General features: G+C 74.4%; 53 protein-coding genes (1 of these 53 only partly in view). 24 read left to right on the top strand and 29 right to left on the bottom strand.

All coding sequences use genetic code 11. From position 1 onward, the window contains the following. Nucleotides 1-1,166, top strand: partial view of an exonuclease SbcCD subunit D gene (locus D7294_RS23980; RefSeq protein WP_120683175.1) — the 3' portion only. 7 nt of this gene lie to the left of the window's left edge; 1,166 of the gene's 1,173 nt are visible here — the last part of the coding sequence; the start codon falls outside the window, past its left edge; the stop codon is at nt 1,164-1,166. Beyond that, nucleotides 1,167-4,178, top strand: a complete 3,012-nt coding sequence (locus D7294_RS23975) for an AAA family ATPase (RefSeq protein ID WP_120683173.1) — start codon at nt 1,167-1,169, stop codon at nt 4,176-4,178. A gap of 366 nt (nt 4,179-4,544) precedes the next feature. On the opposite strand, the gene D7294_RS23970 is transcribed toward D7294_RS23975, so the two are convergent. Beyond that, entirely contained in the window at nt 4,545-6,032 is a 1,488-nt protein-coding gene (locus D7294_RS23970; RefSeq protein WP_120683171.1) for a bifunctional phosphatase PAP2/diacylglycerol kinase family protein, read from the bottom strand. A 252-nt stretch (nt 6,033-6,284) separates the two neighbouring features. On the opposite strand from D7294_RS23970, the gene D7294_RS31650 reads away from it, so the two are divergent. Further along, the gene (locus D7294_RS31650; RefSeq protein WP_206619559.1) at nt 6,285-7,805 is read left to right on the top strand and encodes a PucR family transcriptional regulator; all 1,521 of its coding nucleotides are present in this window, start codon (nt 6,285-6,287) and stop codon (nt 7,803-7,805) included. On the opposite strand, the gene D7294_RS23950 is transcribed toward D7294_RS31650, so the two are convergent. The 4 genes from D7294_RS23950 to D7294_RS23935 all read right to left on the bottom strand — a co-directional run bounded on the left by D7294_RS23950 (nt 7,772) and on the right by D7294_RS23935 (nt 11,443). Next, nucleotides 7,772-9,244, bottom strand: a complete 1,473-nt coding sequence (locus tag D7294_RS23950) for a sodium:solute symporter family transporter (RefSeq protein WP_120683169.1) — start codon at nt 9,242-9,244, stop codon at nt 7,772-7,774. The genes D7294_RS31650 and D7294_RS23950 overlap by 34 nt on opposite strands. A gap of 1 nt (nt 9,245) precedes the next feature. Further along, entirely contained in the window at nt 9,246-10,166 is a 921-nt protein-coding gene (locus D7294_RS23945; RefSeq protein WP_120683167.1) for an agmatinase family protein, read from the bottom strand. A gap of 158 nt (nt 10,167-10,324) precedes the next feature. After that, nucleotides 10,325-10,768, bottom strand: coding sequence for a hypothetical protein (locus D7294_RS23940; RefSeq protein WP_120683165.1), 444 nt, complete (start codon nt 10,766-10,768; stop codon nt 10,325-10,327). Between the two features lie 84 nt (nt 10,769-10,852). After that, entirely contained in the window at nt 10,853-11,443 is a 591-nt protein-coding gene (locus tag D7294_RS23935) for a TetR/AcrR family transcriptional regulator (RefSeq protein ID WP_120683350.1), read from the bottom strand. 170 nt (nt 11,444-11,613) lie between these two features. Between D7294_RS23935 and D7294_RS23930 the strand changes: the two genes are divergently transcribed. Next, nucleotides 11,614-13,257, top strand: a complete 1,644-nt coding sequence (locus D7294_RS23930) for an MDR family MFS transporter (protein ID WP_120683348.1) — start codon at nt 11,614-11,616, stop codon at nt 13,255-13,257. Between the two features lie 220 nt (nt 13,258-13,477). After that, nucleotides 13,478-14,068 (top strand): anthrone oxygenase family protein, encoded by a 591-nt coding sequence (locus D7294_RS23925; RefSeq protein ID WP_241562586.1) that lies wholly within the window; start codon nt 13,478-13,480, stop codon nt 14,066-14,068. A gap of 79 nt (nt 14,069-14,147) precedes the next feature. Here D7294_RS23925 and D7294_RS23920 read toward each other — a convergent pair whose 3' ends face one another. Further along, the gene (locus D7294_RS23920; protein ID WP_120683163.1) at nt 14,148-14,534 is read right to left on the bottom strand and encodes a Dabb family protein; all 387 of its coding nucleotides are present in this window, start codon (nt 14,532-14,534) and stop codon (nt 14,148-14,150) included. Between the two features lie 130 nt (nt 14,535-14,664). Between D7294_RS23920 and D7294_RS23915 the strand changes: the two genes are divergently transcribed. Both D7294_RS23915 and D7294_RS23910 read left to right on the top strand, forming a co-directional pair. Then, on the top strand, nt 14,665-15,597 hold the full coding sequence (locus D7294_RS23915) for an AraC family transcriptional regulator (protein WP_120683161.1): 933 nt from the start codon (nt 14,665-14,667) through the stop codon (nt 15,595-15,597). 118 nt (nt 15,598-15,715) lie between these two features. Further along, nucleotides 15,716-16,204, top strand: a complete 489-nt coding sequence (locus tag D7294_RS23910; protein ID WP_120683159.1) for a glutathione peroxidase — start codon at nt 15,716-15,718, stop codon at nt 16,202-16,204. Between the two features lie 134 nt (nt 16,205-16,338). Here D7294_RS23910 and D7294_RS23905 read toward each other — a convergent pair whose 3' ends face one another. The 5 genes from D7294_RS23905 to D7294_RS23880 form a co-directional block, all read right to left on the bottom strand. After that, nucleotides 16,339-17,907, bottom strand: coding sequence for a sensor histidine kinase (locus D7294_RS23905; RefSeq protein ID WP_241562585.1), 1,569 nt, complete (start codon nt 17,905-17,907; stop codon nt 16,339-16,341). Between the two features lie 35 nt (nt 17,908-17,942). Then, nucleotides 17,943-18,641, bottom strand: coding sequence for a response regulator transcription factor (locus D7294_RS23900; protein ID WP_120683155.1), 699 nt, complete (start codon nt 18,639-18,641; stop codon nt 17,943-17,945). A 45-nt stretch (nt 18,642-18,686) separates the two neighbouring features. Next, entirely contained in the window at nt 18,687-19,556 is an 870-nt protein-coding gene (locus tag D7294_RS23895; protein WP_120683153.1) for an ABC transporter permease, read from the bottom strand. Further along, on the bottom strand, nt 19,553-20,470 hold the full coding sequence (locus D7294_RS23890; RefSeq protein WP_120683151.1) for an ABC transporter ATP-binding protein: 918 nt from the start codon (nt 20,468-20,470) through the stop codon (nt 19,553-19,555). The genes D7294_RS23895 and D7294_RS23890 overlap by 4 nt, the downstream gene beginning before the upstream one ends. 468 nt (nt 20,471-20,938) lie before the next feature. After that, on the bottom strand, nt 20,939-21,361 hold the full coding sequence (locus D7294_RS23880; RefSeq protein WP_120683344.1) for an SRPBCC family protein: 423 nt from the start codon (nt 21,359-21,361) through the stop codon (nt 20,939-20,941). A gap of 254 nt (nt 21,362-21,615) precedes the next feature. Here D7294_RS23880 and D7294_RS23875 point away from each other — a divergent pair, with 254 nt between their 5' ends. Then, complete coding sequence (locus D7294_RS23875) at nt 21,616-22,113, top strand: anthrone oxygenase family protein (RefSeq protein WP_120683147.1); 498 nt, start codon at nt 21,616-21,618, stop codon at nt 22,111-22,113. A 121-nt stretch (nt 22,114-22,234) separates the two neighbouring features. Here D7294_RS23875 and D7294_RS23870 read toward each other — a convergent pair whose 3' ends face one another. Further along, complete coding sequence (locus D7294_RS23870) at nt 22,235-23,140, bottom strand: LysR family transcriptional regulator ArgP (RefSeq protein ID WP_120683342.1); 906 nt, start codon at nt 23,138-23,140, stop codon at nt 22,235-22,237. A gap of 70 nt (nt 23,141-23,210) precedes the next feature. Here D7294_RS23870 and D7294_RS23865 point away from each other — a divergent pair, with 70 nt between their 5' ends. Beyond that, nucleotides 23,211-23,837 carry a LysE/ArgO family amino acid transporter gene (locus D7294_RS23865; RefSeq protein ID WP_120683145.1) on the top strand — a complete coding sequence of 209 codons (627 nt, stop codon included), beginning with the start codon at nt 23,211-23,213 and terminating at the stop codon, nt 23,835-23,837. A 60-nt stretch (nt 23,838-23,897) separates the two neighbouring features. Here D7294_RS23865 and D7294_RS23860 read toward each other — a convergent pair whose 3' ends face one another. The 3 genes from D7294_RS23860 to D7294_RS23850 all read right to left on the bottom strand — a co-directional run bounded on the left by D7294_RS23860 (nt 23,898) and on the right by D7294_RS23850 (nt 25,814). Further along, the gene (locus D7294_RS23860) at nt 23,898-24,449 is read right to left on the bottom strand and encodes a hypothetical protein (RefSeq protein WP_120683143.1); all 552 of its coding nucleotides are present in this window, start codon (nt 24,447-24,449) and stop codon (nt 23,898-23,900) included. Between the two features lie 145 nt (nt 24,450-24,594). Next, the gene (locus D7294_RS23855; protein ID WP_120683141.1) at nt 24,595-25,296 is read right to left on the bottom strand and encodes a hypothetical protein; all 702 of its coding nucleotides are present in this window, start codon (nt 25,294-25,296) and stop codon (nt 24,595-24,597) included. After that, nucleotides 25,293-25,814 (bottom strand): SigE family RNA polymerase sigma factor, encoded by a 522-nt coding sequence (locus D7294_RS23850; protein WP_241562584.1) that lies wholly within the window; start codon nt 25,812-25,814, stop codon nt 25,293-25,295. Before D7294_RS23850 ends, D7294_RS23855 begins: the two co-directional genes overlap by 4 nt. A 349-nt stretch (nt 25,815-26,163) precedes the next feature. Here D7294_RS23850 and D7294_RS23845 point away from each other — a divergent pair, with 349 nt between their 5' ends. The 3 genes from D7294_RS23845 (at nt 26,164) to D7294_RS23835 (ending at nt 31,553) form a co-directional block, all read left to right on the top strand. After that, complete coding sequence (locus tag D7294_RS23845) at nt 26,164-28,527, top strand: beta-L-arabinofuranosidase domain-containing protein (RefSeq protein WP_120683137.1); 2,364 nt, start codon at nt 26,164-26,166, stop codon at nt 28,525-28,527. A 214-nt stretch (nt 28,528-28,741) separates the two neighbouring features. Beyond that, nucleotides 28,742-30,829 (top strand): cellulose binding domain-containing protein, encoded by a 2,088-nt coding sequence (locus D7294_RS23840; RefSeq protein WP_120683135.1) that lies wholly within the window; start codon nt 28,742-28,744, stop codon nt 30,827-30,829. 325 nt (nt 30,830-31,154) lie between these two features. After that, nucleotides 31,155-31,553: a hypothetical protein gene (locus D7294_RS23835; RefSeq protein WP_120683133.1), complete on the top strand. Its 399-nt coding sequence runs from the start codon at nt 31,155-31,157 to the stop codon at nt 31,551-31,553. A gap of 209 nt (nt 31,554-31,762) precedes the next feature. Here the strand turns inward: D7294_RS23835 and D7294_RS23830 are convergent, their stop codons facing one another. Together D7294_RS23830 and D7294_RS23825 are read right to left on the bottom strand one after the other, a co-directional pair. After that, nucleotides 31,763-32,647 carry a galactose-binding domain-containing protein gene (locus D7294_RS23830; protein WP_120683132.1) on the bottom strand — a complete coding sequence of 295 codons (885 nt, stop codon included), beginning with the start codon at nt 32,645-32,647 and terminating at the stop codon, nt 31,763-31,765. Between the two features lie 80 nt (nt 32,648-32,727). Then, on the bottom strand, nt 32,728-34,272 hold the full coding sequence (locus tag D7294_RS23825; protein WP_206619558.1) for an alkaline phosphatase D family protein: 1,545 nt from the start codon (nt 34,270-34,272) through the stop codon (nt 32,728-32,730). Between the two features lie 292 nt (nt 34,273-34,564). Between D7294_RS23825 and D7294_RS23820 the strand changes: the two genes are divergently transcribed. Genes D7294_RS23820 through D7294_RS23810 form a run of 3 tightly spaced genes read left to right on the top strand, consistent with a single transcriptional unit; the run spans nt 34,565 to nt 36,392 of the window. Beyond that, entirely contained in the window at nt 34,565-35,110 is a 546-nt protein-coding gene (locus D7294_RS23820; RefSeq protein ID WP_120683128.1) for a hypothetical protein, read from the top strand. Between the two features lie 6 nt (nt 35,111-35,116). Then, nucleotides 35,117-35,686, top strand: a complete 570-nt coding sequence (locus tag D7294_RS23815) for a SigE family RNA polymerase sigma factor (protein ID WP_120683126.1) — start codon at nt 35,117-35,119, stop codon at nt 35,684-35,686. Beyond that, nucleotides 35,652-36,392 carry a hypothetical protein gene (locus tag D7294_RS23810; RefSeq protein ID WP_147450903.1) on the top strand — a complete coding sequence of 247 codons (741 nt, stop codon included), beginning with the start codon at nt 35,652-35,654 and terminating at the stop codon, nt 36,390-36,392. The genes D7294_RS23815 and D7294_RS23810 overlap by 35 nt, the downstream gene beginning before the upstream one ends. A 65-nt stretch (nt 36,393-36,457) precedes the next feature. Here the strand turns inward: D7294_RS23810 and D7294_RS23805 are convergent, their stop codons facing one another. From D7294_RS23805 to D7294_RS23790, 5 genes are all read right to left on the bottom strand, one after another. Further along, nucleotides 36,458-37,531: a DUF4185 domain-containing protein gene (locus tag D7294_RS23805; protein WP_120683122.1), complete on the bottom strand. Its 1,074-nt coding sequence runs from the start codon at nt 37,529-37,531 to the stop codon at nt 36,458-36,460. A 99-nt stretch (nt 37,532-37,630) separates the two neighbouring features. Further along, nucleotides 37,631-38,506: a GNAT family N-acetyltransferase gene (locus D7294_RS23800; protein ID WP_120683340.1), complete on the bottom strand. Its 876-nt coding sequence runs from the start codon at nt 38,504-38,506 to the stop codon at nt 37,631-37,633. 138 nt (nt 38,507-38,644) lie between these two features. Beyond that, entirely contained in the window at nt 38,645-38,791 is a 147-nt protein-coding gene (locus tag D7294_RS32295; RefSeq protein ID WP_174248422.1) for a DUF6126 family protein, read from the bottom strand. 12 nt (nt 38,792-38,803) lie between these two features. Continuing rightward, on the bottom strand, nt 38,804-39,412 hold the full coding sequence (locus tag D7294_RS23795; RefSeq protein WP_120683120.1) for a helix-turn-helix domain-containing protein: 609 nt from the start codon (nt 39,410-39,412) through the stop codon (nt 38,804-38,806). 91 nt (nt 39,413-39,503) lie between these two features. Then, on the bottom strand, nt 39,504-39,764 hold the full coding sequence (locus D7294_RS23790) for a sigma-70 family RNA polymerase sigma factor family protein (RefSeq protein WP_206619557.1): 261 nt from the start codon (nt 39,762-39,764) through the stop codon (nt 39,504-39,506). Nucleotides 39,765-40,030: 266 nt separating this feature from the next. Here D7294_RS23790 and D7294_RS32665 point away from each other — a divergent pair, with 266 nt between their 5' ends. Further along, on the top strand, nt 40,031-40,171 hold the full coding sequence (locus D7294_RS32665; protein WP_206619556.1) for a VOC family protein: 141 nt from the start codon (nt 40,031-40,033) through the stop codon (nt 40,169-40,171). 103 nt (nt 40,172-40,274) lie between these two features. Here D7294_RS32665 and D7294_RS23780 read toward each other — a convergent pair whose 3' ends face one another. Continuing rightward, on the bottom strand, nt 40,275-40,661 hold the full coding sequence (locus D7294_RS23780) for an ArsR/SmtB family transcription factor (protein WP_120683117.1): 387 nt from the start codon (nt 40,659-40,661) through the stop codon (nt 40,275-40,277). A 109-nt stretch (nt 40,662-40,770) separates the two neighbouring features. Between D7294_RS23780 and D7294_RS23775 the strand changes: the two genes are divergently transcribed. Together D7294_RS23775 and D7294_RS23770 are read left to right on the top strand one after the other, a co-directional pair. Further along, nucleotides 40,771-42,741: a heavy metal translocating P-type ATPase gene (locus D7294_RS23775; protein WP_120683115.1), complete on the top strand. Its 1,971-nt coding sequence runs from the start codon at nt 40,771-40,773 to the stop codon at nt 42,739-42,741. 382 nt (nt 42,742-43,123) lie between these two features. After that, on the top strand, nt 43,124-43,981 hold the full coding sequence (locus D7294_RS23770; RefSeq protein WP_120683113.1) for a lamin tail domain-containing protein: 858 nt from the start codon (nt 43,124-43,126) through the stop codon (nt 43,979-43,981). Here the strand turns inward: D7294_RS23770 and D7294_RS34035 are convergent. From D7294_RS34035 to D7294_RS23755, 3 genes are all read right to left on the bottom strand, one after another. Continuing rightward, nucleotides 43,875-44,351 carry a GNAT family N-acetyltransferase gene (locus D7294_RS34035; protein ID WP_422070733.1) on the bottom strand — a complete coding sequence of 159 codons (477 nt, stop codon included), beginning with the start codon at nt 44,349-44,351 and terminating at the stop codon, nt 43,875-43,877. The two genes, D7294_RS23770 and D7294_RS34035, sit on opposite strands and share 107 nt — an antisense overlap. A 589-nt stretch (nt 44,352-44,940) precedes the next feature. Next, the gene (locus tag D7294_RS23760) at nt 44,941-47,346 is read right to left on the bottom strand and encodes a DEAD/DEAH box helicase (RefSeq protein WP_120683111.1); all 2,406 of its coding nucleotides are present in this window, start codon (nt 47,344-47,346) and stop codon (nt 44,941-44,943) included. Between the two features lie 341 nt (nt 47,347-47,687). Then, a complete protein-coding gene (locus D7294_RS23755) occupies nt 47,688-48,035 on the bottom strand; it encodes a VOC family protein (RefSeq protein ID WP_120683109.1) in 348 nt (115 codons plus the stop codon). Nucleotides 48,036-48,323: 288 nt separating this feature from the next. Here D7294_RS23755 and D7294_RS23750 point away from each other — a divergent pair, with 288 nt between their 5' ends. From D7294_RS23750 to D7294_RS23735, 4 genes are all read left to right on the top strand, one after another. After that, nucleotides 48,324-49,529 carry an NAD(P)/FAD-dependent oxidoreductase gene (locus D7294_RS23750; protein ID WP_120683107.1) on the top strand — a complete coding sequence of 402 codons (1,206 nt, stop codon included), beginning with the start codon at nt 48,324-48,326 and terminating at the stop codon, nt 49,527-49,529. 288 nt (nt 49,530-49,817) lie between these two features. Further along, nucleotides 49,818-50,045 carry a hypothetical protein gene (locus D7294_RS23745; RefSeq protein WP_120683106.1) on the top strand — a complete coding sequence of 76 codons (228 nt, stop codon included), beginning with the start codon at nt 49,818-49,820 and terminating at the stop codon, nt 50,043-50,045. Beyond that, nucleotides 50,045-50,410, top strand: a complete 366-nt coding sequence (locus D7294_RS23740) for a toxin Doc (protein WP_120683104.1) — start codon at nt 50,045-50,047, stop codon at nt 50,408-50,410. Before D7294_RS23745 ends, D7294_RS23740 begins: the two co-directional genes overlap by 1 nt. A 76-nt stretch (nt 50,411-50,486) precedes the next feature. Beyond that, on the top strand, nt 50,487-50,993 hold the full coding sequence (locus tag D7294_RS23735) for an NUDIX hydrolase (protein ID WP_241562583.1): 507 nt from the start codon (nt 50,487-50,489) through the stop codon (nt 50,991-50,993). A gap of 657 nt (nt 50,994-51,650) precedes the next feature. Here D7294_RS23735 and D7294_RS23730 read toward each other — a convergent pair. Then, the gene (locus D7294_RS23730; protein WP_120683103.1) at nt 51,651-52,394 is read right to left on the bottom strand and encodes a hypothetical protein; all 744 of its coding nucleotides are present in this window, start codon (nt 52,392-52,394) and stop codon (nt 51,651-51,653) included. After that, nucleotides 52,391-53,005, bottom strand: coding sequence for an RNA polymerase sigma factor (locus tag D7294_RS23725; RefSeq protein ID WP_120683337.1), 615 nt, complete (start codon nt 53,003-53,005; stop codon nt 52,391-52,393). Before D7294_RS23725 ends, D7294_RS23730 begins: the two co-directional genes overlap by 4 nt. Nucleotides 53,006-53,679: 674 nt before the next feature. Here D7294_RS23725 and D7294_RS23720 point away from each other — a divergent pair. Beyond that, nucleotides 53,680-54,156 carry a hypothetical protein gene (locus D7294_RS23720; protein WP_147450902.1) on the top strand — a complete coding sequence of 159 codons (477 nt, stop codon included), beginning with the start codon at nt 53,680-53,682 and terminating at the stop codon, nt 54,154-54,156. A gap of 170 nt (nt 54,157-54,326) precedes the next feature. On the opposite strand, the gene D7294_RS23715 is transcribed toward D7294_RS23720, so the two are convergent. Next, on the bottom strand, nt 54,327-54,803 hold the full coding sequence (locus D7294_RS23715) for a hypothetical protein (protein ID WP_120683099.1): 477 nt from the start codon (nt 54,801-54,803) through the stop codon (nt 54,327-54,329). A 435-nt stretch (nt 54,804-55,238) separates the two neighbouring features. Between D7294_RS23715 and D7294_RS34030 the strand changes: the two genes are divergently transcribed. After that, the gene (locus D7294_RS34030; protein WP_120683098.1) at nt 55,239-55,352 is read left to right on the top strand and encodes a transposase; all 114 of its coding nucleotides are present in this window, start codon (nt 55,239-55,241) and stop codon (nt 55,350-55,352) included. Nucleotides 55,353-55,461: the final 109 nt, after the last annotated feature.

Raw genomic sequence — 55,461 nt, 5'->3', positions numbered from 1 at the left:
TCGTGCACACCTCGGACTGGCACCTGGGCCGCCGGTTCCACGGCGAGGACCTGATCCCCGCCCAGCGGGCCTTCCTCGACCACCTGGTCGGCACGGCCCGCGCGGAGCGCGCCGACGCCGTGCTGGTCGCCGGCGACCTCTACGACCGCGCCATCCCGCCGCTCGACGCCGTCCGCCTGTTCGGCGAGGCCCTGGAGGAGCTCGCGGCGCTCGGCATCCCCACGGTCATGATCAGCGGCAACCACGACTCGGCGCACCGCCTCGGCGTGGGGTCCGCCCTCCTGGCCAGGGCGGGCGTCCACCTGCTGACCGATCCGGCCGCCTGCGGCGTGCCCGTGCTGCTGCGCGACGCACACGGCCCGGTGGCCGTCTACGGCATCCCCTACCTCGAGCCCTCCCTGGTGCGCGCCTCCCTCGGCGCCGCGCGCGCCTCCCACCAGGCGGTGCTGAGCGCCGCCCTCGACCGGGTCCGCGCCGACCTCGCCGCCCGCCCCGCCGGCACCCGCTCCGTCGTCCTCGCCCACGCCTTCGTCACCGGCGCCGCCCCCTCCGCGAGCGAACGCGACATCAGCGTCGGCGGCGTCCCCTCCGTGCCCGCCCGGCTCTTCGACGGCATCGACTACGCGGCCCTGGGACACCTCCACCGCCCGCAGCGCGTCACCGACCGCGTCCGCTACAGCGGCTCGCCCCTGCCGTACTCCTTCTCCGAGGCCGGCTCGCAAAAGTCGCTCCTCCTCGTCGACCTCGGACCCGGGGCGGACGTCGAGGTCCAGGAGGTGCCCTGCCCCCTGGCCAGGCCGCTCGCCCGGCTGCGCGGCACGCTGGACGAACTCCTCGCCGACCCCGCGCACCAGGCCGCCACCGGCGCCTGGACACAGATCACCCTCACCGACCCCGCCCTGCCCTACGAGGCCATGGCCCGCCTGCGCCGCCGCTTCCCGCACACCCTGCAACTCCAGCACGAGCCGCCCGCGGAAGGGCGCCGGGAGACCACCCGCTACGGTGCGAGCGTCCGGGGCCGCGAAGACCTCGACATCGCCCGCGAGTTCGTCGCCCACGCCCGCGGCAGCGCCCCGAACGAGGAGGAGTCGCGCCTGCTCGCGGAGGCCGTCGAGGCGGTCCGCCTGGAGCTCGCCGGCGACCCCACGGCCAAGGAGACCGCCTGAATGCGCCTGCACTCCCTGCGACTTCAGGCGTTCGGGCCGTTCGCCGGGGTCGAGACCGTCGACTTCGACGCCCTGTCGGCCGGCGGCCTCTTCCTCCTGCACGGCGCCACCGGCGCGGGCAAGAGCACCCTCTTCGCGGCCATCTGCTTCGCCCTCTACGGCAGGCCGCCCGGCGACGGGGAGGTGGTGCTGCGCAGCCACCACGCCCCACCCGGCCTGCTGACCGAGGTCACCCTGGAGGCGACGATCGCCGGGCGGCGGCTGCGCATCACCCGGGTCCCCGCCCAGGAGCGGCCCAGGAAGTCGGGGCGGGGCACCACCCTGCACCGGCCGCAGACGCAGCTCAGCGAGTGGCGGGCCGGCGCGGCCGGGCAAGGGGGCGGCTGGCGTGCCGTCAGCACCTCCCACCAGGAGGCCGGGCACGAACTGGAGCTGCTGCTCGGCATGAGCCGCGAGCAGTTCTGCCAGGTCGTGCTCCTGCCGCAGAACGAGTTCACCCGCTTCCTCAGGGCCTCGTCCGCCGAACGCAGGCACCTGCTCGGCAGGCTCTTCCGCACCGGCCGCTTCGGCCGCGTGGAGAGCTGGCTCGCCGAGCGGGCCCGCGCCACGGGGGAGGCCGCCACCGCCGCCCGCGAGGACGTGCTGCGCCTGGCCGAGCGGGTCAAGCAGGCGGCCGGGGAAGCCCTCGGCCCCGGCGCCGGAGCGCCGGACGGCACCAGGCCGGAGACCCTCACCGGCCCCGCCCGCGACTGGGCACACGCCCTGGTCGCCGCGGCCGAGGAGGCCCACCTGCGGGCCCTGGCGGCGGAGCGCGAGGCGGCCGGCGCCCTCGCCGGGCGGCGTGCGCACGAAGGGGCCGTACGCGAACTCCACCGGCTCCAGGCCGCCTTCGCCGCGGCCACCGAGCAGCGCGAACGACTCGACGCCGGACGCCCGCGCCTGCACGAGCTGCGGGCCCGTCGTGCCCTGGCCCAGCGCGCCCAGCGGCTGGCCCCGTTCCTCCACGCCCTGGACCAGGCCCGGCAGGCCGCGCGGCGGGCCGAGGCCGCCGAGGCCACCGCCAGGCAGCCGCTCGACCAGGAGCAGGCCGCGCTCGGCGCGGAGCGGCTCGCCCAGGCGGAGCGCGAACTCCGCGGCGAGATCGGCGGGCTGAACGTGCTGCTGTCCGAGGAAGCGGAGGACGAGTCCGCCGCCGCCCGGCTCCGCGTCCTGGAGCAGGAGAGCGCCGAGGCGGCCCGCCGGCGGCAACGCGCCCGCGCCTGGCTCGACGGGGAGCCCGCCCTCCGCGCCGCCCTCACCGCGCGCCTCGATGCCGCCCGCGCCGCGGCCGCCGAGGCGGCCAGGCACGCCGACGCGCTGCACGCCCTGGGCGTGCGGCTCGCGGCGGCCAGGCGCCGCGACACCCTCCTCGACCTCGCCGAACGGGCCGCCGCCCGCGCCGCGGAACTGCACGCCACCGCCCGCGCGGCCGACGAGGAGCTCACCGGCATCCGCAGCCGGCGCCTCGACGGCCTCGTCGGCGAACTGGCCGGCGCGCTCGCCGAGGGCGAGCCCTGCCCGGTGTGCGGCTCCCGCAGCCACCCCGCGCCCGCCGCCCCCCGGCCCGGCCGCCCGACCCGCCGGGACGAGGAGGCGGCCCTGACGCGGCAGCGCCGGGCCGAGGCCGAGCACGGCGCCGCCCGCGAGGAGGCCGCCGAGGCCGGGCGCCGCGCCGCCACCGCCGAGGGCGAGGCGGGCGAGGGCACCGTGGCCGACCTCGCCGCGCGGCACGCGGCCCTGGACGAGCGCCTCGCGAAGGCCACGGAGCTGGCCGCGGACGCCGAACCGGCCGCGGCCGAGCTCGCGGCCCTGGACCGCGCGCACGCCCGGCACGCCGAGGAGGAGACCGGGGCCCTCGCCGCGATCGCCGCCCTGCGGGCCGAGCGGGAGGCGCTGACCGCGCGCCGGGCCGAACTGGGCCGCAGGCTGCGCGCCGCCCGCGGCCCGGCGGCCACCCTCGCCGAGCGGGTGCGGCAGCTGACCGCCGCCGCGGAAGCCCTCTCCCGCGCGGCCCTCGCGGCGCGCGCCGCAGAGGAGGCCGCCCGCGAGTTCGCCGACCGGGCCGCGGCGGCCGAAGCGGCGTGCCGCGAGGCGGGGTTCGCCACGGTCGAGGAGGCGCAGGCCGCCGGGCTTCCCGAGGAGGCGCTGCGCGCCGTGGAGGAGGAGATCGAGGCCCACCGGGCGGCCGAGACGGCGCTCGCGGCGACCCTCGCCGACCCCGCCCTGCGCGAGGCGGCCCGGCAGCCCCCCGCGGACCTGGAGTCCGCCGCCACCGACCTGAAGGCGGCCACGGAGGCGCACACCGCCGCCGTCGCCGCCTCGGCCGCCGCCCGGGCGCGCGCCGGGGAGCTGGCCGGCCTGGCGGTTCGCCTGGAGACGGCCGTCGCCCGCCTGGAACCGCTGGAGGCCGCGCGGCGCACCGCCCGCCACCTGGCGACCCTGGCCAACGGCACCTCGCCGAGCAACGCCCTGCGCATGCAACTGGAGTCGTACGTCCTCGCGGCGCGCCTGGAGGACGTGGTGCGCGCCGCCAACCTCCGCCTGTCCCGCATGTCCGACCAGCGCTACACCCTGGCCCACTCCGACGACAGGGCGGCGCACGGCGCCCGCTCGGGACTCGGCCTCACCGTCGTCGACGCCTGGACCGGCCGCCCCCGCGCCACCGACACGCTCTCGGGGGGCGAGTCCTTCTACGTCTCCCTCTCCCTGGCACTCGGCCTGGCCGACGTGGTCACCGCCGAGGCCGGCGGGAGCGCACTGGACACCCTGTTCATCGACGAGGGCTTCGGCAGTCTCGACGAGGACAGCCTCCAGACGGTGATGGACGTGCTGGACGGGCTGCGCGAGCACGACCGCGTGGTGGGCGTCGTCAGCCACGTCCCCGACCTGCGGCGCCGCATCGCCGACCGCCTCCACGTGCGCAAGGGGCCGCAGGGCTCCACCCTGACCCGCCACTCCGCGCCCGAGGGCTGACCCGCCACTCCGCGCCCGAGGGCTGACCCGCCACTCCGCGCCCGAGGGCTGACCCGCCGTCTTCGGCCCGGGACGTCCGGCGGGCGCCGCGCCTGCTCGTCCGGGTCCGGCCGGGCCGGGGCGTGGCCGCGGCGGGGCGGCCCCCCGACCTCCTCGCTCACTCGTTCGAGGGAAAACCGGCGGAGAGCCTGTGCGGACCGCCGCCGTCGTGACAGAGTGTGACGAGACGGGTGGGCCGGGTAGGGAGCGGAAGGGGGAGTGGTCATCGTGCGGGGGAGGGCGCCATGGAGAGCAGAAGGTCCCGGCCGTGCCCGGCCCTGCGGGGGCGCGGGCCCGGATGCGGGCCCCGGGCGCGCCGCCGGCGGATCAGCGCGGGTCCTCGGGCGCGGACCGGTAGAGCACGAGCGGAGCGGGGTGCTTGTCGAGGAGCAGCTCGGCCGGCGCGGTGGCGGTCTCGCCGTCGAAGGCGAGGGTGCTGCCCTGGGGCAGCGCGGCCAGCCGGAGCCTGGGCAGCCGCACGGCGTCGTGGATGCGGGAGTACGGCAGCGTGCCCGTCAGGGCGGCCAGCGCCAGCCGGGTGCGGGCCAGCGGCTTGTCCGCCGTCACCGTCCGCACGTCGAGCAGTCCGTCGTCGAGTTGCGTGCGGTGGGAAGGGGCGAAGCCCTCCGGGGAATAGAGGCCGTTCCCCGCGAAGAGCAGCCACAGCCGGCGGGAGCGGCCGTTGACCCGGACCTCGAAGGGCTCCGCGGTGCGCAGCACGTGGACGAGCGAGATCGCGGCAGAGGGCCACTTGCTCCAGGTCCTGAGCGGGGAGCGCCTGCGCAACTCCTCGCGGGCGTGCACCAGTTCCGGGTAGAGCCCGAGGCTGAAGGTGTTCAGGAAACACCCGGCCTCCTCGCCGCCCTCGCCCGGAGCCGGGCGGATGCGCCCCAGGTCCACGCCGACGGCCTGGCCGCCGTCCACGGCCTCGGCGGTGTCCTCGAAGCCCCGTAGGCCGGTGTCGAGCGCGAAGTGGTTGAGGGTGCCGCCGGGGAAGACCGCGAGTGGCAGCCCCCGCTCGGCGCTGCGGGCGGCCGCGGCGTTCACGCTGCCGTCCCCTCCGCACACCCCGAGCGCCGCCGCCCGCTCGGCCGCCGCGTCGAACAGGGCCCCGAGGTCCTCCCCCGCGCGGTGCTCGACCACCTCGGCCTCGGGGAGCAGTGCCCGTATCCGGTCGGCCGCCGGAGCGGAGCCCGGCGCGGCCTCCGCGTTGACCACGACGCACAGGCCCGCGCCCCTGGGCAGCGCGGGCGCCGACACCTGCCGGTGGGTGAACTGCCCCACGGGCGGCCGCCTGGGCAGCCACCGGCTCGTCGCCAGCGCGGCCCCGACCCCGATCGCGCACCCGGCGAGCACGTCGGCCGGGTAGTGCACGCCCACATAGACGCGGGAGGCGGCCACCGCGGCGGCGAACGGGGCGACCAGGAGGCCGTGGCGGCGGGACTCCATGGCCACGCCCGTGGCGAAGGCCGCCGCCGAGGCGGCGTGCCCGGAGGGAAAGGAGGTGGACTTCGGCTGGCGGTGCAGCCGACGGGCCAGCGGCACCGCGTCGATCAGCGGCCGTTCGCGACGGCTGACGTACTTGACGACGGTGTTGGTGGCCAGCGAGGCCAGCGCCAGGGCGCCGACGCCCCGCAGCGCGGCCCGCCGCGCGGGCCGGTTCCCGAGCGCCGCGAGCGCCGCCGCGGTGCCGAGCCACAGCCTGCTGTGGTCGGCGGCCAGGCTCAGCCGGGGCAGCACCGTCTGCAGCCCCGGCGGGTGGGCCGCCGCCACCCGATCGAACACCCGCTGATCGACGCGCTCGACCCATCCCATGAGAACCCCTCCTCCGCGCCCGGTCCGCTCCGCCTGCCGCCGGAGCGTTCCCCGGCCAACGCACGGGCGGATTCCCGGGCTTGCTCTCCGGCCCTCCGACGGCCCTGCTACCCGGGCTTTCCGGCGTTACCCCCACCCGGGGCCGGGGAGGCGGAAGGGCCCGGGGCGAGGGGGTTATGTTCCTGCCATGGCCCCGTTCAGTGCGTCGAGTCCGGCCGTTCCCCCGGCCCCGAGCGGTCCCGGGGTGGCACGGTGCCGCTGAGCGTGCGCGAGCTCCTCGCGCGGCGGGAGTTCGGCCTCCGGCTGGTGGCCGGGGAGTCCGGCGTGGAGCGGGCCATCACCTGGGTGCACGCCAGTGAGGTTCCCGACCCCACGCCGTGGCTGGAGCCGGGCTCCCTGGTGCTGACCACCGGCCTCGGCCACGAGGACCCCGCCTCCCTCGTGGCGCTGGTGGAACGCCTCGCCGACACGGGCGCCGCCGCGCTGGGCCTGGCCGTGGACCTGGTCTACGCCGAGGTTCCCGAAGAGGTGGCCAGGGCCGGTCGGGAGCGCGGGCTGCCGGTGCTGGTGGTGCCCTACGCGACGCCGTTCGTCGCGCTGTCCCAGGCGGTCGCCGGCCGCATCGCCGCGGAGGATCGGGCGGCCCTGCAGCACGCCCTGCTGGTGCACAGGCGCCTCACCGAGGCCGCCCTGCGGCAGGGCGCGGGCCCGGGCGTGGTCCGGGTGCTGGCGCGGGAGTTCGAGGGCTGGGCGGCCGTCGTGGACGCGGCCGGGCGCATCGTGGAGGTGGCGCCGCCGGCCGCCGCGGGCGAGGCCGCGGCGGCGGCCCGGGAGACCGGTGTTCCGCGCCGGGAGGGCCAGTCCCTGTCCGTGGCCGACGCGGCCGGGCACCTCGTCGGCCACCCTCTGGGCACCGGGGCCACCCGCGGGCACCTGCTGCTGCGGCGTGCGGCGCCCCTCGCCGGGCCCGAGCTCAGCGTCGTGGCGGCGGCCGCCTCCCTGGTGACCTTCGCATGGGAGCAGCGCCGGGCGGCCGGCGCGCAGGCCCGCCGCGCCGGCGCCGACGCCGTGCGGAACGCTCTGCGCGAGGACGCCGACCCGGCCGTCGCGGCCCGGCTCCTGGCCTCCTTCGGGCTCGAAGCCGAGCGGGTCACGGTGCTGGTCACCGACGCCTCGGCCTGGCCGGAGGACCCCTATGAGCTGCTGGACGAGCACGACCTGCCGCTCCTGGCCGTCACCACGGACCGCCACGGCACGGTCCTGCTCACCTCACGCCCCGAGCAGGTGCTCCGTGCCCTCGGCGACCCGGACACCGGCCTCGGCCGGGCCTGCGCGGGGGGCGTCGGGGTGAGCGCGGAGGTGAGCGCCGGGGAACTCGCCGAGGGACTGCGCCAGGCAGGGCAGGCCCTCGCCATCGGCACCCGCGAGGGCCGCAGGGTCACCTCCGTCCGCGACCTCGGCGTCGTCGAGCTGCTCCTGGCCTCGGGCAACGCCGTGCCCGACAGCCTGATCCGGCGCCTGGTGACCCCGCTGCGCCGCGCCGAGGCGGAGCGGGGCATTCCCCTGCTGGCGACGGTCGAGGCGTTCCTGGGAAACAACGGTTCCGTCGCCAGGGCCTCGGCGGAGCTGGGCGTCCACCGGCACACGCTGCACTACCGGCTCGGCGTGGTGCGGGAGGTCCTCGGCCGCGATCTCGACTCCGCCTACGTGCGCCTGGAACTCGCCCTCGCGCTCCAGGCTCACGCGCTGCGCGGGGAGGGCACCGCGACCTGAGGAGTGGCCACCGGACCGTCGGCCCCCCGCACCGGTTCCGGCGCCGCGGGCGGCAGTTCCTCGAAGGGGACCTCGGCCGTGCCGCGCCCGCCCCGCGTCGCCAGGCTGACCGCGACGAACGCCACCAGGCCGGCGAGCATGCCGTAGCCGACCGGCTCGTTGGCGTACAGCCCCGAGACCACCATGAACAGCACGCAGACCGCGGTGCCGGCCAGCACCCCGGCGACCGCGCCCGCCGTGGTCGCCCGCCGCCAGAACATCGCCCCGATCACCGGCACGAGCAGGGCCGCGGCGAGCACGTCGGCGGCCACCGTCACCGCCCCCACCACGGAGTCCAGCGCGAAGGACAGGCCGAGCGCCACCAGGCCCACGCCGAACAGCGCCAGCCGGTTCGCCCGCACGCTCGCCGCCCTCGGCCCGCCCAGCGGCCGCAGCACGTCGTTGGTCAGCACCGTGGAGGCGCCGATCAGCAGCCCGCTCGCCGTGGACATCGACGCGGCCAGCGCGGCGGCGATGACCAGCCCGAACAGCCCCACGGGCAGCACGAGGGAGGCCATCTCGGCGTAGGCGTCGTCCGGGTTGTCCAGCGCCGGCAGCGCCACGCGGGCCGCCGTGCCGATCAGCGCCCCGGCCAGCCCGTACAGCGCGCAGTACCCGCCCGAGGCGACGGCCCCCCAGCGGGCGACCCGCTCGGAACGGGCGGTCAGCAGCCGCTGCCAGTTGCCCTGGTCGATCATGAAGCCGAAGAAGAACAGCAGGAAGTAGGCGCCGATCGTGCCCACGCCGATGCCCGTGGGGGAGAAGAACCCGTCGGGCACCTCCCGCCGCATCGCGCCGAAGCCGCCGGCCTCGCCGATGGCCAGCGGCAGCATCAGGCAGATCACGCCCACCGTCTTGACCAGGAACTGCACCACGTCGGTCAGCGTGATCGACCACATGCCGCCGGCCACGCTGTACAGCATGATCGTCGCCCAGCCGATGAAGGCGGAGGTGGTGGCGGAGACGTCGAACACCACGGTCAGCACGGTGCCGATCGCGATGATCTGGCCCACGCCCACCATCAGGGTGTAGAAGACCACGATCGCCGAGCTCATCACCCGCGTCTGCGGCCCGAAGCGGCGGCTCATGGCGTCCGGAACGGTGTAGACCCCGCTGCGGAAGAGCCGGCCGGCGAAGAACACCCCGATCGCGGCGATCCCGAGGGCCAGGCTCAGCACCAGCGCCATCCCGGACACGCCGTACTGGTAGCCGAGGCTGACCCCGCCGACGGTGGAGGCGGCGCCGAGCACCACCGTCGACATGGCCGAGGTGTACATGAAGGGCCCCAGCCGCCGTCCGGCGATGGCGAAGTCCTCCGAGGTCCTGCTGCGCCGCATGCCGACGTACCCGGCCACGACCATGACCAGGAGGTACAGGAGAATTACGAGTTTGTCGGCCATGTCAGGCCTCCAGGGTAGGGGCGGGCCCCGCAGTGCCGGGCAGCCCGCCGTGCACCACGAAGTGGGCGACGAGGTAGGCGGCGAGGTTGGCCGTCTGCTCGTGGAGATCGGTCAGCGGGTTGACCTCGGTGAGCACCATGGCGTCGGCGCGCGGCGCGAGGCGCTGCACCAGGTCGAGGGCCTGGAAGGAGGTCAGGCCGCCCGGCTCGTGCGCCCCGGCGCCGGGCGCGTGCGCCGGATCGATGCAGTCGATGTCGAAGGCGAGCAGCACCCGGTCCGCCCCGGCGACGTGCGCCAGCACCTCCTCGGCCACCCGCTCGGTCCCGCGCCTGTGGATCTCCGCTGCCGGGATGTTGCGCAGGCCCTGCGCCTCGCGGAAGCGCAGCGAGGACGGGAAGTTGAAGTGCCTGGCGCCCAGCTGGACCGACGCGGAGACGTCCACCGCGGGCAGCTCGGCGGCCCGGCGCATCCCCGAGGAGTGGCTGTGGCTGCCCTGCTGCTCGTTGCGGTCGAGCAGGTCCAGGTGCGCGTCGAGGTGCACGACGGCGACGGTGCCCTCGCCCGCCTCGGCCAGCCCCCTGGCCGCGGGGAACAGCAGCGAGTCGTCCCCGCCGAGCAGGATGGGGACGCGCCCGGCGGCGAGGGTCTCCCGCACGCCGTCGGCCGCCGCCCGCAGGGTGGCCTCCAGATCGTGGGCGACGACGGCCACGTCCCCGCCGTCGGCGAACAGGTCCTCGGGGAAGGGGTGCAGCTGCCCGTGGTCCAGGCAGTAGATCTGCCCGTTCTCCCGGCGTTGCAGTATCCAGCCCATGGCGTCGCGGATGCGGGCGGGGGCGTAACGGCTGCCTGGCCAGCCCAGCGTGGCGGCCCCGTCGAAGGGCGCGCCGAGCAGGGTGTAGCAGCGCGGAGCGGTGGCGGGCATGGGACTCCTGGGTGGGGAAGGGCTCGGGCGGTCGATAGCCGCCTATGCTCCGCCGGGCCGTCTCCTGGGCCTACCGCCCGGGTGTCCAACGGCCGCCCTCGCGGTTGGCCCGATTGTCCGGCCGGGGCCGCCGACGGCCCCGCTCCGGATGCCGCCGGCTACCTGGCATCGTCGCCGTCCTCCCCGGGGGCGCGGCGGGACCTGAGGAGCAGCGCGCCCGAGGCGGCGAGACCGAGGACGCCCGACCCGCCGAGCGTGTAGCCCGCGATGCGCTTGCCGCGCTTGGCGTCCGCGCACTCCGCCGCGGGGTCGGCCTCCTCGGGCAGGTGGGCCGTGTCGAGCCCCAGGTCCCGGAACAGGTCCGCGGAGCCCATCAGGGACTCGCCCTCCTCGTATCCGCTGGTGAAGGCGTTGCCGCAGGAGGTCCGCGAGTACGTCACCAGCGAGGTGCCCCCTTCCGGGCCCCCGCCGTCGAGGCCGGCGACGTCGGTCTCCGTCTCGTCGAGCAGGAAGAACAGCCCGGCGGCGAGGGCGGTGGCCGCGGCGAGGGCCGCGACGGCGAACAGGCCGAGCCCTCGGCGGGGCGCGAGATGGTCGGTCATGGCGCAGACGCTAGGTCCGGCGCCGCGGGACCCCTCCCGCCGCGGGCGCGGGGCTCCCGCCGCCCGCCGGCGGCGCCGGCCCGGTCAGGAGAAGGGCCGCGCCGCCTGGTCGAGGTAGTGGTCGAGAAGGTCGAGCAGGGGGCGGGTCTCCTCCTCCACGATCCACGCGGTGGTGGCCAGCCGCAGCGAGGTGAGGAACATCGCGGCGAACACCTCGGGCGTGACGCTCTGCGTGCCCGGCCGGCCGGCGAGGGCGTGCGCGATCTCACGTTCCAGGGCGACCCGGTTCGCCAGCTGCCGGGCGAGCAGGCTGGGGTGCCGCATCGCGAGGCGGGTGCGTACCGCCCACTCGCGCTGCAGCGGGGTCGCCTCCTTCCCGGAGAGCATCGCCCTGGCCGCGGACCGCAGCGCGGACCAGGCGGGTTCCCCGGCGGGGCGCTCGCGGAGGGTGTGGAGCAGCAGGTCGGTCTGCCGCTCGTCGCCGAACAGCAGCGCGTCCTCCTTGCCGGAGAAGTAGTTGGAGAAGGTGCGGCGGGAGATGCCGGCGGCGTCGGCGATGGCCTCCACGGTGACCTTGTCGAAGCCGTGCTCCACGGTCAGGCGCAGCGCCGCCTCGTGTACGGCCTGCCGGGTGGCGGCCTTCTTGCGTTCGCGCAGGCCCGTCGTGGTGTCCATGGCCCCCATGATGCTATGCGCCGCCCCCGCAAATCTTGCTCGGTGAGAAATTTTGCCCTGTGAGCAGTTATGCTGGACGGTGTTGTCGAGAAGACGTTCGTTCTCCGAGGTGGTTGTTCGTGGGCGCTGACGCGGTGCGTAAGGAAGGCGTGGGAACCGGCGACGGGCCGATGGATCACCGCAGTGTGCTGCGGGCCATGAGCGGCCTCCTCATCGTGCTCTTCGTCGCGATGATCAGTTCGACGGTGGTCTCGGTGGCCCTGCCCCGGATCATCGGCTCTCTCCACGGCTCGCAGTCGCAGTACACCTGGGTGGTGACGGCGGCGCTGCTCGCCTCGACGGCCTCGACGCCGATCTGGGGCAAGCTCGCCGACCTGTTCAGCAAGAAGCTCCTGCTCCAGGTCGCGATCCTGCTGTTCACCGTGGCCGCGATAGCCTGCGGCCTCGCCCAGAACACCGCCCAGCTGATCGCCTTCCGCGTGGTGCAGGGCCTGGGCATGGGCGCCCTCCAGGTCCTCGTCCAGGTGATCATCGCGGCGATGGTCTCCCCCAGGGAGCGGGGCCGCTACAACGGCTACCTCGGCGGCGTCATGGCGGTGGCCACGGTCGGCGGCCCGCTGCTCGGCGGCGCCATCACGGACGTGTCCTGGCTGGGCTGGCGCTGGTGCTTCTTCATCGCGGTGCCCTTCACGCTGCTCGCCTGGGTGATCCTCGTCCGCACCCTGCACCTGACCGAGACCCGGCGCCCCGAGACCCGGGTGGACTACGCCGGCGCCACGCTGATCGCCTCGGGCGTCAGCCTCCTGCTGCTGTGGGTGACGTTCGTCGACAACGACTTCGCGTGGCTCTCCTGGCAGACCGCGGTCATGGTCGCCGGCAGCCTCGTGCTGCTCGCCCTGGCCGTCTGGGTGGAGTCCCGGGTGGTGGAGCCGGTCGTGCCGCTGCACGTGGTCAGGCGCCGCGACCCGGCGCTCGCCATCGTGGCCAGCCTCGCGGTCGGCATGGCGATGTTCGGCGGCGCCGTCTTCCTCGGCCAGTACTTCCAGATAGGCCGCGGCTACTCGCCCACGGAGGCCGGCCTGCTGACCATCCCGCTCATGGCCGGCGTCCTGCTGGCCTCCGCGATCTCCGGCCGGATGGTGTCGCGCTCGGGCCGGGTCAAGCCGTACATCCTCACCGGCGCCATCGTGCTCACCGGCGGCTTCCTCGGCCTGTCCGCCATCGACCACGAGACGCCGCTGGCCGCCGTGTCGATCGGGATGTTCGCCGTCGGGGCCGGCGTCGGCATGTCGATGCAGAACCTGGTGCTCGTGGTGCAGAACACCGTCCCCCTCGGCGAGATCGGCGCCGCCAGCGGCGCGATCACCTTCTTCCGCACCCTCGGCGGCACCATGGGGGTGTCCGTGCTCGGCGCCGTCCTGGCCAACCAGGTCGCCACCAAGATCGCGAACGGCCTGCGCGGGCTCGGGATCGACCCCGGTTCGGCCGACGCGGGCAGCGGCTCCACGCTCGACGTCGCCTCGATGCCCGCCCCGGTGCGCGAGGTGGTGCGCGCCGCCTATGGCGACGCGACGGGCCACATCTTCCTCATCTCGGCCGCCATCGCGGTCGTGGCGGTGATCGCGGTGCTCCTCCTGAGCCCGGTGACCCTGCGGGAGAGCCTGGACCTCCAGTCCCCGGCCACGTCCGACACGGAGCAGAGCCCGCAGGCCGCCGTGGCCACGGCCACCGCGACGGCCGCCGCCGCCCCGTCCCGGAACCCCGTGATCGCACCGGCGGAGAGCGAGGCCGGCGGCGCGCGCCACGTCGACTGAGGCCGCCGCCCGCGCCGCAGGCCCCTGCCCTGCCCCGTGCCGGGCGGCGCCTCACGCCGCGCCGGCCGCGCCTGCCGGGGCTGCGCGGTTCGCCGTAGACGCTCGCGTACGCGGCCGAGCTTTTCGGCCATGTCGCCCGCGCCCCCCGGGCGGTTGACTCGTGGATGCGCCGGGAGACGGCGCCCCGGCCCACCGGGAGGCGACCACGAAGGAGCCCGCAGTGACGGCACTCAAGGCAGCGAAGACGGCGAAGGCAGCGGCGGAGGCGGCGTATCCGGCCGGCCCGGTTTCCCGGGGCCGCACGGCCGGAACCGGCGGGTTCACCGGTCCCCTGCTGATGGTGTCCATCGTCGGCATGGGCCTGATGGCCGGCGTGTTCTTCGCCTTCGACGTGTCGATCATGCCCGGGCTCGGCCGCACCGACGACCGCACCTACGCCACGGCCATGCGCCAGTTCAACGAGCTGATCGAGAGCAACCCGCTCTTCCTCACGGCCTTCCTCGGCGTCCTGGCCACCAGCGCCGCGGCGGCCTTCGCCGCCCACCGCCGCGCCGCCCGGCCCACCGCCCTCTGGGCCGGGGCGGCCACCCTGTGCTACCTCGTGGTCCTCGTCCTCAGCTTCGCCGTCAACATCCCCCTCAACAACGAGCTCGCCGCGATCCACGACCCGGCCGGGGCCGCCGACCTCTCCGTCGTCGGAAAGTTCAAGGGCGCCTGGGAGACCGCGAACATCCTGCGGACGGTGCTCTCCACCGCCGCCCTCGCCGCCCTCGCCGAGGCCCTGCGCCGCCACGCCCGCGACCGGCACTGAGGCCCCGCCGACCCGCCCGCCCCGCCGGGGCGGGCCGCGCCGGTCCGGCCGGCGCGCGGCCCCCGCCGCCCGCCGGGGCTCAGCGGGGGACGGCGTCCAGCAGGCGCCCCCACTCCGGATAGGCCGCCAGCTTCTCCCGGTGCATCGCGGCGATCTCCTCGCCGAGCCCGGGACTCGGGTCGTCCGACAGCTGAAAGGCCGCGAGCCTGGCCAGGCGCGGCAGGATCTCCCGGTCCCCCTCCAGGTGAACGGGGTCGTACAGGTAGCTCCGCAACGCCCCGAGGTCCGCCACGCCCGCGCAGTAGACGTGGGTGTAGCCCTCGGGCCCGTCCGAGAGGTCCGGGCCCACGGTGGAGCACGACACCGAGCCGACGCTCGCCGTGCGCCGCATCCGCGCCAGGACGGCGGCCCGCTCCTCCTCTGACGTCTCGGGGCGGAACGAGAAGCGCAGTACCAGGAAGATCACGATGTCCCCTTGCCGGTCGCCTGGTGGTCAGCACCAACCTAGATCCGGCCGGGAAGACGGCCAATGCCCTGCGGTCTCGGATCAATGCGCCATCGTCCCAAGCGCGGCAGCCACGGTAGGGTCCGCTGCCATGGACGTGCTGAGCGACGTCGTGCGCGTGATGCGCACCGGGCAGCCGCGGTCGGCGCGCGTCGAGCGGCGCGGCCCCTGGCACGAGCCCCTGCAACCCGCCCCCGGCACCGCCCTGTTCGAGGTCCTGCTGGCCGGCTCCTGCCTGCTGATCCCGCCGGAGGGCAGCCCGATCCCGCTCGGCGCGGGGGACGTGCTGTTCGTTCCCCGCGCCGGCGGCTACCGGCTGGCCGGCGCCCCGTGGCCGCCGAACGGGAAGCGGTCCGGGGACGTGGCGCCGCAGACGGGGCCCGCGGACGGCGCCGCCGGCGCGGAGGGCGGGGCACCGCGCGCCCTCCTGCTGCGCGGCGCCTGCCACCTCGACGCCGACCGCGGGCACCCGCTGTTCGGCGACGTGCCCGACGTCCTCCACCTGCCCGCCCGGCTCGGGCACCACCCGCGGCTGCGGGCCACGGTCGACCTGCTCGCCACGGAACTCGAGGACCCGGGACCCGGCGGCAACGCGGTCGTGTCCTCGCTGCTCGAAGCCCTCCTGCTGTACGTCCTGCGGGCCTGGCTCCAGGAAAAGGCGGTGTGCACCGGGCCCACCGGATGGGGCGCCGCCCTGGCGGACCCGGCGGTGCGCGGCGCGCTGGACGCGATGCACGCGGACCCGGCACACCCCTGGACCGTCGCGGCCCTGGCGGCGCGCGGCGGGGTCTCCCGCGCGTCGTTCGCCCGGCGGTTCTCGGCCACCGTGGGACGGCCCCCGCTTGCCTACCTGACCTGGTGGCGGCTGACGACCGCCGCGCGCCTGCTGCGCGACTCCGACGCGCCCCTGAGCGCCGTGGCGGCCCGGGTCGGCTACCGCTCCGAGTACTCCTTCGCCCACGCGTTCAAGCGGGAGTTCGCCCTCGCCCCCGGTCGCTACCGCCGCGGCGCGCCCCCGCCCTGAGTCCGCGCCCGTGCGCCGCCGCCGCGCCCCCGCCACCCGTCCGCTCCCAAGCCCCCGCCCCGGGCGACCCCGGCTGCGGGCAGACTGGTCGCGCACACGAACGACGGCAAGGAGAGAGATGTCCATTCACGACGTGAAGATCGACGCGCTCCGGGGCGGCCCGGCGGACCTCGCCCAGTACCGCGGCAAGGCGGTGCTGGTGGTCAACGTCGCCTCCAAGTGCGGCCTGACCCCGCAGTACGAGGCCCTGGAGAGGCTGCACGAGAGGTACGCCCCGCGCGGCTTCACGGTGCTCGGCGTGCCCTGCAACCAGTTCATGAACCAGGAGCCGGGCACGGCCGAGGAGATCGCCACCTTCTGCTCGGCGACCTACGGCGTGACCTTCCCGCTGACGGAGAAGGTCGAGGTCAACGGCCCCGGACGGCACGCGCTGTACCAGGAGCTCGTCGGCACGCCCGACGCCGGCGGGCACACCGGCGACATCCGCTGGAACTTCGAGAAGTTCCTCCTCGCCGCCGACGGCACGCCCGCCGCCCGCTTCGCCCCGCAGACCGAGCCCGACGCCCCCGAGGTGATCGAAGCCCTCGAACGCCTCCTCCCGGCCTGACCCGGGGCCGTGCCCGGGGGTGCGGCCCCGCGCCGCGCCCCCGCGCGCAAGCCCGCGTGCGTGCCGGCGCCGGGATGCGGGCCTCGCCGGATGCGGGCCCCGCGGGGAGTGTGCCGCCGCGGCCACGGCGGCGGCTACGGCCTCTCTTCCCGCGGGCCCGCCTCCTCCCCGGCATCCGCCTCCTCCCCGGCATCCGCCTCCTCGGCCGCCTCCCCCGGGCCGGGGGAGTGCAGGGGCAGCAGGATCCGGAAGGTGGTCCCGGCGTGCGGCGCCGTGTGCAGCTGGACCCGGCCCTCGTGGGCGCGGACGAGAGAGTCGACGATCGCGAGTCCGAGCCCCGCGCCGGTACCGGCCTCCCGGCGGCCGCCGGAGCCGGCGCCCGCCTCCCCGGCGGGGTGGGAGCGGGACCGGTCGGCGCGGTAGAAGCGGTCGAAGGCGCGCCGGGCCTGCTGCGGGGTCATGCCGGGGCCCTCGTCGCGGATCTCCAGGACGGCGTGCCCGTGGCGCGTGCCGACGCCGATCCGGATCGGGGTGCCCGCCGGGGTGTGGGCGACGGCGTTGCCGACGAGGTTGGAGCCGACCTGGCGGAGCCTGGCCTCGTCGCCCAGGACCGGCGCCGGGCCCGGCGGGCCGCCGCCTGGGCCGGTGAGGGCGACGGGGCGCCCGGGGTCGAGGGCCCGCAGGTCGTGCAGGGCGTCGACGGCCAGGGTGCGCAGGTCCATGGGGGTGCGGTGCAGGGGAAGGGCGGTGGTGCCCTGCTCGTCGAGGCGGGCCAGCAGGAGGAGTTCCTCCACCATCCGCGCCAGGCGGGTCGACTCGCGTTCGATGCGGTGCATGGAGGCGTCCACGTCGGCGCGCCCGGGCATGCCGCCCATGCGGTAGAGCTCGGCCAGGCCCTTGATGCCGGCGAGCGGCGTGCGCAGTTCGTGGCTGATGTCGGCGATGAAGCGGCGCATGCGCTGCTCGGAGTCGGCGCGGGCGGCGTCGCCGGCCTCGATGCGGTCGAGCATGCCGTTCAGCGCCGCCGAGAGCCGGCCGAGTTCGGTGTGGGGGGCGGCCAGTTCGGGGACCCGGCTGGAGAGGCCGCCGGCGGCGATGGCCGCCGCGGTGGTCTCGATGCGGCGCAACGGCCGCAGCCCGGCGCGTATCGCGAACCAGCCGGCCAGGCCGAGGAGGGTCAGGACGGTGGTGTCGATCAGCAGCACCCGGCCGGCCAGCCGCCTGGTGGCGCGCCCCACCTCGTCGAGGGGGCCGGCCGCCACGATGCTGCCCGACCCGCCGCCGCCCTCCCCGTCCGCGGCCGGCAGGGCCACCACCCGCCAGCTCTCCCCGCCCTCCGCGGCCCGGGCGGTGAAGGCGCCGCCCGCGTGGGCGGCCACCGCCGCGGCGTCCAGCCCGGTGAACCGCGGCGTGGGCCCGGCCGCCGGGTGGACCACGCGCAGGACGCGGCCGGTGGCGTCGAGCCTGGCGAGGTAGACGTCCCCGGCCCACTCCCGCTCCACGCTGTCCGCGCCGCGCGCCGCGTCCTGCCCCGCGGCCCCCGGCAGGGTGGGCAGGCCGGTGGCCAGCGTCGCGACGCTGCGGACGCGCTCGTCGAGCCGGGTGACGAGGTCGCGCTGGAGCTGCTGGGCCAGCAGCCCGGTGCTGCCCAGGAGCGCGGCGACGAGCAGGAGCAGGACGATCGCCAGGAGCCGGCCGCGCAACGAGGGTCCGCGCCGGGGGCGGGCGCCGGTGCCGCTCACCGCGCCGGCCTGCGCAGGACGTAGCCGGTGCCGCGGACGGTGTGGATGAGCTTGGGGTGATCGGTGTCCACTTTGCGCCTGAGGTAGCTGATGTAGGAGGCGACGATGCTGTCGTCGCCGCCGAAGTCGTAGTGCCACACCAGGTCAAGCAGCTGCCGCCGGGTCAGGACCCGGCCCGCGTGCTCCATGAGGACGCGCAGCAGGCTGAACTCGGTGGGGGAGAGCGGGACGGTCCGCCCGCCCCGGGTGACGTGGTGGCTGTCGGGGTCGAGGGACAGGTCCCCGACGGTCAGGCGGCCCTCCGGCTGCCGGCCGTTCGTGCGGCGCAGGATGGCGCGGATGCGGAGGATCAGCTCCTCCAGGTTGAACGGCTTGGTCACGTAGTCGTCGCCGCCCGCCGTCAGCCCGCCGATGCGGTCCTCGGCCGCGTCGCGCGCGGTGAGGAACAGGACGGGGGGCGGTCCGGCCGGGGCGGGCGGCTCCCCGCGCCGAAGCCGGCGCAGGACCTCGAAGCCGTCGAAGTCGGGCAGCATGACGTCCAGGACGATCAGGTCGGGCCGTTCCCGCCGGACTTCCGCGAGCGCCTGGGCGCCGGTGGTGGCCGGAGTCACGGCGAACCCGGCCAGCCGCAGGCTCGCGCAGAGCAACTCGCGCAGCGTGGGGTCGTCTTCCACCACCAGGAGAAGTTCCGTCATGACCGTCCCGCCCTGATCGCCGTGTGCCGTCCTTCGTGCGCGCCCTTACGCGTCCCGCCGCCGGAAGACGAGGAATGCGGCCGCCAGCACGATCGTGACGCACCCCGCCATCACCGCGAAGCCCGGCCAGGGATCGAGCAGGGCCGGATCGCGGTAGCCGGTCACGATCTGCCCACCCGCGGAGGGCGGCCAGTACCTCGCCGTCCAGTCCGCGAGCCGGCCGGGGAGCGCGGGCCCGAAGGCGGGCACGATCAGCAGCGCCGTGAACAGCGTCGTCACCGTCGCCGTGGTGCTGCGGATGAGGGTGCCCACCGCCAGCCCCAGCAGGGCGGCCAGCGCCAGATAGAGCGCGCCGCCCAGGATGGCGCGCGCCGCTCCCTCGTCCGCGAGCGCCGTATGGGGCGCGCCCGCGCCCTTCAGGGCCGCCTGACCCGCGGCGAACCCGCTGAGGGTGGTCGCAAGGCCGGTCGGGAGCGCGATGGCGGTGAGCGCGACGGCCTTGGCCGCGAGGACCCGCCGGCGGTGCGGGATCGCGCTGAGGGTGCCGATGATGGTGCGGCTGCCGTACTCGGCGGTGACGACGAGTCCGCCCAGCAGCGCCAGGGTGACCTGGGCGAGGATGTAGCCCCTGAGGCTGAGGGCCAGCGGGTCGAAGGCCGACCTGTCCTGGGGCGGCAGGCTCGCGTACTCGTCGCCCGAGGAGGCGCCGTTGAGCGAGGCGAGGCCCGTGCCGAGGAGGAGGGTGCCCAGGACCACGTAGCGGGTCGAGCGCATGGTGCGGACCTTGATCCACTCGGCGTGGAGGGCGTGCCGGAACCGCGCGCCGCCCCTCGGCCCCGCCGGGAGGGCCGCCGGCCGGTCCGCCCGCGCGCCGGCCGGCGCGGGGGAGCCGGGGGCCGTGCCGGTGCGGGTCATCGCGTCTCCCCCCGTTCGGCGGCGTACTCGACGCTGTGCTGCGTCAGTTCCATGAAGGCCTCCTCGAGCGAGGTCTGCCGCGGGGTCAGCTCGTGCAGTTCGACGCCGTTGGCCGCGGCCACGGCCCCGATCTCGGCCGCGCCGATCCCGGTCACGGTCAGGCCGTCCGCGCCGCTGGGCCGCACCCGGGCACCGGCCGCCGTGAGCAGCGGGCCCAACCCGGCCGCCTGCGGACTGCGGACCGCGACCTCCCGGCGTGAGTGCGCGGCGACGAACTCGGCCATGCCGGTGTCGGCGATCAGCCGCCCGCGGCCGATGACGACGAGGTGATCGACGGTGAGCTCCACCTCGCTCATCAGGTGGCTGGAGACCATCACGGCCCGCCCCTCGGCGGCCATGCGCCGCATCAGCCCGCGAATCCAGACGATCCCCTCGGGGTCGAGCCCGTTGAGCGGCTCGTCGAGCACGAGCACCGGCGGATCGCCCAGCAGGGCGGCGGCGATGCCAAGCCGCTGTTTCATTCCGAGCGAGTACGTTCCCGCCGCGCGCCGTGCGACGCGCGTCAGCCCCACCTCCTCCAGAACGGCGGCGACGCGGCCGCGCGGAATGCCGTTGCCTGCGGCCAGCGCCAGCAGGTGGTGGTGGGCGCTGCGGCCGGGCAGCACCGCCCCCGCGTCCAGCAGCGCGCCGACGGCCCGCAGCGGCGCGGGCTGCGCCCGGGCGGGCAGGCCGCCGACGGTGGCGGTGCCCGAGGTGGGGGCGTCCAGGCCCAGGATCATCCGCATGGTCGTGGATTTCCCGGCGCCGTTCGGCCCCAGGAAGCCCGTGACCTCTCCCGCGCGGACGGTGAAGCTCAGCTCGTCGACGGCCAGCACCTCGCCGTAGCGTTTGGTCAGCCCGCGAACCTCGATCATTCGGCTCTCCAGGATCGGTGGTCACACGGCACACCCTCCCGGTGCGCCACCGCCAAGGCTGGCCGCCGCGTCTGGGACCGGCATGGGCGATCCTGGGAGCCGCATGTGAGCGGGCGGCGCCGCAGGCCGGGAAACGCCGGGGCCGAGGCGCCCGGCTCGTGCGAAGGCGCTTCCACGCGGGCCGGTTCACAGAGAACTCGCAGAAAGCGCCGAGCCGTTGCGAAGGAGCCCGGGCGAAGGGCGCCGGGCCCGGCGGAGGCGGCGGCGCAACGGAAGGCCCCCGGCGGGGCAACCCCCGGAAGGGAGCCGCCCCGCCGGGGGCCGTCGGGTGGCGCGGGAACCGGCCTGCCCCGGCAGTTCCCGCCGCCTGCCCCACGAGGCCCGCGGGGTCCCGAAGAGCGCCGCGGACCGCCGAACATCCGCGCAGATCCGCGCGGTTCCCGCGGATCCCTGAGGCGGCCGAAGGTCTCAGCCGGCCTGGGCCGCCTTGGCCAGGGACTCCACGATCGTCGGAATGCCCTTGGCTATCTGCGGCCCGAGCTGGGGGCCCACCTGGTCCGCGGCCGGGCCGTCGATCTCCACCCGGTGCGTGATGCGGGTGCCGCCGCCGGGCAGCGCGGCCAGGCGGTGGACGAACCGCAGGACGGCCGTGTCACCGACCGGAGTCTCGTCCGAGAAGCTCTCGTTGACGGTGACCTCGGTGAGCGTCACGGGCACCGTGTCCTGGCCGACCGGCGTCATCGTCCCGGTCGAACCGGCCGCGAAGGGGCCGTCGATGTGGATCTGGGCGATGCCCGCGTGCCACTCGGGCCACGTGGCGTGGTCGGCGTAGCGGGCCCAGACCTGCTCGGGCGTGACATCGGCGTCGAGGCTGTGCTCGAACTCCCACATGATGCGCTCCAAAGGAAGCTCAGAAGAACGTGTACCGGTGGCCGCCGCGGTGGCACGGCGACGGCCGTTTCTCGCGGACACTATCCGTAACTCCCCTACAACAGGCGGCTGACAGGTGGTTTTCTGGTGCGGCATCCGTGATCATCGTGCGGGTGCCGGGGGACCGGGGGACGGCGGGCCCGTGGACGCTCTCGCATGCGGGCGAGCGGCACGAGGATGGCCGGCCTTCCCGCGGATCGGCTTGACTCGCGGGCATGACTTTCCTCGCGGTCCTCGCCGCGGCGGCGACGCTCCTGACGTCGGCCGCCATGACCGGCGTCTTCTTCTCCTTTTCGACCTCCGTGATGCCGGGCCTCGACGCCCTGGAGCCCGGCGGGTCGGTGCGCGCGATGCAGAGCATGAACGAGAAGATCCTCAACCCCCTGTTCCTGACGGCCTTCACGGCGGCCCCGCTCGCCGCCGTGGCCGCCGGGGTCCTGCTCCTCCTGCTCGGGCACGGCGCCGCCGGCCTGCTCTTCCTGGCGGCGGCCGCGGTCTACCTCCTCGGCGTCCTCCTCCCCACCGCCGCCGTCAACGTGCCGATGAACGAGGCCCTGGCGGCCCTCGCGCCCCCGGACGCGGTGGGCGCCTGGGCCGGGTACCGCGGGCGCTGGACCCGGTGGAACTCCCTGCGGGCCGCCTGCGGCGCCGCCACCGTGCTGCTGGCCGGCCTCGGCCTGTACCTGTGGGGCAGGGCCACGGCCCACGGCTGAGATCCGCGGGCGGCCCCGGGCGCGCCCATGAGCGCGGAGCCCGTCCGCCTCGCCCGCTCCCACCGGCCGCCCGCCGGGCCGTGGCCGGCGCGCCGCCCGCACCGGGCGCTCCCCGGGGAGGTCACTGTGGGGGGTACAGGGACCCGGCGGCCGCGGCGGCGATCGTCTCCGCCGCCAGGGCCAGCGCCGGCACGTCCAGCTTCCACTGCTGCCAGTACAGCGGCACGTCCATCTTCCGCCCGGGCGCCGGCTCCACGAGGGCGCCGGAGCGGAGCAGCGGCCGGGCCTGCGGCTCCGGGACCAGGCCCCAGCCGAGGCCGGCGGCCACCGCGTCGCAGAAGCCCTCCGAGCTGGGCACGTGGTGCCGGTACCGGGCGGCGCCCGTCCGCCCCGAGGTCAGGGTGCGGACGAAGCGGTCCTGCAATTCGTCGCGCCGGTCGAAGACGATCACCGGCGCCTCGGGCAGGCTGCGCTCCAGCGGCCCGTCCGACAGGTGCCGGGCCGCGAACCGCGGGGCCGCCACCGGCAGATACCGCGCCAGGCCAAGCGGGCGCACCAGGCAGCCCGCCACCGGCTGTGCCGCCGAGGTCACCGCCGCCATCACCTGCCCCTCCCGCAGCAGCGCCGCGGTGTGCGCCTCGTCCTCGCGGTACAGGTCGAAGCAGACGGGCGGGTCCCGGGGCACCCGGGCCAGCGCCGGCAGGAACCAGGTGGCCAGGGAATCGGCGTTGACCGCGATGGGCAGCCGGGCCGGACCCGGGCGACCCGCGATCCCCAACTCGGCCCACACCTCTCCCTCCAGGGTGGCCAGCTGCCGCGCGAACCGCAGCACCACCTGCCCCGACTCGGTCGGCCGCACCGGCTTCGTGCGCATCAGGAGCACCCGCCCCGTGCGCTGCTCCAGCGTCTTGATCCGCTGGCTGACCGCGGAGGGCGTCACGTGCAGCGCCTCGGCGGCGGCCTCGAAGGTGCCCTCGTCGACGACGGCGAGGAGGGTACGCACCTGCTCGAAGGGCAGCTCGGTCATCACAAGGGCTAAGGGTATGTAAGAAACTTTAGCTGTACTCACGCGGCGCGGCTGCCTAGCGTCGGTCGGCGTGAACAGCGGCATCCTCCCGGCGGCCGGCGCCGGATTCGGCACCGGCCTGTCCCTCATCGTGGCCATCGGCGCCCAGAACGCGTTCGTCCTGCGCCAGGGGGCGCGCCGGCAGGCCGTCTCCGCGGTGGTCGGCATCTGCGCCGCCTCCGACGCGATCCTCATCACCCTCGGGGTGGCCGGGCTCGGCGCCGTGGTCACCGCGTGGCCGGCGGCGCTGACGGCCGTCGGCCTGGCCGGCGGGGGCTTCCTGACCTGCTACGGCCTGCTGGCGGCCCGCCGCGCGCTGTGGCCCCCCGCCGGGCAGGCGCTGACGGCGGGCGGCGCCCCGGCCGGCTCCGCCCGCACCGCCGTGCTCACCTGCCTGGCGCTGACTTGGCTCAACCCGCACGTGTACCTGGACACCGTGCTCCTGCTCGGCTCGGTCGCCGCCGACCACGGCTCGCTGCGCTGGGTCTTCGGCCTGGGCGCCATGCTGGCGAGCCTCACCTGGTTCGCCGGCCTCGGCTACGGCGCCCGGCTCCTCGGCGGCCTCCTGTCCCGCCCCGGCATGTGGCGGGCGCTGGACGCACTCGTCGCCGCCACCATGCTGGCGATGGGCGCCGCGCTGCTGGCCCGCACCCTGTGAAGGGGCCGGGGCCCGGGAGGCGCCGGGGCCCGGGAGCGGCCGGCAGGGGGCCGGGGCCCGTCACCAGCCGCGCCCGGTTCCGGACCCACGGGCGGCGGGGCCGAGCCGGGGCGCGGGGCTCCAGGCGAGGTCGGTGGTGTGCCGGGGGCGGGAACCGAGGCCGCCCTCCCGGGCCTCGGCCAGGCGGACGGCCGGAATCCGCCGGGCGGCGGCGAGGGCCCGCTCGCGGCTTTCGCCGCGGACCTGCACGAGGACCCGCCCCCTCTTGTCGGTGATCAGCCACTCGCCGCCCGCGCCCCGGGCCGGGACGGGGCGTTCCGCCCGGGACGCGCGAAGCCGGCGGCGTGCCGCGGGCGCCCCGCCGGTGAGCCGCCCGAGCGCCTTGCGGCCGGCGGGGGACAGGGCCGGGACCGCGACCTCGTACGGTGCCGGACGCCGCCGCCCGGCCCGGACGCCGGCGGACCGCAGCAGCCCGAGGCGGTGCAGCCGGCGTCCCGTGGCGCGCCGGATCGGCGGCGGGTCGGGCCGCTCGCGGAACCGGGCGGCCCCGCGCCTCTGGTTGGCGTGCGTCAGGCGGAGCGCCCCCTGCCGGGGGCCGGTGCGGCGTGCCATCGGGTGCTTCTCCTCGTGCTGCGTGCCTGGTACGGGTGGTGCGGTGGTGCGGTATTGCGGGAGCCCGGCGCCGGGCGCTGCCGCCGGCGCCGCGGAAGGCGGGCCGCGGCGCCGGCGTTCCCCGGCAGGCCGGGCCGTGCCGGGGTCAGCCGGCCGCCGGGGCGCTGTGGAGCCGGTCGAGCACCTCGCCTTCGGCGCCGAAGACGGTGATGGTCACCGGTTGCCCGGCGTCTCCCGACCCCAGGTCGGCGTGGATGGCGTACCAGCCGGGCTCGCCGGGCAGGGTGACGATCCGGGCGGCGTGCGTGGTGCCGCCCCACTCCGCCTCGACGCGGGTGGGCATCTCCTCGCCGGGCAGCATGCCGGCCAGGACGAGCCGGCCATGGGGCAGCGGAAATCCGGGGTAGGTGAACGTGGGCTCCTCCGGGCGCGAAAAGGAGGGGCCGGTGTCCTCGGCCGCGCTGCGCGGCAGCTCCCCGCCGGAGAGGGCGAGGTAGCCGTCCTCCTTCAGCGTCATCTGCAGCCCGGCCCCGATGTCGAACGCCTCGTAGGGCTGAACGACCCGTGCGGACCCGGAGAACTCGCCGACCGTCGAGGCCGGCGGCTGCAGCGACCGCTCGGTGCCCGAGTGGAAGGCCCCCCAGGCGAACGGCACGGTCCCCGCCACCACGACGGCCGCCCCCAGCGCCGTCGCGGCCCGCCTGCGCCGGCGGCGCGCGCGGCCGTCGCGGATCATGGCGGCCACCGGGGGCCGCGGCACCACGAGGGTGCCGGCCGCGCGGTCGAGCTGGACGGAGAGCGACGCGACGACGTCCTCCTCGGACCACACCCGGTCCTCGTTCGTCATTGTGCGACTCCTCGCTGGTCGGTGAGATCACGGAGCGCGGGGTTCCCGCGCAGGGTGGCCAGCGCCCTGGCCGTGTGGCTGCGGACCGTGCCGACGGTGGTGCCGAGCAGCAGCGCGGCCTCCGTCTCGGTGCGCCCCTCCAGGTACCGCAGCACCACCACCGCCCGCTGCCGGGAGGACAGCAGGGCCAGCGCCTCCAGCAGGACGTCGCGAACGGCCAGTTCCTCGCTGTGGTCGGCCGTTCCCCGCTCCGGCAGGTGCGTGGTGAGCCGTTCCCGCAGCCTTCGCGGGGCGCGCAGGCGATCCGTGGCGGCGTTGAGGAGCATGCGCCAGACGTAGGCCTCCGGGTCGTCCGCCCGCCGCACCCGGCCCCACCGGTCGAAGGCGCGGGTCAGTGTGGACTGCACCAGGTCCTCGGCGTCCTGCTGGTGGCCGGTGAGCAGGAAGGCGGTCCGAAGCAGCCGCCCCCAGCGGGCGGCGACGAAGGCATGGAACTCTTCGTCCTCTTCGTGTGTCACGCGGCTCCTTCCCCCAATGAAAGCGTCACAAGGGAGACGGTGGCCGGGGCGGAATCGATGACACGCCCGGCGTCGCACAGGGGATTTCGGCCGCCGGCCGCGCGGCAAAACCCGTTCCGGCCGAGGCTGTTGACATGCCCACGACCCGCTTCTATGGTCGATTTCATTCGGTATAGAGAACATCGTTCGATATATCGAACCCGGTGCCGCGGATTCGCCGGCCTCCCTCTCCCGGGGCCGGCCCGACGTCCCGCGGCGGCAGGCCGGCGCACCGGCCGGACCCGGGCCACACCTTCCACCGGCGCCCGCCCGGCGGGCGGGCGCCGGTCCCCGCACGGAAAGGCACACGATGTCCCCTGCACCCTCCCCGTCCCCCACGCCCGGCTCCCCGGGATCCCCTCTCAGCAGACGGCGCCTCCTGCGCGCCGCCGGCGTGACCGCCGCCGCCACGGGCGCCGCCGCCTCCGGCCTCGGAATCCCGCGCGCCCGCGCGGCGAGCCGTACGGCCCAGGCCGCCGTCGAGGTCTCCGCTTCCCCCTTCCCGCTCGGCCGGGTCCGGCTGACCGACAGCCGGTGGCTCGACAACCAGAACCGCACGCTGGCCTACCTGAGATTCGTCGACGTCGACCGGCTCCTGTACGCCTTCCGGGCCAACCACCGCCTGTCCACCAACGGCGCCCAGCCCAACGGCGGCTGGGACGCGCCGAACTTCCCCTTCCGCAGCCACGTGCAGGGGCACTTCCTGACCGCCTGGGCGCAGGGCCACGCCGTCACCGGGGACGCCACCTGCCGCGACCAGGCGAACCGGATGGTGGCGGGGCTGGCCCAGTGCCAGGCCAACAACGGCGCGGCCGGGTTCGCCGACGGCTACCTCTCCGGTTTCCCCGAGTCCGAGTTCACCGCCCTCGAGGCGCGGACCCTCTCCAACGGCAACGTCCCCTACTACGCCCTCCACAAGACCCTGGCCGGCCTGCTCGACGTGTGGCGCCTCCTCGGCAGCACCGAGGCCAGGGACGTGCTGCTCAACCTGGCCGGCTGGGTCGACCGGCGCACCGGCCGCCTGAGCACCCAGCAGATGCAGGCCATGCTGGAGACCGAGTTCGGCGGCATGAACGACGTGCTGTGCGAGATCCACCAGGAGACCGGCGACCCGCGCTGGCTCACCGTGGCCCGGCGGTTCGACCACGAGGCGGTGTTCGCCCCGCTGGCCGCGGGGCAGGACGCGCTCAGCGGGCTGCACGCCAACACCCAGGTCCCCAAGTGGATCGGCGCCGCCCGCGAGTACCAGGCCACCGGCACCACCCGCTACCGCGACATCGCGGCCAACGCCTGGAACATCTGCGTCGGCGCCCACACCTACGCCATCGGCGGCAACAGCCAGGCCGAGCACTTCCGCCGCCCGAACGCCATCGCCGCCTACCTGAACCAGGACACCTGCGAGAGCTGCAACACGTACAACATGCTCAAGCTCACCAGGGAACTGTTCACCCTGGACCCGGAGCGCGCCGCCCTGTTCGACTACTACGAGCAGGCGTGGCTCAACCAGATGATCGGCCAGCAGAACCCGGCCGACGCCCACGGCCACGTCACCTACTTCACCCCGCTCAACCCGGGCGGCCGGCGCGGCGTGGGCCCGGCCTGGGGCGGCGGCACCTGGAGCACCGACTACAACAGCTTCTGGTGCTGCCAGGGGACCGGCCTGGAGACGCACACCAAGCTGATGGACTCCGCCTACTTCTTCAGCGGCACCACGCTGATCGTGAACCTGTTCCTGCCCTCGGTGCTCACCTGGGAAGAACGCGGCATCACCGTCACCCAGTCCACCTCCTACCCGGTCTCCGACACCACGACCCTGCGGGTCACCGGCGAGGTGGGCGGCACCTGGCCGATGCGCATCCGCATCCCGGGCTGGACCACCGGGGCCAGCGTCAGCGTCAACGGGACGGTGCAGAACATCGCAACCACGCCCGGCAGTTACGCCACCCTGACCCGCTCCTGGACCTCGGGCGACACGGTGACCGTCCGCCTGCCCATGCGGATCGTCCTCAGGCCCACCAACGACGACGCGAACATCGCCGCCGTCACCTACGGCCCCGTGGTGCTCTCGGGCAACTACGGCACCGCCGTGCCCGGCTCCCCGCCCGCGCTGGACGCCGCCTCGATCACCCGCGTGAGCGGCGACTCCCTCGCCTTCACCGCCACCGCCGGCGGGGCGCGCGTCTCCCTGGAGCCCTTCTACGACGCGCACGGCCACACGTACACCGTCTACTGGCGCACCGGCGGGGCCGGCGACGCCCCCGTCCGCCTCGTCAACGCGGGCAGCGGGCTGGTGCTCGGCATCCAGGACATGTCCACCGCCGACGGCGGCCGGGCCCTCCAATGGCATGACTCGGGAACCGCGGACCACGACTGGTATCTCGTCACGGACGGGGACGCGGTCCGATTCCGCAACGCCCACAGCGGCAAGGTGCTCGGCGTGCAGAACATGTCCACGGCGGACAACGCGATCGTCCTGCAGTGGTCGGACAACGGCACCGCCGATCACCGGTGGACACTGCTCGGTCAGGGCGACGGCACGTACAAGATCCGCAATGTGCACAGCGGGAAGCTGCTCGGCATCGAGAACAACTCCACCGCCCTCGGCGCGTTCGCCCTCCAGGTCCCCGACGACGGCACCGCCGACAACCGGTGGCGCATCGAGGGAGCCGGTTAGGCCCCCCGGGGAGCCGCCGCGCGGCGGCATCCCCCAACGGCACCGGGGTGCCCGGGTATTGACGGAGCAGGGGACCGCTCCGATTATGGGAGCGCTCCCAGAGCCGCCGGGGCGAGGGCGCGCACCCTGGGGCACGGAGCGGAGCGAGGACGAGGAACGCCGGGGCGCGCTCTCGCCTCCCGCGGTTCCTGCCCACCCGTGAAGGGAACGCGCCATGCCGCTCTCACCTCAACCGTCCCGCCGGCCGGGGGCCTTCCGCAGAGCCACCGCCGCGGTCACCACGGCCCTCGCCGCGCTGGCCGCGGCCGCCGTCGCGGCACCGGCCCCGGCCGGCGCCGCGGAAGATCCGGCCGTCGACGTCACCGTCAACGCCACGCTCGGGCTCGGCACGCTCGGCGACACGGCGTTCGGCGTCAACACCGCCATCTGGGACTCCCACATGAACGACCCGGAGGTCGCCTCCCTCATGGAGGCGGCCGGCGTCGGGCTCATGCGCTACCCCGGCGGCTCCTACGGCGACATCTACCACTGGGAGGACCACACCGCCCCGGGCGGCTACGTGGCACCCGGCACCGACTTCGACGCCTTCATGGGCACCGTGCGGGCCACCGGCGCCCAGCCGATGATCATCGCGAACTACGGCACCGGCAGCCCCGAGGAGGCCGCCGCGTGGGTCCGCTACGCCAACGTCACCCGCGACTACGACGCCAGGTACTGGGAGATCGGCAACGAGATCTACGGCAACGGCCACTACGGAAGCGGCTGGGAGGCCGACGAGCACGCGGACAAGAGCCCGCAGGAATACGCCCGCAACGTCCTCGCCTACGCGGAGGCGATGAAGGCGGTCGACCCGGACATCGAGATCGGCGCCGTCCTGACCACTCCGGGGGACTGGCCCGACGGAATCGCCGGCTCGGGGGACGCGGCCGACTGGAACCACACCGTGCTGTCCATGGTCGCCGGCACCGTCGACTTCGTCATCGTGCACTCCTACCCGGGCGGCGCCACCGCCGACGAGGCCCTGCAGCGGGTCGCCAGGCTCCCCGGCCAGCTCCGGGAGATCCGCCGCCAGATCGACCGGTACGCCGGGGAACGCTCCGCCGAGATCGGCATCGCCCTGACCGAGGTCAACTCGAACGTCCAGCAGAACAGCAGGCCCAACGCCCTGTTCGCCGCCGACGTCTACATGACGGCGCTGGAGAACGGCGTCTTCACCGTCGACTGGTGGAACACGCACAACGGGCCGGGCGCGATCAGCACGGTCGACGGCGAGGTCGACTTCAACGACTTCGGCCTGCTCTCCAGCGGCGGCTGCATCGAGGACGTCTGCCAGCCCGCGGTCAACACCCCGTTCCACCCCTACTACGCCATCAAGTCGCTGACCACGCTCGGCCGTCCCGGGGACACCATGGTGGCCGCCGCCTCCGGCAGCGACAGCGTCTCGGTCCACGCCGTGCACCGCGCCGACGGCGACCTCAGCGTCCTGCTGATCAACAAGGACCCCGAAGCCTCCCGGACCGTCGACCTGCACTACGCCGGCTTCTCGCCGGCCGCCGGGGCACCCGTCGCCTACCGCTACGCCCGGGGCGACACCGACGTCACGCGCGTGGCCGCCGCCGCGGACGGCTCCCAGGTCCTGCCGCCGTACTCGATCACCACGCTCACCGTGCACCCGGACCGCGCCGAGCCGGCCGTCGGCGCCCCGGGCGCCCCCATCCTGACCGCCGTGGACAGCACCACGGCCACCCTGAGCTGGCCCGCGAGCGCCGAGGGCACGCCGGTGCGCTACGAGGTCTACGAACGGCTCGGCGCCAACGCCCAGTTGCTTGGCTCCGCCACCTCCACCTCCGTGGTCCTGCGCAACCTGCCGCCCGGCTCGGAACACACCGTCAACGTCCTGGCCAGGAACGCCGACGGCCGCCTCTCCCGCCCCTCCGCCCCGCTGACGCTGACCACCACCTCGCCACGGGACAGCACCTGCGTGGCGACGTACCACGTGGACTCCGGCTGGAGCAGCGGCTTCGTCGCCACGATCACCGTCACCAACCTCGCGGACACCGCGATCAACGGGTGGAGCCTGGACTTCACCTGGCCCTCCGCCGGGCAGTCGGCGCAGAGCGCCTGGAACGCCGGGCTGAGCAGCGACGGCACGCGGGTCCACGCCATCGACGTCGGCTGGAACGCGGTCCTGGCCGCGCACGGCGGCTCCACCGCCTCCTTCGGCTTCGTCGGCGCCAACGACGGGGCCAATCCCACGCCGACCGTCTTCACCCTCAACGGCCAGGTGTGCCGCACGGCCTGACGCCCCGCACGGCCTGACGCCCCGCACCGAGCCCTCCCGCCGCGCCGGGCGGGAGGGCACAGGTCCGCCGTCCCGGAGCCGGGGCGAGGAGCCGGATTCCGCGGCCGATGGTGGGCTCCTCCGTGCCCCGCTCGTGCCGGCTGCCGTGGTTCCCGGACGGCAGCGGGAAGTACGCTCACCCGGCTTCCCCTGGACCGGCTCGTTGCTCTCCCGCTCGCCGTCCGCTGCGCGTGAGCTGCCTCCCGCCCGTTGAGGGGCGGGGAAATATTCCCTTCAGAGGTCGCCGTCAGGCTCGACGGTGGTGCCGCGAAGGACGGCACGACCGATGAGCGTGACCGACGAGGAGGACAGCAGCATGGGAGCACCACGCAAGGCCGCCGTCGTGACGGCGCTGACGCTTGGCCTGACCGCACTGACCGCGCCCGTGACCCGGGCCGGCGAGCCCGAAGCCGCGGCGAACCAGCCGCCCGTGGCAGTCGTCTCGGACGCGTACACCTATTGCGCCTCCTGGGCCCCGCTTGTGGGGCCGCACTGCTACTTCTACGCGCGAGGCTCCTACGATCCGGACGGGGAGATCGTCTCCTGGGTGTGGGACTTCGGCGGCGAGGAACTCATCACTGACGTGGGCGACACCTTCTTCGGCTACGCAGCGGGACACAACGGAGGCACGCTGACCGTCGTCGACAACGAGGGCGCCACGGACACCGTCGCGATACTGCCCTGAGGCACAGGCCGCCCCGGCCGTGATTCGGCGACGGCATCCACGGCCCAAGCGGGCGCGGGCCGGGGCGCGCAGCAGCGGGGCGGGGCGGCCTGACCCGCCGGGCCGCCCCGCCCCCGGCTCCGCGGATCGCCGGGCCGCCCGTGGGAAGAGGCCGCTCCCGCGGACCCCGGCCCCACGGCCTGACCGCCCCGGCCCGCGCGCCCGCCGCGTCAGGAGGCGTACACCTCGAGCTCGACGATGCGCGAGTACTTGTGGTCGTTGGAGTCGTACGTCACGACCTGGACCCGGTCGGCCAGGACGGGGGCGAAGGCGGCGGTGATGTGCCCGGCCTCGTTGCCCCGCACCTCCTCGACCGTCCGCCAGCCCTCCGCGGTGTGCACCTGGATGTCGACGTCGCGCAGCCCCATCCGGGCGGCGGGATAGCGCGCCGAGTCCAGGGTGTAGAGCTCCACGCGGCCGACCGTGGCGCTCTCCGCCAGGTTGACGCCGTAGGTGTCGGGAAACACCCCCGAGGTCGCGTCGTGGGTGCCGCTCGCCCCCCACTGCGCCGAGTCCGTGTTGCCGTCCACGCCCCCGCAGAGCCGGACGTTGCTGTGCGTGGAGGAGGCGTAGGCCTGCTCGCCCAGCGCGAGGTTCGCGTCCGGCCCCCGCTCGGGCAGGGGCGCGACCTCCACCGTGATCCGCTGCGCCGGCTCCCCGTCGAGGCTCAGCGTGGCCAGGTACGAGCCGGGGGCGGTGTCCCGCGGCATCCGCACCTCCACCTCGGCGCCGGCCGTGTAACCGGCGTCCGCGGCCGGCAGATACGTCGACAGCACGCGCCTGGACAGGCTCAGCGGCGCCTCGACGGCCAGGTCGAGGTCCGCGAACACCGGCTCGTCCGAGGTGTTCGTCAGGCCCACGCCGAAGCTGGAGGACAGGCAGGGCAGCGGGGGCGCGGCGGCGACCCGGCCGGGCGCGCTGAGCGCCACCACCGAGTGGTGCCCGGGCCCGCCGCCGCGGCCGCCCCACTCCCCGGCGAAGGCCGCGCCGGCCAGGGAGGTCACCAGGAGCGCGGCGGCTCCCGCCCCGGCGAGGACCTTGGTACGTCTGTGCATCGTCGTCATCTTCCTGTTCCGTGCCGCGAAGGCGAGGGCGGGGCCGCGGCCGTCCGGCCGGGGCCGTGGGGCGCGCGGGCTCAGTCCCGGATGCCGGCGACGCCGTTCCCGATGACCAGGGACTTCCTGGTGCGGACGGCGGCATCCCGCCGGGTGACGGTGTCCGCCACCCGGTAGTGCGCGGTCCACTCCCGCGGGGTGATGCGGCAACTGACGTAGCCCCGCTCGTGGTTGGCGTAGGCCACGTGCGGGTTCTCGGCGAGGATGGTGCGCGTCCAGTCGTCCGCGTCGGCGCCGTCGCCGTCCGAGGAGATCGAGGTGCACACCAGCTCGCTGCCGACCACCGGCGAGGAGGGGTCGCCGAAGTCGCGCCTGAGGTCGCCGGCGAAGTTGGCGTGCACGTCGCCCGTCAGCACGACCAGGTTGTCCACGCCCCGCTCGTGCAGGCCGCCCAGCACCCGGTCCCGCGAGGCCGAGTAGCCCGACCAGGTGCCCATCGCCACGGACTGCGCGGCGCCCGCCGCCGCGTCCGTCGGCATCATCAGCACCTGCTGGGCCAGCACGTTCCAGCGCGCCGATGAGGCGCCGAGGCCGTCGAGAATCCACCTCTCCTGCGCCTGCCCGATCAGGGTGCGCGCCGGATCGAGGGTGTCGGCGTCCGGCGCGCGCCAGCCGCCGTCGGCGTGGGACCGGTACTGCCGGGTGTCCAGCACGGAGAACTCCGCGAGCCGGCCGAAGGCCAGGCGCCGGTAGAGCGGCAGGTCAGGCCCCTGGGGCAGCCGGTCCCAGCGCAGCGGCATGTGCTCCCAGTAGGCGCGGAAGGCGTTCGCCTGGCGGACCACCCACTCCGCCGAGTCCCGGGGGGCCCAGTCGTTCTCCACCTCGTGGTCGTCCAGGGTGACCACCCAGGGCGCCGCCGCGTGCGCGGCCTTGAGGTCGGGGTCCTGCTTGTAGAGGGCGTACCGCAGGCGGTAGTCGTCCAGCGTGACGCAGTCGACCCCCACCTCGGCCGGGACCTGCTGCCCGCGGGCGCCGCCGTCGACGGGGATCGGGTTCTCGTAGATGTAGTCGCCGAGGAAGAACACCACGTCGTGGTCCCGCGCCGCCAGGTCGCCATGCGCCGGGTAGAAGCCGGCCGTCCAGTTCTGGCAGGAGGCGAAGGCGAGGTCGAGAGCCGGCACCTCCGTGCCCGGCGAGGGCGCGGTCCTGGTCCGGCCGACCGGGCTGAGCTGCCCGCCCACCCGGAACCTGTAGTGGTAGTGCCGCCACGGCCGCAGCCCGCGGACGTCGACGTGCACCGTGTGCGAGTACTCCGGCCGCGCCGTCGCGCTGCCCGCCCGCACCACGCGGCGGAACCGCTCGTCCTCCGCCACCTGCCACTCGACCTGCACGGCGCTCCTGGGCATCCCCCCGTACGGTTCGAGTGGCTCCGGCGCGAGGCGGGTCCAGAGCACCACGCCGTCGGGCAGCGGGTCGCCCGAGGCCACCCCGAGGGTGAAGGGGTCGCGTCTCTCCCGGCCGCGGGCGCGGCCGTCGGCGGTGGCGACGCCCGCGAGGCCGCCGCTCAGGGCGAGGGCCGCGGCGGCCCCGGTTCCGGTGAGAAAGCGGCGCCGGCCGGCAGCCACGGCTTTGCTGGGTTTCGCGTACTTCGGGGGCACTGGCATGGCGGAAACGGAACGACGCCCGGCTGAACCCCAAGAGATCGCGAACCTGCCCACCCCGTACCGGCAGGCGAACATCTCGGTGCCCCGGCGCGCCCCGCGGCACGGCCCCCTCCCCGGGGCGCGGGCCGCACCCGGCAAGGAGCCCGCCCGGCCCGCTTCCCACCTCCGGTGGGTTTCCGGCCGGGGATGGATAGATTCGGCTCACCGTCGGCGTCTTGGTCATGACCGAACGCCACGAAGAGCTGGAGGGCTCATGACCGGAAAGTCGACTCTCAGGCGCGCCCTGTTCACCGGCGCCGCCGCCACCACCGCGATGGTGGTGTTCCTTCCGCAGGCGGCGCAGGCCGGCGGGATGGACCTGATCGAGGTGCGGCCCTACGAACGCGTCGTCATCAACGACCGGTTCGTGATGGGTCTGCTGCCCGAGGGCGAGCAGAACTACGTGGTCACCTCCCCCGAGTACTACGACGAGGAGATCGAGGCCGCGAAGAGCTACCCGGGCAGCAGCATCCGCCCCAACAGCGTCGGCGCCGGCGTCTACGGCGAGGACGGCGAGATCGTCCTGATCGAGGGCGTCTGGCGGCTGGACGAGGGCGTCCCGTTCATCGCCGTCGCCCCCGAGGGCGACGAACTCAGCTACGGGGCACAGCCGGTGGCCCTCAGGCACGAGGACGGCTGGGGCACCTTCTACTTCGACCCCGCCGCCTGGGAGATCGAGGGCACCGACACCTACACCATCATCGCCACGGACGCGGACGGTGACGTGTTCAGCGAGTTCGAGGTCTCCCTCGACGGCTGACGTCCGATGACTCGTGCACCCGAAGCCCACGACGCCGAGTTCAGGACTTTCGCGGCCGGCCGGTGGCCCCGGCTGCTGCGGACCGCGTACCTGCTGACCGGCCACCACCACGACGCGGAGGACCTCGTCCAGGTGGCGCTGGCCAAGGCGTATGCGCGGTGGGACCGCGTGACGCGGGCCAGGGACCCGGACGCCTACGTGTGGCGGATCATGCTGAACGCCCATCACGACCGCATCCGTGGCAGGAGGGTGCCCGAGTTCCTGACGACCTGGTTCCCGGAGCGGATCGACCGGGACCAGGTCGACCAGGTGCTGGCCCGGGACGTGCTGACGGCCGCGCTGCGCCGGCTCCCGCCGCGGCAGCGCGCGGCCGTCGTGCTGCGCTACGTCGAGGACCGCACCGAGACCGAGGTCGCCGCGCTGCTCGGCATCCGGGTCGGCACGGTGCGCAGCCGGGCGGCGCGCGGCCTGGAGAAGCTGCGCGCCGACCCCGCGGTCCTTAACCTGCAGGAGCCGGAAAGGGGACGGGAGGTGCCGATCCGTGCCGGAAAGCGAGAACAGGCCGGAGTTCATTGAGGAGTTGCGCCGGGTGGCGGAGTCCGTCGTGCCGGGGCCCGCGCCGGTGGAGCAGGTGATGCGCCGCGGCCGCGCGCTCCGCGCCCGGCGCCGGCTGGCCGTGGTGAGCGCGGCGACGGCGTGCGTGCTCGCGGTGGCCCTTGCGGTGGGCCTGGCGGAGTGGCCGGCCGGCGCGGGGCCCGAGGAGGCCGGCGGCTCCGGGGGCACCGCGCCGCCGGCGGCCCAGGCGACGCCCCCCGGGACGCCGTCCCCCTCCGCCGGCGGCGGGCTCGTGGAAGTGCGGCCCTACGAACGGGTCGTCATCAACCGGGAGACCGTGCTGGGTCTGCTCCCCGAGGGCGAGCAGAACTACGTGATCACCTCCCCGCAGTACTACGCGCAGCAGATCGAGGACGCCAAGCGCTTTCCCGGCAACAACGTCCGCCCCGGCAGCATCGGCGCCGGCCTCCTGGAGGACCAGAACGGCGCCCGGCTGATCGAGGGCGTCTGGCGGCTGGACGAGACGCCGGCCCGGATCATGATCGAGCCCGAGGGCGAGGACACCGCCTACCCGGCCACCATGGTCATGCTGGCCGGCGAGCCGGACTGGGGCGTCTTCTATTTCGACGCCGCCCGCTCCCCGTCCCTGCCCCCCGATTTCGACGTGACCGCCTATGACGAGCACGGCCGGGTGCTCGCCGTGACGCAGGGGCCCGGCTCCCCGTAGGCCGTCGGCCCGCCCGGGCCGCGCCCGGCCCGGGACGCCCGGGCGGGCGGCACGCCCCGCCGGCCTCAGGGCCAGAAGCCGCGGACGCGGAACTGCATCACGCGATACGGCCACCCGGTGCCGGTGTTCCACTGACTGACCGACAGGTGCAGGTCGTCGAGCGTCGAGCCCGGGATGACGTATCCGCCGTAGAGCTGGGCGACATGCGAGTCGTCCTCGGCGCCCCACGCGCCGCCCCAGATCAGCGTGGAACGGTGGGCGGTGTAGAGATTCGAGGTCGGGGTGTCCATGACGATGCCGTCGATGCGGTAGTCGCCCGCGTTGAACCAGGTCAGCACCCACTTGCCGTCCAGGGGGCGCAGCGACATCTCGCCGAAGCTGCCCTCCAGGATGGGGGTGGGCGGGTTGCCCCAGGCCCAGACGCCGTCGCGGTAGCCCCAGGGGTCGTACGCGGCGAGGTCGGTGATCCGGTCGGCCGGGACCCGGTGCAGGATGATCGGCTTGTCCCGCTGGAAGCCGGTCGAGTACACGTACACGTAGCCGTCGTTGCCCAGGCCCCAGGTGAAGAGCTGGAACATCCCGCCGTGCAGATCGGAGGGGAACTTCGCGCCCGTGTGCACCCACGTGGCCCCGGAGTCGTCGGACCGCCAGATCTCGGTCCACACGACCGTGCCGAGGCCCTTGTTGACCATGGCGTGCAGGTACATGCTGCCGCCGATGGTGATCACGTCGGAGGGGAGGACCGTGGAGAACTCGGGATTGTCGTGCTCGTAGGCCCAGAACTGCTGCGCCGCGTCGCCGCCCACCGCCCCGGACCAGGTGACGCCCGCGGCCAGGTCCGTGGTGCCCGACCAGAGGCCGACCGGCGAACGCCACCAGCCCGCGCCCACGGAGGCACCCTCGAAGGTGTCGCCGAAGACGAACAGCAGCCGGCCGTCGGGGGTGCGGGCGGGAATGCCCAGGTCCGTCGCCTCCATGCGGAAACGGGTCGTCAGGCCGGGGCCGGTGAGATCGGCGACCTTGGTGGTCGTCTGCGCCAGGGGCCGGGTGCCGCCCCGGGCCGAGGCCGGCAACGCCAGCCCACCGCCCAGGCTCAGACCGCCCGCCGCCGCTGCCTTGAGAAATGTCGAACGCCTCACCCGCCCAGGAAATCCACCCACGCCACCGGTGTCAAGAACCTGACAACACGGGGTATCCGCCCGGGCGGACCGCCCGCCCTCCCCCCGGAACGCCGGTGGTCACCGCGCCAGGGGTCCCCGGCAGAGGTCCGGGACCTCGGGGCGCTGCCGGAAGCCCGCCGACCGGTAGGTGGCGACGGCGCCGCCGAGGGAACTCGGCGTGCACACGAGGGCACTCGACGCGCCGAGCTCCCGGAGTGCGGCCGCCGCGGCGCGGGTGATCGCCCTGCCGTGGCCGCGCCGGCGATGCGCGCGGTGCACACCCATCGGCTCCAGCAGACCGGGCCTGCCGGGGCCGGCCGACCACACCGTCACCGCGGCCACCGCCTCGCCCCTGTCGTCGTACGCGACCAGGCAGCGGGCCTCGGCGTACGGCAGCCCGGCCGCCATCGTGTGCCAGAGCTCCTCGGCGAACGTCGACCCGTCGAACGCCGCCCGCTGGACGGCGGCCCGCACCTGCGCCTGCCCGGGGCCGACCACCTCGATCCGCATCCCCGGGTCCTCCACGGGCTCCGTGAGGTCGCGGCGCAGCGGCGTCCACGGCTCGCCGTCGGTCCAGCCCTCCGCCTGCAGCAGCTCCCGGACCAGCGAGCCCCTCGGCGCCTCGACGCACACCTTCCCCCCGTCGAGCACGCCGCGCTCCGGCTCGGTCACGTCCCGGGCCAGCTGCCGCGCCGGCTCCTCGTCCCGCTGGGCGTCCGGCGCGATCGCCAGCCGCACCAGCCCGGGCCCGTCCAGCAGCCCGAGGGCGAGGATGCGCCCGTCCCGGCTCCAGGTCCTGACCGCCGCGGCCGTCGCCCTCGCGCCGAGCCGCCAGTGCCAGCCCAGGTCCCCTGGGTGCAGCTGCATCGGCACCCCTTCGCACTGCCAGTCCCGCAGCGCGTGCACGGCCGCGCTCAGCCCCTCGACTCCCGGCTCGTTCAGCACTGTTGCCATGCGCCGATCCCACACCACCGCACCGGCGATCCGCACCGGGTTTTCGTCCCGCGCCCGGCTTCCCGGCGGCCGCCGCGCCCGGAAGGGCGCGCGCGGCCTCGCCTCCGCCGGGAAGCGGCCGCCGGGGGAGAGGGGAGCCTAGTCTCCGCCCCCCACGGCGAAGAGGAAGATGAGGAACGCGGCGAAGAGGTGGCCGATGAGGCCGTAGACGAGGACCCGGACCCACAGGCCGCGAGGGATGCGGTCCTTGTCCGGCCGCCTCACGGACGGCCGCTGCTGCGACATGCGGTTGCTCCTTCAGTGCGCCGCGCTGGGCCCGCCCAGGCACAGCGCGGCCGGCGCGCTCTGCATCAGGGTGTGGACGAACAGCAGGTCCACCCCGGCGGGCGCCGCGGCGCCGATCCGGTGAGGTGTGAGTGAGTCGAAGTGCGCGCTGTCCCCCTCGTCGAGCACCTGCTCCGTCTCGCCGAGGAACAGCCGCAGCCGGCCCGCGCGGACGTACAGCCACTCCTCGCCCGGGTGCGTGCGGACCAGGTCGCCCTGGCGGCCGTGCGGCACGTGCACCCGCAACGCCTGCATCGCGCGCCCCGGGGAGCCCGCCGGCCAGTACGTCCAGCCGCCCGCCTCCTGCGGACGGGCCGCCGCGGCCCGCACCACCGCGTCCGGGGCGGTCACCGTCTCGCCGAGCAGCTCGGAAACCGTCGTACCGTAGACCCGGGCCAGGGTGAGCAGGACCGGCAACGAGGGGTGACGCTGCCCGGTCTCCAGCCGGGAGAGGTGGGCCGGGGAGAGCGCGGCGCGCGCCGCCGCGGCCTCCAGGGTCAGCCCGGCGCGGCGGCGCAGCTCACGCAGCCGCGGGGCGACGGCGGGCAGCTCGCCACCCGCGCCACGGGGGAGGGGGCTCATGCCCCGATTGAGCCACGCACCTTCCCTCTCAGGCAAATTCCTTGCCTCTGAGGCAAAAACCCCGGGCCGGGGTCGCCCCGAGGCGGCCCGCTCAGCGCCGTCCCGGGTCCCCGGCGGGCAGAAGGACGATGCCAAGGCCGTGGAGCCGATCCGGGTCGGTCTCGACGGCGATCCGGGAGATCCTCCCCTCGCGGACGGTGAACGCGAGGACGGCACCCGGCCGGCCGCGGTGCCACCAGACGGCCGCGGGAACCCCGTCGACCAGCGCGAGCCGCGCGGCCTGGGCCCGTCCGGCGAAGAAGGCCGCCACCTCCCGCGGGTTGACCGGATCACCGGGAGAGCACCGTGTCACTGCAGGTGAGCACCATCATGCTCGGCGTCGATGACCTGGACCGCGCCCAAGAGGTTCTACGCCGAGGGCCTGGGCATGACGATCGACAAGGACATCCCCCGTTCCGTCTCGCTCGGCCTGGGCGAGGGCTCCCCGCAACTGGCGCTCCACGCACGGGAGGCGGCGGCACAGGACGCCGGCGTCTCCCCGGAGGGCTCCGGATTCCGCGGCGTCTCGCTCCACGGCAACGCCGACTCCAGGGCGGAGGTGGACGACTCCAGGCGGAGGTGGACGAGGCGCCGCGCAACGCGGCGGCCGCCGGCGGCAGTGTGGTGCGGGCGGCGGCCCCCGCCCCGTGGGGCGGCTACTTCGGCTACTTCAGCGACCCGGACGGCCACCTGTGGCAGGTCACCACCTACGCCTCCTGACGCGCCGGCCGCACGCGGGGTCCCCGGCCCGCCTCCCGAGGCGGGCCGGGGCACCGGCCCTGGACACCTGGCGCCGCCGCGTGGGTGGCCTCGCGCGGTGGCCTCATCCGGAACCGGGCTCCCCGGAGTCGGGCCCGGCGGTGCCGCCGAGCCCGAGGCGGAGGTGCTCGACGTGGTAGAGGGCCTGGTCGAGGAGCTCGGCGACGTGGTCGTCGTAGAGGGCGTAGACGACCGAGCGGCCCTTGCGGGTGCCGGTCACCAGGCCGAGGTTGCGCAGCAGGCGCAACTGGTGGGAGCAGGCGGACTGTTCCATGCCCACCTCGCCGGCCAGTTCGGTCGCGGGCAGCGGGCCCTCGCGGAGGCGGGCGAGGATGAGCAGCCGGGAGGGGGTGGCCAGGGCCTGGAGCGTGGTGGCGACCTTCGCGGCGCCGGCGGCGTCCAGGCGTGCGCGTGGCAGGGCGCCGGCGGGTGACGAGGCTCTGTGACCCATGCGCCCATCGTATGCCGCAACCAGAACACATGAACTCTTGTTCATCTGTTCCTGCTACGGTGGGGCGGGAACGCTGCCCCCCGCCCGCCTCGTCGCAAGGGACCGCCGGATGTCCTCGACCCTCACTCGCCCGACCCCGGCCGGCGCCGCAGGCCGAACCGCCCCTCCGCGGCGCCGCACTCGCGTCTTCGCCCTCCCCGAGGCCCGCTGGGCGGCCGCGGCGCTGCTGCTGTTCCTCGCCGCGTTGCCGCCCTATCTGGCCGGGGCCCCCGCCTGGGCCTGGGCCCCGCTGTTCGCGCTGACCTACGCGACCGGCGGCTGGGAGCCAGGCTGGGCCGGACTGCGGGCCCTGCGCGAGAAGACCCTGGACGTGGATCTCCTGATGGTCGTCGCCGCGCTCGGCGCGGCCGCCATCGGGCAGGCGCTGGACGGCGCGCTGCTGATCGTCATCTTCGCCACGTCCGGGGCCCTGGAGTCCATCGCCACCGCCCGCACCGCCGACTCGGTGCGCGGCCTGCTCGACCTGGCGCCCGCCACCGCCACCCGCCTGGCCGGCGACGGCACCGAGGAGACCGTGGCCGCCGCGGACCTGACCGCGGGCGACGTCATCCTGGTCCGGCCGGGGGAGCGGATCGGCGGCGACGGCCGGGTGCTCGCCGGCACCGGCGAGGTCGACCAGGCCACCATCACCGGCGAGCCCCTGCCGGTGACCAAGCGGGAGGGCGACGAGGTCTTCGCCGGCACCCTGAACGGCACCGGCGCCCTGCGGGTGAGGGTCGAGCGCGAGCCGTCGGACTCGGTGATCGCCCGGATCGTGGCCCTGGTCGAGGAGGCATCCCGCACCAAGGCCCCCACCCAGCTGTTCATCGAGAAGGTCGAACAGCGTTACAGCCTCGGCATGGTCGCCGCCACCCTGGCCCTGTTCCTCCTGCCCCTGGCCTTCGGCGCCGATCCGCGGTCCACGCTGCTGCGTGCCATGACCTTCATGATCGTCGCCTCGCCGTGCGCGGTGGTGCTGGCGACCATGCCGCCGCTGCTGTCCGCGATCGCCACCGCGGGGCGGCACGGCGTCCTCGTCAAGTCGGCCGTGGTCATGGAACGCCTCGGGCAGGTGGACCGGGTCGCGCTGGACAAGACGGGCACGCTGACCGAGGGCACCCCCCGGGTGACCCGCATCCACCCCCTGGAGGGCTCAGACCCGGACGAGGACGCACTGCTGCGGTGGGCCGCGGCGGCCGAACACCCCAGCGAGCACCCGCTGGCCCGCGCGATCGTGGACGCCGCCCGCGCCCGCGGCCTCGACATTCCCCCGGCGGAACACTTCGACTCGGCCCCCGGCACCGGCGTGCGCGCGGTGGTCCAGGGCCGCACCGTCGCGGTCGGCAGCCCCGCCCGCCTCTGCGGGGACCGCACCGGCCACCGGGCCCTCGCCGTGGCCGCGACCCTGGCCGAGGAGGGCCACACCGCGGTGCTGATCACCCTCGACGGCAGGCCGATCGGCCTGCTCGGCATCGCCGACCGGCTGCGTGAGGAGGCCGCCGCCACCGTCGCCGCGCTGACCGGCCTGACCGGCGCCGCACCCGTGCTGCTCACCGGCGACAACCCCCGCGCCGCGGCCAGGACGGCCGCCGAGGCCGGCATCGCCGAGGTCCGCGCCGGGCTCCTGCCGCAGGACAAGGTCGCCGCCGTCCGGAAGCTCGAACAGGAGGGGCGGAAGGTGCTGCTGGTCGGCGACGGCGTCAACGACGCCCCCGCCCTGGCCGCCGCCCACACGGGCATCGCGATGGGCCGCGTCGGCTCCGACCTCGCCCTGGAGACGGCCGACGCGGTCGTGGTGCGCGACGAGCTGGCCACCCTTCCCGCCCTGGTGCGCCTCTCCCGCCTCTCCCGCCGCCTCGTGGTGCACAACCTCGTCATCGCCGGAGCGTTCATCACCGCCCTGGTCGCCTGGGACCTGGCCGCCACCCTGCCCCTGCCCCTCGGCGTCGCGGGCCACGAAGGCTCCACCGTCATCGTCGGCCTCAACGGCCTGCGCCTGCTGCGCGAGGCCGCCTGGCGGCAGGACGGCACCCGGCCCTGACGCACTCCCGCCCCGCACGCCGCCGCCCCGGCCACCGCCGCCAAAGCGCCCCGGCGCCCCGCCCGCGGGGCGAAACCAGCGTCCCCCGCGGGAACGCGCCTGTCACGGTGCTCGGGAACGATCTCCGGGTCGACGTGTGCCCCCGGACCGGCCGGGGGCAGACGCTGCGCGTATCGCCGCGCTCGGCCTGCCCGCGACGATCCTCAGGCCGGTGTCCTTGCGGACCGGCGCGCGAACCGGCCAAACACCGGCGCCCGCCGTCACCCTCACTCCCCCCAAGTAGCTCGATGGGATGATAATCGCCCTCGTTTCCGCTTCGGCGGATCGGCCGGGGTAGCTCGTGGTGCGGATCTTTTCCGACGTCGAGAGGAGTCGCAGCGCCATGAGCACTGCGGTCACGTCCGGTTCCTGGCCCTCCGTCACGGCCGACACCACCACGTTCAGCGGACTGGGCACGGACCACGTCAGGTGGGGGAACGTGGCGGACGGCGCCAAGAGCGGCTATGTCTTCCGCGGCGGCACCGTCGAGGTGCGGCTCGACGGCACCGAATTCACGCTGGGCACCTTCACCCACGAGAACTTCCCGATCCCCGCGCTGCCCCAGCCGCAGTTCGACGTGGACCTCACCGTGAAGGTCGCGTTCGAGGACGGCACCGAGAGCGACTTCAGCTTCCGCTTCCACCACAACGAGACGCCCAACGACGGCCCCGCGCCCGAGGACCTCGTGGATCTGCCCAGCTTCGTCTCACCGGAGGAGGTCACCGTCGACGGCCGCAAGTACCAGGTCGTCATCAGCGGCTTCAAGCAGGGCGGGCAGGTCGTCCGGCAGTTCGTCAGCACCGAGGGCGGCGCCAACAGCGCCGACATCGTGGCCCTGTTCGCCCCCGCGGGCGAGCCCGACGTGGTCCTCACCCACGTGCACTTCAAGGGACAGGCGAAGAACCAGGCGGACGAGTACGTCGAGATCCAAAACCGCGGCAGCGCGCCCGCGGACATCTCCGGCTGGTACCTCGGCGCCGACGACGCCGGGCAGGACTTCGTGTTCCCCCCGGGCACGGTCCTCCAGCCGGGGCAGCGCATCCGCGTCTACACCAACGAGCACCACCCGGAGTGGGGCGGACACTCCTACGGCATCAACCGCCCCATCTGGAACAACCAGGGCGACACCGCCCTGCTGCAGAACACCGCGGGGGAGACCGTCTCCGCGTTCCCCTACGGCAACAAGGCGCCCACTCCCTGACCGGGAAGGGCTCCGGCGGGCCGGCCCGGCACTCCCGGGCCGGCCCGGCCTCCCACGCCCACCCCCACCCCGGCGCCGGGCGACCCACCCCCCACCGCCCGCCCGTCGTCAGCAGGCCACGTTCTTGGCGAGGCAGACGGTCCCGCCGTCCCCGGCGGCCGGCGCCGGCCGGTATCCCTCGCCCCCGGTAGAGGCCGATGTTCCTCCGGCTCCTGGCCCCGGTGTGCAGCACAGTGCGGCGGCAGCGCGGCTCGGCGGCGGCCTCGGCGAGGTGCAGCAGCCCGCGGCCCAGCCCCCGCCCCCGCAGATCGGGGACGATGCCGAGGCGCCCCACGTGCCCGTCGGTGCCGACGCGCCGGGCCCGCACCATGCCCGGCAGCCGGCCCTCCCGCCACAGCCCCGTGGCACGCCAGGCCGCCAGCCACCGGCCCACCTGCGCGGGCGACTCGCGCAGGGCGGAGATCGCCAGGGCGTCGCCGACGAGGGCCTCGTCCACCCAGCAGCACCGCTGAAGCACCGTGACCTCGGGCGCCTCCTCGGGCGCCGGCCGCCTCAGGCAGGACCCGGGCAACGGGCCCGCCGACCGGAGGCAACCATCCCCGCGGCCAGGCCGAACCCGGCCCACCACAAACCGGCCCCACGCCCGCGCCGCAACCTCGAACTCGCCGGAGAAGCCGGGGCATTCGCCACCGCTCCGCCCTCGACGACCTCGGCCCCGCCCCGTCGCCGTCACCGGCGGCACCAACAGCCAAAAGACCCGGCACCGGCCCGGCACCGCCGGCGACATCCGGAGGTGCCCCATGCACCACCGTCCACGGCATCGACCCCAGCCTGTGCGGCCCCGGGCCCGGGCAGGAGGCCCGCATCCCCCGACGGTCCCGGCCGGCACGGGAGCACGTCCGGCCCCAGCACCGCCGGCCGGCCTCGCCCGGCATCCGCGCCGTCCGGTGGCCGCCGCCCTACAGCCCCGCCTCGTCGAGTGCGGCCTGCTGTTCCGCGCTGAGCGTGTGCCGCCTGCTGCGGGTGTTGGAGACCCATACGCCCAGGCGGATGCGGACGGGCTGCCCGGTGGCCGGGTCGGTGAGGTGCTCGACGTGGCTTCGCGGAACGCTCGTTCTTCCCTCGCGCTGCGCGTACTGCTTGAAGGCGGTCAGCCCGCGCGTGAAGGCGGCGGCGTGCGCGGAGATCGTCCTGCGGGCGGCAGTGGGAACTCCGGCCGTTCTCTCCAGCGGTGTGACGCCCAGCTCCTCCAGGAGCTCGCGCTGCCCGGCGGACAGGCGCCTCCAGGCCTGCCGCTGCCGCAGGAGCCAGGCCCCGATGTCGACGCCGCCGACGGTCACGCCCGGCAGGATGTCCCCGGGGGTGGCGCCGCCGTCGATGCACTGCCGGAGGGCGGCGTGGTTGCGCTGCCATTCCAGCGGCCAGGCGGGGTTCCAGTGGGGATCGATCGCGGCCAGCTGCCGCGCGCGGCGCCGGGCGCGCTGGGGGTCTTTGCCGAGTCCGCCGGGCCGGCGGAGGTTGGCCAGGAGCATCCCGACGGGTTTGTCGAGGATCGTGGCCGACCTCGACGCGGCCAGGGTGCCGTACTCCTCGTGATAGGCGCGCAGAACCGCGAGGTTCTCCTCCCAGGCCAGCTCCCGCTCGTCCCAGATCATGCCGAGCTTCTCCAGGCGGCGGGCGCGTTGCCCGTTCATCGCTCCGGCGGCGTAGGTCTTGCGCTGGTCGGCGATCCACTGCCCGAGGGGGTAGGCGTCCTCCCGGTGGGAGTACGGGACGCGGGCGTGGCCCTCGCGCTCGCGGAACCGGCGCAGCGCGGCCAGACCGCGTTCCCAGTCCTGGCGTTCGGTGTCGATGACGTGGTAGCTGATCCACTCCGCCACCATCGCCGGGTCCCGCGGCGCGGAAAACCGCAGCAGAAGCCTGGGCTCATCCTGGCCGTCCTCGGGCGGGGGGCCGATGTCGGGGCTGGGGGAGAGCGGCCCGGTGTTCGTCTGCGGAATCGCCAGCAATTCCACGGCCTGTTCGTCGTGCGCCCGCAGCCCTTGAAGCACCCGCAGCAGCGGCTGGTACGAGGCGGAGGTGAACATGTCCTGCGGCCGCTCGCCCGGCGCCAGGAACACCGGCACGATGAGCGAGGCGAGTTTTCCCTGCCCCGGCCTTTGCCGCAGCGCCCGGCCGATGGCCTGCACGATGTCGACGGGCGACCCCTTGGGGTCGAGGAAGGCGACGGAGTCCACCGCGCGGATGTCGACCCCTTCGCCCAGGACGCGGCAGTTGGAGAGGATCGCGCGGCCGGCGCGGGTGGCGAAGTCGGCCAGGACCCGGCGGCGGTGGCCGGGATCGTGCTCGCCCTTGAGCCACCCCGCCCACACCCGCGCCGGATACCGCCCGGGCGCGCCCGCGTGAAGCCTGCGGGCGACCGCGGGCAGCCCGGCGGAGAACGCCTGGGCCTCCACCGTGCGGTGGTGGAAGGTGATCATCGTCTGCAGGTCGTGCTCGGCCATGCTCTTGAGCACCGCCGTCTGCAAGGCGCCGAGGCGAAGCCCCCGGATTTCCTCCTCGCCCCGCCCGGGCCCGTACAGCCGGCCGGGCGGCAGCTGCGGATCGGCCAGCTCCACGACGATGATCTGGTAGCGGGCCAGCAGCCCGCGGGAGACGGCCGCGGCCAGGGAGAGCCGGTAGACGACGGGCCCGAAGATGGCCTCGTCGTCCATGCTGGCGGCCATCTCCTCCGGCAGCGGGTCGCGTCGGCCCCCGCGCGCGTCCGGCGGGGCGAGGCGTTCCTGCCAGATGCGCGGCGTCGCCGTCAGGTACAGCCGTCGCAGTGCCGGCAGTAGCGCGTTGTCGTGGACGTCGGCCCAGGCTTTCCCCAGGCTGCCCGAGGTGCGGTGGGCCTCGTCGACCACGACCAGGTCGAAGGGGTCCATGCCCAGGCCGTAGGCACCCTTGAAGGTTTCCAGGACGACCGGCAGGGAGGCATAGGTGGCGTAGACGGTCACGGTCCCCGACCCGTGCCACAGGGCCAGCTGCGGCGCGCTGGTGGTCGAGCGGAGCCCCCGCGACCACAGCACCGGGTCGCCCTTCAGCGAACACACCGCCACCGCCGGCCCTCGGTGCCCGGCCTCCTGCCAGGCCCCCACCGTCTGGGTGAGCAGATCCAGCGTCGGCACCAAGACCAGCACCCGGCCCCTCCGCGCCACCCGCCGCGCGGTATCGGCGGCCACCAGCGTCTTCCCCGACCCGCACGGCATGACGACCGTGGCCCGCAGCCCCCCGCGCGGAATGCGCTTCCCCGGAGGAATGTCCAGCGCCCGCGCCGCGGCCACGACCGCTTCGAGCTGATGGTCAAAGCGCCTGAGTGCCATTCCCTGTTCCTCCCGGGGCCGAGTAAACCACCAACGGGAACGACAGGGCCGAAAGGCGAAGCCGCCCACACCCAGGCCACAGGCCGCAGGCCACGCCGCGATGAGAACCCGCCCCGCGGTCGCGCCGAACGGCAGTCCCACCACGACGCCCGCACGCCGAGACCTGATCACCCGCGCGGCGACGCACCCTCTGCGCGGCGCGCGGCACACAGCCCGGCGGTGGCGGTCGGCGCGGTGCAGGCCCCCGGGAACGCAGCAGCCCCGGCAGGACCCGCAGCCGACGGCCACCAGCGCGTGGGCCGTGCGGATGCCGGGGACTCCCGGGCGCCTCGCGGGCGGTGTCAGCGGTGGCCCAGCACGTTGACCACCCGGCCGCCGGGGTCGCGGACGAAGAAGCGCCGCACGCCCCACTCCTCGTCCCGCAGGGGGTGGACGATCTCCGCGCCGCTGTCCCGCATGACCGCGTAGGCCGCGTCCACGTCGTCCACTTCGACGCTCAGGTCGGGGGTGACCGGGGCGGTCTTGTCGCGGGCCATGACGCTGACCTGCGCCGACGGGGCGGACGGGGAGGCGAGCGTCATGATCCATCCATGGTTCATGACCTCCTCGAAGCCCAGCAGGCCATAGAACTCCCGGCTCTCCTGCACGGCGTCCGACCGAAGGTTGGGCACGACACGACGAACGGCCATCGACGACTCCAAGCAGATCAATCCGATGCGGGCAATCTCCAGGAGTACTACGGCACACCCACCACGCGTGTGCGCGAAACGCGCTGCAAGGGCCCCCTCGGCGGGAGTGGGGTGCCAGGGCCGGCGCCACGTGTGTGGCACGTCTGGGGTGGCGCCGCCGCTGAAGCCGAACCGCCCCGTCTCCCACCGCACCGCCGACACCCCGTGAAGTGATCTGACTCACATGTCGTCACAGGGGCCGATCAGGCGGCATCTCGTGCTCGAACCGCTCGACATGAGGGAGACGACATGGCTGAGAACACCCACGTGGTCGTGATCGGCGGCGGGTACGCCGGCGTCATGGCGGCGAATCGGCTGACGCAGCGCAACGACGTGACCGTGACCCTGATCAACCCGCGTGCGACCTTTGTGCACCGCGTCCGCCTGCACCAACTGGTGGGCGGGACCCACGGCGCGGTCGTGGACTACCGGGAGATTCTGGCCGAGGGCGTCCGAACGGTTGTCGACACCGTGGCGCGGATCGACGCGGCCGGCCGCAGCGTGACGCTGGCGTCGGGCGGCACCGTGGGCTACGACTACCTGGTCTACGCGGTGGGCAGCGGCAGCGCCGACCGGCGCGTGCCAGGAGCGGACGAGTTCGCCTACCCCATCGCCACCCTGGAGGAGGCAAAGCGGCTGCGGCCGGTCCTCGACTCCGCGCCCACAACAGCCGCGGTGACGGTGGTCGGAGCCGGGCCCTCCGGCATCGAGACCGCCGCGGAACTGGCCGAGCAGGGCCGCACCGTCACGCTGGTCTGCGGCGGCGTCCTCGGCCCCTACCTCCACACCCGGGGCCGGCGTTCGGTGGCCCGCAGGCTCGCCGCGCTCGGAGTGACCGTGCTCGACGGCTCGGACGCCACGGTGACGGCGGTGACCCACGATGCCGTGCGCCTCGCCGACGGCCGCGAGCTGCCGAGCCAGGTGACCATCTGGACCGCCGGCTTCGCCGTGCCGGACCTGGCCGCGCGCAGCGGGCTGAGCACCGACGCCCTGGGCCGGCTGCTCACGGACGAGACGCTGACCAGCGTGGATGACGACCGCATCGTTGCGGCCGGGGACTCGGCGGCGCCCTCGGGCCTGGCACTGCGGATGAGCTGCCAGGCCGCGATGCCCCTGGGCGCACGCGCCGCCGACACCCTGCTCAGCCTGATCGCGGGGGAGCAGCCCGAAACCCTCAACCAGTCGTTCGGAGCGCAGTGCCTCAGCCTGGGCCGGCGCACCGGCATCTTCCAGTTCGGCAACCGCTCCGACGTCGCCGTCTGGTTCCACATCGACGGCCGCCTCGGCGCACAGATGAAGGAGGCCGTGTGCAAGGGCATCGTGAAGCACCTGTCCGATGAGGCGCACAAGCCCGGCGGGTACAGCCTGCACCGCATGAAGGGAGGCGCCGGACGCCGGAAGGCACTGGAGGCCAAGCGCAGCGAGGCCCCGGCCCCCGCCCGGCGGGCCGCCTGATCGCGAACCCGTGACCGATCCGGCCCGGTCCGACCGCAACCCATCCGGAGCGCATGTCGTGCGGCGACGCCCCGACCGCGGGCGCCGCCGCACACACGCGCTCACCAGCGGCCCCCCAGGAACCGATCACGGCACAACTCCGCGTCCCCCAGCCGGATGCCGCGCGAAGTCCCCTCCTGACCGCACCAGGCGTGACCTCGCGGGCAGGGCCACGGGAGTTCCCGACCCGGCCGCAGCCTCGGCGGACTCCCCGGGGCGGGCCGGTACCGTTCCGGTACCCTACGGGGCATGCCTGCGTTGAACGTGGAGTACACCGAGAAGGAACTCGCCGCTCTCCGGGCCGCGGCCGCGGCCGCCGGGATGAGCCTGAAGGCATACGTGCACGACGCCAGCCTGCGCGATCAGCAGCGGCGGGCCTTCGTCGCCAGCGCGACCCGGTTCTACGACGAGCACGTCGCCGAGTTCGACGCCGCGTTCCCGGACGAGGCGCCCCGGCCCCGGGCGGCTGCCGCCTGATGGTGCTCATCGACGTGCCCTGGCTCCTGGAGGTCCAGGAGGCACGGATGGCCGACCTCGCCGTACGCGACTACTCCGGTCTGGCCGCCGCGGTCGCCCGTCACCGCGTGAACACCCCCCAGCTGGGCTATGAGCCCGACGCGGCCTGGCGGGCCGGCGCGCTGCTCCACACCATCGTCCAGCTGCGCCCGCTCCCCGCACGCAACGGCCTGTACGGCTCCATGGTGGCCGTCGCCTACATGGACGCCTCCGACGAAGGACTCGACGCCCCCTACGGAGGGCTGGTCGACCTCGTCCGGGAGATCACCGGCGGCAAGACAGACGAGCTCGGCGCGGCCGGCCGCATCCGCTCCTGGCGCGTCTGAACCAACCCAGGACCTCGGGGCCCGCCACAGACGGCCGTGATCAGGTGGGGAAAAGCCGCAGATAGCATGAGCCTTCATGACCTTGAAGAAACGGTGGACTTCCCGGGTTCTCCTGGTGGATGAGGAGGAACGCCTGCTCCTGTTGTGCGGCCGCGATCCGCGCAGGCCGGGGGCACGATGGTGGTTCACCGTCGGTGGCGGCGTCGAGCCGGACGAGAACTACCCTGAGGCCGCCGTGCGGGAGGTCCGGGAAGAGACGGAACTGTCTCTTCCCGTTGAGCGCCTGAGCCCCGTCGTCTGGACTCGGCAAACCACCTTCAGCGTCGACGGACAGGGCTTCGACCAGTACGAGGAATACCGCCTCGCGCGCGTCACGGCTGACGAGGCTCGCGGAATGAACATCCTGACGGACGAGGCCCGTTACGGGTATCGCTGGTGGTCGACAGTGGACCTGGCCACCACCACGGAAACCGTCCGGCCGAAGAAGATGGCCCTCCTCCTGCCCGACGTCCTGTCGACCGCCGGCCTCGAACGGCGCCCTGTGCACCTGGGCAACTTCCATGAAGACACCGACCCGGAATAGGGCCCCCATTGCGCGCCCACCCGAGTGCTCTGCCAAGCGCCGGCGAAGCCGAACCGGAGATCCGCGCGTGCCGCCTCCCACTTCCCCTTAAGCAAAGCGCGCTCTCTCAGCAGAGCCGCCCCTCTGGCGACCACGACGACGATCCACGCCGGCAGTTCGCCACCAACCGCCTCGACACCTCGCCCAGGGCAAGCGTGGACCGCAGGTCAGTGGTGAATACCTCCAACAGCGCGGGCCGAATTGAACCTTCGGACATGCTGTTCCGGACCGGCCGCTGGTCCGCCGCACACAAAGGGCCCGTCGCGCGTCGCGCGGCGGGCCCGGGGGCGGGCTGCTCCCCTCCTATGCGCGAGGAGGGGGACAGCTCAGCGGCGGACGACTGCCAGGATGGTCAGCGTCGCCCAGTAGACCGCCTGCGCCAGGTCGGGCAGGCTCTGGTACGCCGTGGCCGCCAGGCGTCGCCAAGGTCGCCGTTTCCCCATCTCACCTCCCGATCTTCTCCCGGGCCCAACCGCGTGTTGGGCGCTGTGTTCCCCGTGTGCCCGGGGGACATCGGCACGTGAGGACCGCACTCAACGCGGTGCGTCCGGGCGGCTGAAATGGCGCTGCCCAAAGGAAGGTTGATGCCCGCCGCGGCAGCCGGCGCGGCTTCGCCGATCAGCGGCGGGTTGCATCGTGCAGCCGCTGGGCGAGGCGGCGGTCGGGCCGGGTGACGATTCGCCCGCCGTCGCAGGAGTCCGCGGCCAGGCGGTCGACCTCGGCCTCGATGTGTGCGGGAACCTGCTGGGTCGCGGGCCGGTGCAGGCGGGCGAACGCTTCGAGCAACTCATAGAGGCCCTCCACCGGGGGAACGCGTTTTCCCCGCGTGGGCCGCTCCTGGTTGGCCTCGTGGAACCAGTGCCTGGACTTGCGGCGCTCGCCGAGTTGAAGGTGGAGCAGGTACAGGCAGTACGCCGCGGTCCGGTGGCCGGCGCCCGCGGCCAGCTGCCACCAGAACTGGGCGCTCTCCACGTGGCTCGTCAGGTAGAGGAGCGAGGCGAAGACCACCGTGCCCTCGATGTCCAGGTCGCTCAACTGCTGTGTCCCCCCACCCGCCCCTTCGCCCGCGCTCTCTGCCGCCTGGCGGCCTGCGGCAGAGTCGTCGACCAGGCGGGAGAGATGATCAGCGGCGTCCGGCTTGTCCAGTAACCAGCGAGCGATCCGGCGCAGTCGCTGGCGGGCTCCTTCGGACTCGCGGGTCTCCTGCTCGCCCGCCCGCTCGGCGGCGGCCTTGGCCCAGGCGACATCCCGGGCCAGGCGCCGAAGAGCCTGGCCGACGTCGAAGGCGCCGGCAGCCGTTCGGGAAGCGGGGGTTGGAGTGACCCTGGCGGCAGTCAGGAGGTCGTCGATGCTGGGGGTCATCGTGCCTGTCCCTCGGTCTGGTGGTTCGTTCGTGTCTCCGCAGGCAGACCCATGCGCTCGCGCAGGGTGTCCTTGCCGCGGCGGATGTGGTGGTCGACGGTGCGTTCGTGCAGGTCCAGGAACCAGGCGATGCGTCGGGTGCTGTAGCCCAGGACATAACGCAGCACGATCGCGTCGAACTGCCGGGGTGGGAGCTCCGCCATCGCCGCGTACAGGCCCATGGCGCTGTGCATGACCCTGAACTGGTCCCGGGTGGCCTCCAGGGCCTGCTGGACGGCGCCGTTGATGATGAAGGCCGCCGGCCGCTGCTGCCGTTTGAGCAACTCCTCGACCGTCTCGCGAAGGATCTTCCATGCCTGCTGGCCGACGGTCTGCTCGCACAGCAGCAGCTCGTCCCAGCGGGCGACGATCCGGGTGAAGGCCGAATGGACGGCCTCCTCGGCCGAGTGACGATCGCCCAGCTGGGCCTCGGCCCAGTCGTGATACAGCTCCTGGTGGGTCAGGTAGAACGCCTCGGCGTCAAGGGGCAGGTCCAGGGGGGCTTCAACCGGCGTCGCCTGCCTCCTGGGCGCGGGCTCGGGAGCCTGGCCGTCGGGAAGGTCGTGGTCCATCACCTCACCCCCCTTCCGCACGGGCGACCAAGGAGATGGGGCCGGCGCTGCCGGACATCGCTGCTGTGCATCGGTCCTTCTTCGACGTATCGGGCGGCGCCACCTGACGGGAACTCAGGAACCAGGCGCCGTAGGCCGGTTGGGCCTTGAAGCCAGTCAAGCGATTTCGGCGGCCGGCCACGCATGGCGAAGCGAACGAAATTCCCTACACGATCATCAACGGGGGTGAGTCGCGTGATGCGCACACAAGGGGCGAGTGGGAAAACACTCTGACCTGCAGCTATACCGGAACGGCTGTCGCTTGCCTCTCCAAGTCGGGCCATATCTGTGTTGGATGTCACAGTGAGTCGATCACCGCGCGGTCAAATCAGGTAGAAAGAGGGACAACTCCGGCGCCACTGCAGCACGCAAAGTCATCACCCGCGCAAACAGAGGTCGGGGAGAGGCCCGCCAATACGCCCCCGCACCGGTTCTCGACGCCATCACAACCTCGTTGCTCAGGACACGAAGCGGCTCATTCCGAAGCCGGCGCAGCGGCAGACCCCCCACAGCCCCGCTCCCGACCGACCGGGTCGGCCGGTGAGGAGATCGCTGCCGCGTTACACGGCCTGCTGACCGACCCGCGGCGCGGCCCGATCCTCGTCCTGGACACGCTGTGGCGCGAGTACGCCGGCTTGTACACCGCTCCGCCCACCCCAGGCGAGCCGGATGCGCACCTACGGGTCAGGGAACTGCTCACCGGCCGCACCGTGAGCGTCCCCGACCCCTTCGGCTCCCACACGCTGGCCGAGGCGAGAGCGCTGGCCGAGGGCGGTGACCGGCTGCTGGCCGACACCCTCACCCGCGCCGGGTCCGACGGGCGCCTGGCCCAGGACCTCGCGGGAGGCCCCACCCTGCTGGAGCGCTACCGGACAGGCAGCCCTGCCGCCAGAGCCCTCTTGGAAGCGGCAATGGACGCCCGCCGCCTCGGAGTCGGTCTGCAACTGCCGCAGGCCTTCCTCACCGGCGCAGCCCCCGACTACCTGCACGACGGCGACGGGAACCAGCTCACCGACGACTGGGCGGAAAGGCCTATGCCGAACTGGCCGAGCAGGTCCACGGACGCGGCGCGGGCGGCGGCCGGGGCGGTGTCCAGGCCAACGCGGTGCTGACCGCCCCGGGCAGGCGTGTGCCGCTCCTGTTCGTCGAGGTCGACACCTGCCACATGGATGCCACACGAATCGATGCCAAGGCCGGCACATGAGGCCGGTTCCTCACCCGCCGGCTAAAGGCCGATGGCCACAAGCGAGCCACCAGCTTGCCCGCCAGCCGCCGTCGGAGATCAGGACCAGGAACTGCAACGGGAAGTGTAGAGGGTGCCGTCGTCGCCGGAGGCGCACGCTCGGGCCTGCACATCCTTGACCTGAAGCCCCGCTTTGGCGATGTACCATCCCGACCAGTCGCCGTAAGGCGCGTAACAGTCGTTCTCTGAAGTCCGGTAGTGCCAGGCGGAGTCACCCGCCACGTGGTAGCGAATCTGTGCGGCAGTGCACCACCCGTCCGACGTGGCCATGTCCTCGGCAAAGGCTCCGACATGGGTGAACTCGAAGTTGTCGTCCCAGGAGATCGACACAGAGATCGACCCGGAAGCGCCGTATGGAGCTGCATCACCCCACGTGGCGAACGCCGTGCGTTCGTGCGCCAGCGGCAAACCGCCGTCTGCAAAGGGGCCGTTCCACTCATCAGCGGCGTGGGCTGAGGCGGTAAGGCCCAGAGCGAGAGCGAAGGCAGCTATCAGCGTAAAGAAGATTCTTCGCATGTGGTGCTTTCCTCCTTGGGCTGATCGAATGGCCAGAGCCTATGTGAGGGAGCCATCCGATATGGCCGGCCGAACCGGCCATTATCAGGCCGCCCGGTGCCGCATAAGCCAGCTCGGGCCTCGCTGTCGGCCGCGCGCGAATGCGGACGACCGTGCGGCGTGCCCGCCGACACCTTCACCCAGGACCCCGCCCACGAAGGGAAGACAGCTGTACCCCCGAGGGCACGTCGAACATGTCACCAACCCCGCCACGGACAACCCATCCAAGCCCGCCGCGGGATATGGATGGTCTGCTGTCCGGCTGAGCTTGTCGCGTCCCGATGGTCAGCGCCGCGGTGGGGAATCGTGACCACTCCGGTGGGGTGAGGTGCCTCGAAGTCTCCGGACAGGGACCCTATAGCATGTCCCGCCTGAGCACGACGTGAAAGTAAGCACGTGGCACCACCCAGTAAGTATTCACCGGAGTTCCGCGAAGAAGCCGTACAGCTCGTGCTGAAGTCGAACCGCCCTATCTCTCACACCGCACGTGAGCTAAAGGTTGTCTCGTAACTGTTGTGGCTGGTGCGCGTTGGGCTGATCGTGCAGGTGCTGAGTGCGGAACGTCGTGACGTGATCGAGGTGTTCACCGGTCTGGCGCCGGGCCGCTTCCGGCGGCTGG

Origin of the sequence: Streptomyces hoynatensis, assembly GCF_003626535.1 — a bacterium.
In the GTDB taxonomy this organism is placed as follows: Bacteria; Actinomycetota; Actinomycetes; order Streptomycetales; family Streptomycetaceae; genus Streptomyces; species Streptomyces hoynatensis.
Note: the sequence above shows the minus strand (reverse complement) of the source record. Positions and strands in the feature narration are given on the sequence as shown.

Bases quoted from the DNA above. Each gene is read 5' to 3' on its own strand.
- D7294_RS23940 (WP_120683165.1), bottom strand. From the start codon at position 10,768: ATGACCGACCATCTCGCGCCCCGCCGAGGGCTCGGCCTGTTCGCCGTC.
- D7294_RS23820 (WP_120683128.1), top strand. From the start codon at position 34,565: ATGACCGGAAAGTCGACTCTCAGGCGCGCCCTGTTCACCGGCGCCGCC.
- D7294_RS23910 (WP_120683159.1), top strand. From the start codon at position 15,716: ATGTCCATTCACGACGTGAAGATCGACGCGCTCCGGGGCGGCCCGGCG.
- D7294_RS34035 (WP_422070733.1), bottom strand. From the start codon at position 44,351: ATGGTGCGGGCCCGGCGCGTCGGCACCGACGGGCACGTGGGGCGCCTC.
- D7294_RS23975 (WP_120683173.1), top strand. From the start codon at position 1,167: ATGCGCCTGCACTCCCTGCGACTTCAGGCGTTCGGGCCGTTCGCCGGG.
- D7294_RS23880 (WP_120683344.1), bottom strand. From the start codon at position 21,361: ATGTGGGAGTTCGAGCACAGCCTCGACGCCGATGTCACGCCCGAGCAG.
- D7294_RS23895 (WP_120683153.1), bottom strand. From the start codon at position 19,556: ATGACCCGCACCGGCACGGCCCCCGGCTCCCCCGCGCCGGCCGGCGCG.
- D7294_RS23935 (WP_120683350.1), bottom strand. From the start codon at position 11,443: ATGGACACCACGACGGGCCTGCGCGAACGCAAGAAGGCCGCCACCCGG.
- D7294_RS23745 (WP_120683106.1), top strand. From the start codon at position 49,818: ATGCCTGCGTTGAACGTGGAGTACACCGAGAAGGAACTCGCCGCTCTC.
- D7294_RS23860 (WP_120683143.1), bottom strand. From the start codon at position 24,449: ATGGCACGCCGCACCGGCCCCCGGCAGGGGGCGCTCCGCCTGACGCAC.
- D7294_RS23760 (WP_120683111.1), bottom strand. From the start codon at position 47,346: ATGGCACTCAGGCGCTTTGACCATCAGCTCGAAGCGGTCGTGGCCGCG.
- D7294_RS23775 (WP_120683115.1), top strand. From the start codon at position 40,771: ATGTCCTCGACCCTCACTCGCCCGACCCCGGCCGGCGCCGCAGGCCGA.
- D7294_RS23840 (WP_120683135.1), top strand. From the start codon at position 28,742: ATGCCGCTCTCACCTCAACCGTCCCGCCGGCCGGGGGCCTTCCGCAGA.
- D7294_RS23830 (WP_120683132.1), bottom strand. From the start codon at position 32,647: ATGCACAGACGTACCAAGGTCCTCGCCGGGGCGGGAGCCGCCGCGCTC.
- D7294_RS23845 (WP_120683137.1), top strand. From the start codon at position 26,164: ATGTCCCCTGCACCCTCCCCGTCCCCCACGCCCGGCTCCCCGGGATCC.
- D7294_RS23930 (WP_120683348.1), top strand. From the start codon at position 11,614: ATGGATCACCGCAGTGTGCTGCGGGCCATGAGCGGCCTCCTCATCGTG.
- D7294_RS23875 (WP_120683147.1), top strand. From the start codon at position 21,616: ATGACTTTCCTCGCGGTCCTCGCCGCGGCGGCGACGCTCCTGACGTCG.
- D7294_RS23945 (WP_120683167.1), bottom strand. From the start codon at position 10,166: ATGCCCGCCACCGCTCCGCGCTGCTACACCCTGCTCGGCGCGCCCTTC.
- D7294_RS23890 (WP_120683151.1), bottom strand. From the start codon at position 20,470: ATGATCGAGGTTCGCGGGCTGACCAAACGCTACGGCGAGGTGCTGGCC.
- D7294_RS23815 (WP_120683126.1), top strand. From the start codon at position 35,117: ATGACTCGTGCACCCGAAGCCCACGACGCCGAGTTCAGGACTTTCGCG.
- D7294_RS23855 (WP_120683141.1), bottom strand. From the start codon at position 25,296: ATGACGAACGAGGACCGGGTGTGGTCCGAGGAGGACGTCGTCGCGTCG.
- D7294_RS23740 (WP_120683104.1), top strand. From the start codon at position 50,045: ATGGTGCTCATCGACGTGCCCTGGCTCCTGGAGGTCCAGGAGGCACGG.
- D7294_RS23725 (WP_120683337.1), bottom strand. From the start codon at position 53,005: ATGGACCACGACCTTCCCGACGGCCAGGCTCCCGAGCCCGCGCCCAGG.
- D7294_RS23795 (WP_120683120.1), bottom strand. From the start codon at position 39,412: ATGAGCCCCCTCCCCCGTGGCGCGGGTGGCGAGCTGCCCGCCGTCGCC.
- D7294_RS23770 (WP_120683113.1), top strand. From the start codon at position 43,124: ATGAGCACTGCGGTCACGTCCGGTTCCTGGCCCTCCGTCACGGCCGAC.
- D7294_RS23970 (WP_120683171.1), bottom strand. From the start codon at position 6,032: ATGGGATGGGTCGAGCGCGTCGATCAGCGGGTGTTCGATCGGGTGGCG.
- D7294_RS32295 (WP_174248422.1), bottom strand. From the start codon at position 38,791: ATGTCGCAGCAGCGGCCGTCCGTGAGGCGGCCGGACAAGGACCGCATC.
- D7294_RS23900 (WP_120683155.1), bottom strand. From the start codon at position 18,641: ATGACGGAACTTCTCCTGGTGGTGGAAGACGACCCCACGCTGCGCGAG.
- D7294_RS23755 (WP_120683109.1), bottom strand. From the start codon at position 48,035: ATGGCCGTTCGTCGTGTCGTGCCCAACCTTCGGTCGGACGCCGTGCAG.
- D7294_RS23800 (WP_120683340.1), bottom strand. From the start codon at position 38,506: ATGGCAACAGTGCTGAACGAGCCGGGAGTCGAGGGGCTGAGCGCGGCC.
- D7294_RS23735 (WP_241562583.1), top strand. From the start codon at position 50,487: ATGACCTTGAAGAAACGGTGGACTTCCCGGGTTCTCCTGGTGGATGAG.
- D7294_RS23780 (WP_120683117.1), bottom strand. From the start codon at position 40,661: ATGGGTCACAGAGCCTCGTCACCCGCCGGCGCCCTGCCACGCGCACGC.
- D7294_RS23835 (WP_120683133.1), top strand. From the start codon at position 31,155: ATGAGCGTGACCGACGAGGAGGACAGCAGCATGGGAGCACCACGCAAG.
- D7294_RS23750 (WP_120683107.1), top strand. From the start codon at position 48,324: ATGGCTGAGAACACCCACGTGGTCGTGATCGGCGGCGGGTACGCCGGC.
- D7294_RS23915 (WP_120683161.1), top strand. From the start codon at position 14,665: ATGGACGTGCTGAGCGACGTCGTGCGCGTGATGCGCACCGGGCAGCCG.
- D7294_RS23950 (WP_120683169.1), bottom strand. From the start codon at position 9,244: ATGGCCGACAAACTCGTAATTCTCCTGTACCTCCTGGTCATGGTCGTG.
- D7294_RS23730 (WP_120683103.1), bottom strand. From the start codon at position 52,394: ATGACCCCCAGCATCGACGACCTCCTGACTGCCGCCAGGGTCACTCCA.
- D7294_RS23715 (WP_120683099.1), bottom strand. From the start codon at position 54,803: ATGCGAAGAATCTTCTTTACGCTGATAGCTGCCTTCGCTCTCGCTCTG.
- D7294_RS23870 (WP_120683342.1), bottom strand. From the start codon at position 23,140: ATGACCGAGCTGCCCTTCGAGCAGGTGCGTACCCTCCTCGCCGTCGTC.